This window comes from Escherichia sp. KTE52 (assembly GCF_000408325.1).
In the GTDB taxonomy this organism is placed as follows: Bacteria; Pseudomonadota; Gammaproteobacteria; order Enterobacterales; family Enterobacteriaceae; genus Escherichia; species Escherichia marmotae.
This window is the reverse complement of the sequence record NZ_KE138677.1, coordinates 1-57671: the sequence shown is the minus strand read 5'-3', so window position 1 is coordinate 57671 and position 57671 is coordinate 1. Positions and strand designations below refer to the sequence as shown.

53 protein-coding genes (1 of these 53 running past the window's edge) are annotated in these 57671 nt (G+C 50.0%); 37 read left to right on the top strand and 16 right to left on the bottom strand.

The annotated features are described in order from the left end of the window. Nucleotides 1–2740, bottom strand: partial view of a pyruvate:ferredoxin (flavodoxin) oxidoreductase gene (nifJ, locus tag A1SC_RS16780; RefSeq protein WP_000628247.1) — the 5' portion only. Its footprint begins 785 nt before the window's first position; the window shows 2740 of its 3525 coding nt (coding positions 1–2740); the start codon lies at nucleotides 2738–2740; the stop codon falls past the left edge of the window. 272 nt (nucleotides 2741–3012) lie between these two features. Between nifJ and A1SC_RS16785 the strand changes: the two genes are divergently transcribed. Further along, nucleotides 3013–3279 (top strand): putative hemolysin, encoded by a 267-nt coding sequence (locus A1SC_RS16785; protein ID WP_001200698.1) that lies wholly within the window; start codon nucleotides 3013–3015, stop codon nucleotides 3277–3279. Here the strand turns inward: A1SC_RS16785 and hslJ are convergent. Further along, nucleotides 3276–3698 carry a heat shock protein HslJ gene (hslJ, locus tag A1SC_RS16790; RefSeq protein WP_001516437.1) on the bottom strand — a complete coding sequence of 141 codons (423 nt, stop codon included), beginning with the start codon at nucleotides 3696–3698 and terminating at the stop codon, nucleotides 3276–3278. The genes A1SC_RS16785 and hslJ overlap by 4 nt on opposite strands. A gap of 157 nt (nucleotides 3699–3855) precedes the next feature. Next, entirely contained in the window at nucleotides 3856–4845 is a 990-nt protein-coding gene (ldhA, locus tag A1SC_RS16795; RefSeq protein ID WP_000762228.1) for a D-lactate dehydrogenase, read from the bottom strand. A gap of 207 nt (nucleotides 4846–5052) precedes the next feature. On the opposite strand from ldhA, the gene A1SC_RS16800 reads away from it, so the two are divergent. From A1SC_RS16800 to A1SC_RS16815, 4 genes are all read left to right on the top strand, one after another. Next, the gene (locus tag A1SC_RS16800) at nucleotides 5053–7689 is read left to right on the top strand and encodes a YdbH family protein (RefSeq protein ID WP_016262031.1); all 2637 of its coding nucleotides are present in this window, start codon (nucleotides 5053–5055) and stop codon (nucleotides 7687–7689) included. Beyond that, nucleotides 7689–7874 carry a YnbE family lipoprotein gene (locus tag A1SC_RS16805; RefSeq protein WP_000699961.1) on the top strand — a complete coding sequence of 62 codons (186 nt, stop codon included), beginning with the start codon at nucleotides 7689–7691 and terminating at the stop codon, nucleotides 7872–7874. Before A1SC_RS16800 ends, A1SC_RS16805 begins: the two co-directional genes overlap by 1 nt. Nucleotides 7875–7881: 7 nt before the next feature. Next, nucleotides 7882–8205 carry a YdbL family probable chaperone protein gene (locus tag A1SC_RS16810; RefSeq protein ID WP_000831645.1) on the top strand — a complete coding sequence of 108 codons (324 nt, stop codon included), beginning with the start codon at nucleotides 7882–7884 and terminating at the stop codon, nucleotides 8203–8205. Nucleotides 8206–8425: 220 nt separating this feature from the next. Beyond that, on the top strand, nucleotides 8426–9292 hold the full coding sequence (locus A1SC_RS16815; protein ID WP_001516434.1) for an aldo/keto reductase family oxidoreductase: 867 nt from the start codon (nucleotides 8426–8428) through the stop codon (nucleotides 9290–9292). Between the two features lie 40 nt (nucleotides 9293–9332). On the opposite strand, the gene azoR is transcribed toward A1SC_RS16815, so the two are convergent. Continuing rightward, nucleotides 9333–9938 carry an FMN-dependent NADH-azoreductase gene (gene azoR / locus A1SC_RS16820; protein WP_000048921.1) on the bottom strand — a complete coding sequence of 202 codons (606 nt, stop codon included), beginning with the start codon at nucleotides 9936–9938 and terminating at the stop codon, nucleotides 9333–9335. Nucleotides 9939–10138: 200 nt separating this feature from the next. Between azoR and hrpA the strand changes: the two genes are divergently transcribed. The 3 genes from hrpA to aldA all read left to right on the top strand — a co-directional run bounded on the left by hrpA (nucleotide 10139) and on the right by aldA (nucleotide 16744). Beyond that, entirely contained in the window at nucleotides 10139–14041 is a 3903-nt protein-coding gene (hrpA, locus tag A1SC_RS16825) for an ATP-dependent RNA helicase HrpA (RefSeq protein ID WP_024214572.1), read from the top strand. A 267-nt stretch (nucleotides 14042–14308) separates the two neighbouring features. Beyond that, nucleotides 14309–15109, top strand: coding sequence for a DUF218 domain-containing protein YdcF (gene ydcF / locus A1SC_RS16830; RefSeq protein ID WP_016262029.1), 801 nt, complete (start codon nucleotides 14309–14311; stop codon nucleotides 15107–15109). A gap of 195 nt (nucleotides 15110–15304) precedes the next feature. Beyond that, complete coding sequence (gene aldA, locus A1SC_RS16835) at nucleotides 15305–16744, top strand: aldehyde dehydrogenase (RefSeq protein ID WP_000115909.1); 1440 nt, start codon at nucleotides 15305–15307, stop codon at nucleotides 16742–16744. A 41-nt stretch (nucleotides 16745–16785) separates the two neighbouring features. Here aldA and gap read toward each other — a convergent pair whose 3' ends face one another. Beyond that, on the bottom strand, nucleotides 16786–17787 hold the full coding sequence (gap, locus tag A1SC_RS16840) for a type I glyceraldehyde-3-phosphate dehydrogenase (RefSeq protein ID WP_000048676.1): 1002 nt from the start codon (nucleotides 17785–17787) through the stop codon (nucleotides 16786–16788). 188 nt (nucleotides 17788–17975) lie between these two features. Between gap and cybB the strand changes: the two genes are divergently transcribed. Both cybB and A1SC_RS16850 read left to right on the top strand, forming a co-directional pair. After that, nucleotides 17976–18506 (top strand): cytochrome b561, encoded by a 531-nt coding sequence (gene cybB / locus A1SC_RS16845; protein WP_000428995.1) that lies wholly within the window; start codon nucleotides 17976–17978, stop codon nucleotides 18504–18506. Between the two features lie 279 nt (nucleotides 18507–18785). Continuing rightward, the gene (locus A1SC_RS16850) at nucleotides 18786–18959 is read left to right on the top strand and encodes a YdcA family protein (RefSeq protein WP_000736410.1); all 174 of its coding nucleotides are present in this window, start codon (nucleotides 18786–18788) and stop codon (nucleotides 18957–18959) included. A 72-nt stretch (nucleotides 18960–19031) separates the two neighbouring features. Here A1SC_RS16850 and A1SC_RS0121350 read toward each other — a convergent pair whose 3' ends face one another. Both A1SC_RS0121350 and A1SC_RS25760 read right to left on the bottom strand, forming a co-directional pair. Continuing rightward, entirely contained in the window at nucleotides 19032–19145 is a 114-nt protein-coding gene (locus A1SC_RS0121350; RefSeq protein WP_232019557.1) for a Hok/Gef family protein, read from the bottom strand. Beyond that, a complete protein-coding gene (locus tag A1SC_RS25760) occupies nucleotides 19093–19236 on the bottom strand; it encodes a hypothetical protein (protein WP_228929205.1) in 144 nt (47 codons plus the stop codon). The genes A1SC_RS0121350 and A1SC_RS25760 overlap by 53 nt, the downstream gene beginning before the upstream one ends. Nucleotides 19237–19435: 199 nt before the next feature. Between A1SC_RS25760 and A1SC_RS16855 the strand changes: the two genes are divergently transcribed. Then, nucleotides 19436–21076: a methyl-accepting chemotaxis protein gene (locus A1SC_RS16855; protein WP_001098610.1), complete on the top strand. Its 1641-nt coding sequence runs from the start codon at nucleotides 19436–19438 to the stop codon at nucleotides 21074–21076. A 37-nt stretch (nucleotides 21077–21113) separates the two neighbouring features. On the opposite strand, the gene A1SC_RS16860 is transcribed toward A1SC_RS16855, so the two are convergent. After that, nucleotides 21114–22037, bottom strand: coding sequence for a LysR substrate-binding domain-containing protein (locus tag A1SC_RS16860; RefSeq protein ID WP_000414559.1), 924 nt, complete (start codon nucleotides 22035–22037; stop codon nucleotides 21114–21116). 216 nt (nucleotides 22038–22253) lie between these two features. On the opposite strand from A1SC_RS16860, the gene A1SC_RS16865 reads away from it, so the two are divergent. From A1SC_RS16865 to rimL, 4 genes are all read left to right on the top strand, one after another. Continuing rightward, nucleotides 22254–23597, top strand: coding sequence for a 2-oxoadipate dioxygenase/decarboxylase HglS (locus tag A1SC_RS16865; protein WP_000013743.1), 1344 nt, complete (start codon nucleotides 22254–22256; stop codon nucleotides 23595–23597). A 225-nt stretch (nucleotides 23598–23822) separates the two neighbouring features. Next, nucleotides 23823–25478, top strand: coding sequence for a glucan biosynthesis protein OpgD (gene opgD / locus A1SC_RS16870; RefSeq protein WP_061090526.1), 1656 nt, complete (start codon nucleotides 23823–23825; stop codon nucleotides 25476–25478). A gap of 140 nt (nucleotides 25479–25618) precedes the next feature. Further along, nucleotides 25619–25843: an HP1242/YdcH family protein gene (locus A1SC_RS16875; protein ID WP_001516426.1), complete on the top strand. Its 225-nt coding sequence runs from the start codon at nucleotides 25619–25621 to the stop codon at nucleotides 25841–25843. Between the two features lie 48 nt (nucleotides 25844–25891). Next, on the top strand, nucleotides 25892–26431 hold the full coding sequence (rimL, locus tag A1SC_RS16880) for a 50S ribosomal protein L7/L12-serine acetyltransferase (RefSeq protein ID WP_001516425.1): 540 nt from the start codon (nucleotides 25892–25894) through the stop codon (nucleotides 26429–26431). Here rimL and ydcK read toward each other — a convergent pair. Continuing rightward, a complete protein-coding gene (gene ydcK / locus A1SC_RS16885) occupies nucleotides 26423–27403 on the bottom strand; it encodes a YdcK family protein (RefSeq protein ID WP_016262028.1) in 981 nt (326 codons plus the stop codon). The two genes, rimL and ydcK, sit on opposite strands and share 9 nt — an antisense overlap. Nucleotides 27404–27526: 123 nt before the next feature. Between ydcK and tehA the strand changes: the two genes are divergently transcribed. The 3 genes from tehA (at nucleotide 27527) to A1SC_RS16900 (ending at nucleotide 30080) form a co-directional block, all read left to right on the top strand. Beyond that, complete coding sequence (gene tehA, locus A1SC_RS16890; protein WP_024191883.1) at nucleotides 27527–28519, top strand: dicarboxylate transporter/tellurite-resistance protein TehA; 993 nt, start codon at nucleotides 27527–27529, stop codon at nucleotides 28517–28519. Continuing rightward, complete coding sequence (tehB, locus tag A1SC_RS16895) at nucleotides 28516–29109, top strand: tellurite resistance methyltransferase TehB (RefSeq protein ID WP_000586710.1); 594 nt, start codon at nucleotides 28516–28518, stop codon at nucleotides 29107–29109. The genes tehA and tehB overlap by 4 nt, the downstream gene beginning before the upstream one ends. 302 nt (nucleotides 29110–29411) lie before the next feature. Next, nucleotides 29412–30080 carry a DUF3313 domain-containing protein gene (locus A1SC_RS16900; RefSeq protein WP_001261035.1) on the top strand — a complete coding sequence of 223 codons (669 nt, stop codon included), beginning with the start codon at nucleotides 29412–29414 and terminating at the stop codon, nucleotides 30078–30080. Nucleotides 30081–30114: 34 nt separating this feature from the next. Here the strand turns inward: A1SC_RS16900 and A1SC_RS16905 are convergent, their stop codons facing one another. Then, on the bottom strand, nucleotides 30115–31326 hold the full coding sequence (locus tag A1SC_RS16905; protein ID WP_072024149.1) for a benzoate/H(+) symporter BenE family transporter: 1212 nt from the start codon (nucleotides 31324–31326) through the stop codon (nucleotides 30115–30117). A gap of 52 nt (nucleotides 31327–31378) precedes the next feature. On the opposite strand from A1SC_RS16905, the gene A1SC_RS16910 reads away from it, so the two are divergent. Next, nucleotides 31379–31915, top strand: a complete 537-nt coding sequence (locus tag A1SC_RS16910; RefSeq protein WP_000429073.1) for a helix-turn-helix domain-containing protein — start codon at nucleotides 31379–31381, stop codon at nucleotides 31913–31915. Between the two features lie 72 nt (nucleotides 31916–31987). Further along, on the top strand, nucleotides 31988–33949 hold the full coding sequence (gene rlhA / locus A1SC_RS16915) for a 23S rRNA 5-hydroxycytidine C2501 synthase (RefSeq protein ID WP_024193578.1): 1962 nt from the start codon (nucleotides 31988–31990) through the stop codon (nucleotides 33947–33949). 93 nt (nucleotides 33950–34042) lie between these two features. Here the strand turns inward: rlhA and A1SC_RS0121340 are convergent, their stop codons facing one another. Beyond that, nucleotides 34043–34273, bottom strand: a complete 231-nt coding sequence (locus A1SC_RS0121340) for a DUF2554 family protein (RefSeq protein ID WP_000494240.1) — start codon at nucleotides 34271–34273, stop codon at nucleotides 34043–34045. A 221-nt stretch (nucleotides 34274–34494) separates the two neighbouring features. Between A1SC_RS0121340 and hicA the strand changes: the two genes are divergently transcribed. The 8 genes from hicA (at nucleotide 34495) to patD (ending at nucleotide 42208) form a co-directional block, all read left to right on the top strand. Further along, nucleotides 34495–34671, top strand: a complete 177-nt coding sequence (hicA, locus tag A1SC_RS16920; protein ID WP_016262026.1) for a type II toxin-antitoxin system mRNA interferase toxin HicA — start codon at nucleotides 34495–34497, stop codon at nucleotides 34669–34671. Nucleotides 34672–34716: 45 nt separating this feature from the next. Then, a complete protein-coding gene (hicB, locus tag A1SC_RS16925) occupies nucleotides 34717–35133 on the top strand; it encodes a type II toxin-antitoxin system antitoxin HicB (RefSeq protein WP_077627724.1) in 417 nt (138 codons plus the stop codon). Between the two features lie 78 nt (nucleotides 35134–35211). After that, the gene (locus tag A1SC_RS16930; RefSeq protein ID WP_016248716.1) at nucleotides 35212–36621 is read left to right on the top strand and encodes an aminotransferase-like domain-containing protein; all 1410 of its coding nucleotides are present in this window, start codon (nucleotides 35212–35214) and stop codon (nucleotides 36619–36621) included. Nucleotides 36622–36859: 238 nt separating this feature from the next. Then, nucleotides 36860–38005 carry a putative ABC transporter substrate-binding protein YdcS gene (gene ydcS, locus A1SC_RS16935; protein ID WP_000047463.1) on the top strand — a complete coding sequence of 382 codons (1146 nt, stop codon included), beginning with the start codon at nucleotides 36860–36862 and terminating at the stop codon, nucleotides 38003–38005. A 17-nt stretch (nucleotides 38006–38022) separates the two neighbouring features. Then, nucleotides 38023–39036: an ABC transporter ATP-binding protein gene (locus tag A1SC_RS16940; RefSeq protein WP_016248715.1), complete on the top strand. Its 1014-nt coding sequence runs from the start codon at nucleotides 38023–38025 to the stop codon at nucleotides 39034–39036. Then, complete coding sequence (locus tag A1SC_RS16945; RefSeq protein ID WP_001516417.1) at nucleotides 39037–39978, top strand: ABC transporter permease; 942 nt, start codon at nucleotides 39037–39039, stop codon at nucleotides 39976–39978. It begins immediately after the preceding gene. Next, on the top strand, nucleotides 39968–40762 hold the full coding sequence (locus A1SC_RS16950) for an ABC transporter permease (protein ID WP_000555487.1): 795 nt from the start codon (nucleotides 39968–39970) through the stop codon (nucleotides 40760–40762). Before A1SC_RS16945 ends, A1SC_RS16950 begins: the two co-directional genes overlap by 11 nt. Nucleotides 40763–40783: 21 nt before the next feature. Beyond that, nucleotides 40784–42208: an aminobutyraldehyde dehydrogenase gene (gene patD, locus A1SC_RS16955; protein ID WP_001163919.1), complete on the top strand. Its 1425-nt coding sequence runs from the start codon at nucleotides 40784–40786 to the stop codon at nucleotides 42206–42208. 98 nt (nucleotides 42209–42306) lie between these two features. On the opposite strand, the gene yncL is transcribed toward patD, so the two are convergent. After that, complete coding sequence (gene yncL / locus A1SC_RS23200) at nucleotides 42307–42402, bottom strand: stress response membrane protein YncL (RefSeq protein WP_071985532.1); 96 nt, start codon at nucleotides 42400–42402, stop codon at nucleotides 42307–42309. 193 nt (nucleotides 42403–42595) lie between these two features. On the opposite strand from yncL, the gene A1SC_RS16960 reads away from it, so the two are divergent. Together A1SC_RS16960 and ydcY are read left to right on the top strand one after the other, a co-directional pair. Next, on the top strand, nucleotides 42596–42769 hold the full coding sequence (locus tag A1SC_RS16960; RefSeq protein WP_001516416.1) for a GhoT/OrtT family toxin: 174 nt from the start codon (nucleotides 42596–42598) through the stop codon (nucleotides 42767–42769). An 85-nt stretch (nucleotides 42770–42854) separates the two neighbouring features. Further along, entirely contained in the window at nucleotides 42855–43088 is a 234-nt protein-coding gene (ydcY, locus tag A1SC_RS16965; protein ID WP_000018633.1) for a DUF2526 family protein YdcY, read from the top strand. Here the strand turns inward: ydcY and A1SC_RS16970 are convergent, their stop codons facing one another. Both A1SC_RS16970 and A1SC_RS16975 read right to left on the bottom strand, forming a co-directional pair. After that, nucleotides 43089–43538 carry a DMT family transporter gene (locus A1SC_RS16970; RefSeq protein ID WP_001076542.1) on the bottom strand — a complete coding sequence of 150 codons (450 nt, stop codon included), beginning with the start codon at nucleotides 43536–43538 and terminating at the stop codon, nucleotides 43089–43091. Further along, nucleotides 43535–44053, bottom strand: coding sequence for a GNAT family N-acetyltransferase (locus A1SC_RS16975; RefSeq protein ID WP_001516415.1), 519 nt, complete (start codon nucleotides 44051–44053; stop codon nucleotides 43535–43537). Before A1SC_RS16975 ends, A1SC_RS16970 begins: the two co-directional genes overlap by 4 nt. Nucleotides 44054–44237: 184 nt before the next feature. On the opposite strand from A1SC_RS16975, the gene curA reads away from it, so the two are divergent. Beyond that, nucleotides 44238–45275, top strand: a complete 1038-nt coding sequence (gene curA / locus A1SC_RS16980; RefSeq protein WP_016248713.1) for an NADPH-dependent curcumin/dihydrocurcumin reductase — start codon at nucleotides 44238–44240, stop codon at nucleotides 45273–45275. A 38-nt stretch (nucleotides 45276–45313) separates the two neighbouring features. Here curA and pqqU read toward each other — a convergent pair whose 3' ends face one another. After that, entirely contained in the window at nucleotides 45314–47416 is a 2103-nt protein-coding gene (gene pqqU, locus A1SC_RS16985) for a TonB-dependent receptor PqqU (protein ID WP_016262025.1), read from the bottom strand. Nucleotides 47417–47657: 241 nt separating this feature from the next. Here pqqU and A1SC_RS16990 point away from each other — a divergent pair, with 241 nt between their 5' ends. Next, on the top strand, nucleotides 47658–48719 hold the full coding sequence (locus A1SC_RS16990; protein WP_016262024.1) for a 7-bladed beta-propeller protein YncE: 1062 nt from the start codon (nucleotides 47658–47660) through the stop codon (nucleotides 48717–48719). Nucleotides 48720–48916: 197 nt separating this feature from the next. Here the strand turns inward: A1SC_RS16990 and ansP are convergent, their stop codons facing one another. After that, the gene (gene ansP, locus A1SC_RS16995; RefSeq protein ID WP_016262023.1) at nucleotides 48917–50416 is read right to left on the bottom strand and encodes an L-asparagine permease; all 1500 of its coding nucleotides are present in this window, start codon (nucleotides 50414–50416) and stop codon (nucleotides 48917–48919) included. Between the two features lie 844 nt (nucleotides 50417–51260). Here ansP and A1SC_RS17000 point away from each other — a divergent pair. The 5 genes from A1SC_RS17000 to A1SC_RS17015 form a co-directional block, all read left to right on the top strand. Then, nucleotides 51261–51791, top strand: coding sequence for a hypothetical protein (locus tag A1SC_RS17000; protein WP_016262022.1), 531 nt, complete (start codon nucleotides 51261–51263; stop codon nucleotides 51789–51791). Next, nucleotides 51788–52144: a hypothetical protein gene (locus tag A1SC_RS23180; protein ID WP_072024143.1), complete on the top strand. Its 357-nt coding sequence runs from the start codon at nucleotides 51788–51790 to the stop codon at nucleotides 52142–52144. The genes A1SC_RS17000 and A1SC_RS23180 overlap by 4 nt, the downstream gene beginning before the upstream one ends. 221 nt (nucleotides 52145–52365) lie before the next feature. Further along, entirely contained in the window at nucleotides 52366–54360 is a 1995-nt protein-coding gene (locus tag A1SC_RS17005) for a type VI secretion system Vgr family protein (RefSeq protein WP_016262021.1), read from the top strand. A gap of 51 nt (nucleotides 54361–54411) precedes the next feature. Continuing rightward, a complete protein-coding gene (locus tag A1SC_RS17010; protein WP_000141610.1) occupies nucleotides 54412–54864 on the top strand; it encodes a DcrB-related protein in 453 nt (150 codons plus the stop codon). A gap of 18 nt (nucleotides 54865–54882) precedes the next feature. Next, on the top strand, nucleotides 54883–57671 hold a 2789-nt coding region (locus tag A1SC_RS17015; RefSeq protein ID WP_016262020.1), incomplete at its 3' end, for a DUF6531 domain-containing protein.

Genomic DNA, 57671 nt, shown 5'->3' with positions numbered 1-57671 from the left:
CCAGTAACTCCGCCGGGATTTTATCGGCAAACTGATCCAGCAGACGCAAAACACGGACACGATGCTGATCGACCGTCAGGCGGAAGCCCAGGCCAAATTCGGCATTATCTTCAAACAGTGAGTTCGCCCAGGCCGGACCACGACCGTTTGCATCAGTGGTATACGGTGTGGATGGCAGGTTACCGCCATAAATCGACGAACATCCGGTGGCGTTAGCGATCAACATTCGATCGCCATAGAGCTGAGTAAGCAATTTGATATACGGCGTCTCGCCACAACCGGAACAAGCACCAGAATATTCAAACAGCGGTGTGATCAATTGCGATGTACGAATATCAATACGTTCCAGTTTACTGCGGTCGATTTCTGGTAAGTTGAGGAAGAAGTCATAATTGATTTTCTCTTCTTCCACATGCTCCAGACGCGACATCATATTGATGGCTTTGATATCAGGATCCTGACGGTCTTTCGCCGGGCAAACTTCAACGCACAGATTACAGCCGGTGCAATCTTCCGGTGCGACCTGCAACACATACTTCTGCCCGCGCATATCGCGCGATTTCACATCCAGCGAATGCAGGCTGGCAGGGGCGTTTTCCATTGCTTCCGGCGGAACCACTTTTGCGCGAATAGCGGAGTGTGGGCAGGCGGCGACACAGTGGTTACATTGGGTACAGAGTTCCTCTTTCCAGATGGGGATCTCTTCGGCAATATTGCGTTTTTCCCAACGCGTTGTGCCCATTGGCCATGTGCCGTCTGGTGGTAGCGCCGAAACGGGGAGGGCATCGCCAAGTCCGGCGAGCATTGCAGCGGTGACGGTTTTAACGAAATCAGGCGCTGCATCGGAAACCACCGGTGGCCGATTCGCACTGTGCGGATTTACCGGTTGCAACGGGACTTCTTCCACGGATTCACGCGCCAGCGCCAGTGCCTGCCAGTTGCGTTCCACCAGATCCTGACCTTTGCTGCTGTAGCTTTTGGCAATTGCGCCCTGCAATTCAGCCAGGGCACTGTCGCCAGGCAGAATTTGCGTCAGGTGGAAAAAGGCCATCTGCATTACGGTGTTAATGCGCGCTGCCAGTCCACATTCACGGGCAATTTTCGCTGCATTAATCACATAAAAGCGAGCTTTCTTCTGATTCAACACCGCCTGAACTTCTTGCGGCAGCCGCGACCAGACTTCTTCGGCACTGTACGGAGTATTAAGCAGGAAAATACCGCCAGGTTTCAGGCGTTCTGCCATCTGATATTTGTCGATAAACTGCAACTGGTGGCAGCCAACAAAGTCAGCTTGTGAAATCAGATACGCGGATCGAATTGGATGCTCGCTCACACGCAGGTGAGAAACTGTCAGACCACCGGCCTTTTTGGAATCGTATACAAAATACCCCTGTGCATACCACGGGGTGGAATTACCGATAATCTTGATATTGTTTTTGGTCGCGGAAACGCTGCCGTCACTGCCCAGACCGTAAAACAGGGCTTCCAGCTTCGCGGAGTTTGGCAGGGTATTTTCTGGCAATGGCAGTGACAGATTGGTCACATCATCATAAATACCCACGGTAAATCGTGGTTTTGGTTTGGCTGTGTTAAGTTCGGCAAATACTGCCAGCACACAGTCCGGGCCAAACTCTTTGGAAGACAGACCATAGCGCCCACCAATGACGCGAGGCAATGCCTCACGCTCGCCATTATTAAAGGCTTCTGCCAGCGCGGTCATCACATCCAAATAGAGTGGTTCTGCCTGGGCACCCGGCTCTTTGGTGCGATCCAACACCGCTACGCTGCGTACGGACTCCGGTAGTGCTTGTAGTAAGTGTTTGGCGGAAAACGGACGATATAGTCGAACTTTCAGCACCCCAACTTTTTCGCCACGGGTCAGCAATTCGTCTACCACTTCTTCACAGGTGCCAATAGCAGAACCCATCAGGATTATCACCCGTTCTGCCTGTGGATGACCGTAATACTCAAAAGGCTGATACTGACGACCCGTAGCGGCGGCGAAATCATTCATTGCCTGTTCAACATGGTCGTAAACTGCGTTGTACCATGGGTTAGTTGCTTCACGAGACTGGAAGTAAGTGTCAGGATTGGCGGATGTACCGCGGATCACCGGATGTTCCGGATTCAGCGCACGGGCGCGATGAGCATCAATTTCTGCCTGCGGTATCAGTTCAAGAATAGTATCGTCGGCCAGTGGAACGATTTTGTTGATCTCGTGGGAAGTACGGAAACCATCAAAGAAATGAATAAATGGCACACGGCTTTTTAGTGTCGCGATTTGCGAAATGAGGGCGAAATCTTGCGCTTCCTGAACGTTTGCCGCACACAACATGGCGCAACCGGTCTGGCGCACCGCCATCACATCTGAATGATCGCCAAAAATAGAGAGCGCATGAGTAGCGACGGTTCGCGCCGCCACATGCAGTACAAACGGTGTCAGTTCGCCCGCCAGTTTGTACAATGTCGGAATCATCAGCAACAAACCCTGCGATGATGTAAACGATGTAGAGAGTGCGCCCGTTTGCAAAGCGCCATGCACAGTCGCGATAGCGCCAGCTTCGGACTGCATTTCAACTACGCGAGGTGTATCTCCCCACACGTTTTTCAAGCCGTTTCCGGCCCAGGCATCAGCCTGTTCTGCCATCGTGGAACTCGGGGTAATAGGGTAGATGGCGATAACTTCACTGGTGCGAAATGCCACCGAAGCTACCGCGCCATTACCGTCAATTGTGATCATACGACACCCTTACATTGCGCAAATGAGGGGCACACGAAAAAGCTGCGCGCCCAGTAGTTATCTCTCAATTTTAGCAAATGGCTTTCTGTTGCATTTTCGCTTTTGTGTCCCCCATATCCGCATAATGAATGTTTCGATCAAGCACCGGGCAAAAAATAGCGATAAAAAAGTAACAATGCGTTGCAACACACATAGTAGTTCTCGACGTAACCGCCTGGGCTGCCTATTATTTAGGGCGGTGTCGTTTGGCTTAAAGATTAGAGGAAGTAAAGATGCGAGCAGCGTTGTGGGTAGGGTGTGCCGCTTTATTGTTGTCTGCGTGTAGTAGTGAACCTGTTCAGCAGGCAACCGCGGCGCATGTGGCGCCTGGTTTAAAAGCGTCCATGTCCAGTAGCGGTGAAGCAAATTGCGCAATGATTGGTGGTTCGCTATCCGTTGCCCGTCAACTTGACGGAACGGCTATTGGGATGTGTGCATTACCTAACGGCAAACGCTGCAGCGAACAGTCGCTTGCCGCCGGAAGCTGTGGCAGCTACTAATTGACCAAATCTGCCAGTTTATAAGTTAATGTCTGTTTCGCGGTTGCCAGCGTCAACTGGTTGGCGGTCAGATCTACCTGCGCACCTTCTTTCAGCATTTCGCTGATGGTGTGATCGAGTTCGTTAAGCTGTGGGTTGGCACACATCATGCGGGTCATTGCCAGTCCTTTAACTTTCAGTTCTCCGCCCGAAAGTTTACCCTCTCCGCTAAAGCGGTTACACATGTTGCCGGAAATCATCATCTTTTCCCCAAAGCTGATTTCTGGCGGGTTTTTATCGCTGGCAACAGGTTGACCGTTAACACTTTCCAGTACAAACCGGTGATGCTGTAACTGTTCTGGCGTTACAGCAATTTTGTCATTACTTACACATCCCGCCATCAGCAGGCTTAGTGCGACTAGCGCGGCAACTTTCTTCATTTTAGTTCTCAACTTAAGGTATAAATCAGGTGCTGATTGCCGGATGCAACGCTGGGGCGTCTTATCCGTTCAACAGAACTTATTGTAAGAATAGCGGATGAAAGATCTTTGGGGATTATCTGAATAAGCTCCCCTGATTTGCAGGGGAGCTGCATGTTTAAACCAGTTCGTTCGGGCAGGATTCGCCTTTTTCCAGATTGCTCAAGTTTTGCAGCGTAGTCTGGGAAATACTGGTCAGAGCTTCTGCCGTCAGGAAAGCCTGGTGCCCGGTAAACAGTACGTTATGGCAGGCAGACAGACGACGGAACACGTCATCCTGAATCACATCGTTGGATTTATCTTCAAAGAACAGATCGCGTTCGTTCTCATACACGTCCATCCCCAGCGAGCCAATTTTCTGGTTTTTCAGCGCTTCAATTGCCGCCTGGGAATCAATCAATGCGCCACGACTGGTGTTGACGATCATTACGCCGTTTTTCATCTGATCAAACGCCGCCTCATTCAGCAGGTGGTAGTTCTCCGGCGTCAGCGGGCAGTGCAGGGAGATAACGTCTGATTCAGAGAACAGGGTCGGCAGATCGACATATTCCACGCCGAGCTCCAGCGCCGCCGCACTTGGGTATGGATCGAACGCCAGCAGACGCATACCGAAACCTTTCAGAATACGCAGCATCGCTACGCCGATTTTACCGGTGCCGATAACACCTGCCGTTTTGCCATACATGGTAAAGCCAGTCAGGCCTTCCAGAGAGAAGTTGGCGTCACGGGTACGCTGATACGCGCGGTGAATACGGCGGTTCAACGTCATCATCATACCAATAGCGTGTTCAGCGACGGCTTCCGGATCGTAGGCTGGAACACGGACTACTTTCAGCCCCAGCTCTTTTGCCGCGTCGAGGTCAACGTTGTTGAAACCGGCACAGCGCAGGGCGATATATTTAACGCCGTGCTTTTTCAGTTCTTCCAGCACCGGGCGGCTGCCGTCATCATTTACGAAAATACATACCGCTTCGCAGCCATTGGCGGTTTTGGCGGTTTTTTCTGTCAGCAGAAAGTCAAAAAATTCCAGCTCAAAGCCAAAGGACTCGTTCACCTGTTGCAGGTACTTCTTGTCGTACTGTTTTGTGCTATATACGGCGAGTTTCATAAGACTTTCTCCAGTGATGTTGAATCACGTTTAAGCTACTAAAAATATTTTACAAAAATTAAAATATAATTGAAAGCTGTGGTGATATTGAAAAATCCATCAACAACTATGCTTAGTGTAGGCGCAACCTTCAACTGAACGGTTAAACATGCCACAATACCGGTATTGAATGCTTAATTTTTCGCTAAATCAGGATATTAACTACCCATGTTGGGTAAATATAAAGCCGTTCTCGCGCTGTTATTACTGATTATTCTTGTGCCGTTAACGCTGCTGATGACGCTCGGGCTGTGGGTTCCTACGCTGGCGGGTATCTGGCTGCCGCTCGGTACACGCATTGCATTAGATGAAAGCCTGCGCATCACGCGTAAAGGTTTAATTATTCCCGATCTCCGTTATCTGGTGGCGGATTGCCAGTTGGCGCATATCACCAATGCCAGCCTTTCACATCCCAGCCGCTGGTTATTGAACGTTGGCACAGTGGAGCTTGACTCTGCTTGCCTGGCAAAATTGCCACAGGAAGAGCCCTCTCCGGCAGCGCCGAAAACCCTTGCGCAGTGGCAATCCATGCTGCCTAACACCTGGATCAATATTGATAAACTGATCCTTTCGCCCTGGCAGGAATGGCAGGGAAAACTCTCTCTCTCGTTGACCTCTGATATCCAGCAACTGCGTTATCAGGGCGAAAAAGTTAAATTTCAAGGCCAGCTTAAAGGGCAACAACTTACAGTCAGCGAACTGGATGTCGCCGCGTTTGAAAATCAGCCGCCGGTAAAACTGGTAGGGGAATTTACCATGCCGCTGGTGCCGGATGGGCTTCCTGTCAGTGGCCATGCTACCGCGACCTTGAACTTGCCACAGGAACCGTCACTGGTGGATGCTGAACTGGAGTGGCAGGAAAATAGCGGGCAATTGCTTGTGATGACACGGGATAACGGCGATCCATTGCTCGATTTGCCGTGGCAAATTACCCGTCAGCAATTGACGGTCAGCGATGGTCGCTGGAGCTGGCCGTATGAAGGTTTTCCCCTGAGTGGGCGATTGGGTGTTAAAGTCGAGAACTGGCAGGCCGGGCTTGAGAACGCGTTGGTCAGTGGACGCCTGAGTGTGCTGACTCAGGGGCAAGCAGGGAAAGGCAATGCGGTGCTTAATTTTGGCCCAGGAAAATTGAGCATGGATAACAGTCAGATGCCACTGCAACTGACCGGTGAAGCAAAACAGGCTGATCTCATTCTGTATGCCCGCTTACCGGCACAGCTAAGCGGAAGTCTGACTGACCCAACGCTGGCCTTTGAACCAGGCGCGTTATTACGTTCAAAGGGAAGAATCATCGATTCACTGGACATCGATGAAATTCGCTGGCCTTTAGCGGGGGTAAAAGTCACTCAACGTGGTGTTGACGGTCGCTTGCAGGCCATTTTGCAGGCCCATGAAAATGAACTGGGCGACTTTGTGCTGCATATGGATGGTCAGGCGAATGATTTTCTCCCGGATGCAGGGCGTTGGCAGTGGCGTTACTGGGGCAAAGGCAGTTTTACCCCGATGAATGCCACCTGGGATGTCGCAGGAAAAGGTGAGTGGCATGACAGCACGATTACGCTTACCGACCTCTCGACCGGGTTCGATCAGTTGCAATATGGCACGATGACAGTAGAAACGCCGCGCTTAATTCTTGATAAACCCGTTATCTGGGTGCGTGACGCCCAGAATCCGTCTTTTAGTGGTGCGCTTTCGCTGGATGCAGGACAAACGCTTTTCACAGGCGGTAGTGTGTTACCGCCATCAACCTTAAAATTTAGTGTCGATGGACGTGATCCGACGTATTTCCTCTTCAAAGGGGATTTACATGCTGGTGAGATTGGCCCGGTACGGGTGAATGGCCGCTGGGACGGTATTCGCCTGCGCGGCAATGCCTGGTGGCCTAAACAATCGCTGACCGTATTCCAGCCGCTGATCCCGCCAGACTGGAAGATGAATCTACGCGATGGTGAACTGTATGCCCAGGTGGCGTTTTCTGCCGCGCCTGAGCAGGGCTTCCGTGCAGGGGGGCATGGCGTGTTGAAAGGTGGCAGCGCGTGGATGCCAGATAACCAGGTCAACGGTGTCGACTTTGTACTACCGTTCCGTTTTGCCGACGGTGCGTGGCACCTGGGAACGCGGCGACCTGTGTCATTACGTATTGCTGAAGTGGTTAACCTGGTGACGGCAAAAAATATTACTGCCGATCTTCAGGGGCGTTATCCGTGGACCGAAGACGAACCCTTGCTACTGACTGATGTGAGTGTTGATGTTTTAGGTGGCAACGTGCTGATGAAACAATTACGTATGCCGCAGCACGATCCGGCGCTGTTACGGCTGAATAATCTCTCTTCCAGTGAACTGGTTAGCGCCATCAATCCAAAGCAATTCGCTATGTCAGGGGCATTCAGTGGGGCATTGCCGCTATGGCTTAATAATGAAAAATGGATTGTGAAAGATGGCTGGCTGGCAAACGCAGGCCCCATGACCTTGCGCCTGGATAAAGACACGGCGGATGCAGTAGCAAAAGACAATATGACCGCAGGGACTGCAATCAACTGGTTGCGCTATATGGAAATTAGCCGTTCATCGACAAAAATTAATCTGGATAATCTCGGTGTGTTAACCATGCAGGCAACGATCAGCGGTAATAGCCGGGTTGATGGTAAAACGGGCACGGTGAATCTTAATTACAGCCACGAAGAGAATATTTTTACGTTATGGCGCAGCTTACGCTTTGGCGATAATCTCCAGGCGTGGCTGGAACAGAATGCCCGACTCCCGAAAACGGGTTGCCCATCAGGAAATGAGTGTGAGGAAAAATAATGAAAATAATGATAACCGCGTTCGCGTCCTCTTTTATGTTGCTTGGTTGCACGCCGCGCATTGAAGTGGCTGCGCCGAAAGAGCCAATCACCATTAATATGAACGTTAAAATTGAGCATGAGATCATCATAAAAGCAGATAAGGACGTTGAAGACTTGCTCAAAACCCGTAGCGATCTTTTTTGAGGTAATGATGAAAAGAACATTACTGATAATGGTGTGGACTGTTTGCCTGATGAGCAGCAGTGCGATGGCGTTAACCCTGAATGAAGCCAGAAGTCAGGGGCGGGTAGGCGAAACATTTAATGGTTATCTGATGGCACTGAAAACGGATGACGAAACGCAGGCATTGGTAAACGATATTAATAAAGCTCGTGCGCTGAGTTATCAGCAACTGGCCAGACAAAATAATGTCTCAACTGAGGAGATTGCAAAACTGGCAGGGCAGAAACTGGTCGCTCGCGCTAAACCGGGAGAATATGTGCAGGGGATTAATGGGAAATGGCTGCAAAAATAAAAAACGTAAAGCAGCGGTAATTAATTTCGTATTCAGAAAGATCAGTTACCGTTCAAAACGGTACAAATTATACCTACAGACCTCCGCCAGACTGATTGCGGCGCTGTTTTTGCTTGTTGGCGCTCGTTTTTACGCATCCGCATTCAATAGTCATTTATTCACTTTCCGTTCATTTCTATACTGATTTTTCTTAATCCGCTTTATTACAGGGCAGGGTGTTATGAGCAGCAACACATTTACTCTCGGTACAAAATCCGTTAACCGTCTCGGTTACGGCGCGATGCAACTGGCAGGACCTGGTGTATTCGGCCCACCGAAAGATCGCCATGTCGCGATTACCGTGCTGCGTGAGGCACTGGCATTGGGCGTCAATCACATTGATACCAGCGACTTTTATGGTCCACACGTTACCAATCAGATTATCCGCGAAGCGTTACATCCTTATTCCGATGACCTGACTATCGTCACCAAAATTGGCGCTCGCCGCGGTGAGGACGCCTCCTGGTTGCCGGCATTCTCTCCAGCAGAACTGAAAAAAGCGGTGCACGATAACCTGCGAAATCTGGGGGTGGACGTGCTGGATGTGGTGAACCTGCGGGTGATGCCTGACGATGGACATGGCCCGGCGGAAGGGTCGATTGAAGCCAGCCTGACCGTGCTGGCTGAGATGCAACAACAAGGGCTGGTAAAACATATTGGCCTGAGCAACGTAACACCAACGCAGGTTGCAGAGGCGCGCAAGATTACAGAAATTGTTTGCGTGCAAAACGAATACAACATTGCCCATCGTGCGGATGACGAATTAATTGATTCTTTGGCTCGCGATGGCATTGCATATGTGCCTTTCTTCCCGCTCGGGGGCTTTACGCCACTGCAATCCTCCACGCTCTCTGATGTCGCAGCAAGTCTTAATGCGACACCGATGCAGGTGGCGCTGGCGTGGCTGTTGCAACGTTCACCGAATATTTTGCTGATCCCGGGGACGTCTTCCGTTGCGCATTTACGGGAGAATATGGCAGTAGGGGAATTAGCGCTACCTGATGATGTGTTGGCAACGCTGGACAGTATTGCGAAAAAGGCGAGTTAAGTAAAAAAGCCTCCCGCACTCGCGGTAGGCTTCTTAAAACTTATGCTGCAACAATTGCGTCAATTGCCGCTTTAGCGTCTGCCTGTGCTTTTGCTGCCATTTCCGGCCCGTAAGCGATACCTTCAGCAAAGACAAAGTTCACGTCAGTAATGCCGATAAAGCCAAGGAACGTAGAAAGATACGGGGTCACCAGGTCTGTAGGCCCATCCTTATGGATACCGCCACGGCTGGTAATAACAATGGCTTTTTTACCGGTTACCAGACCTTCAGGACCGTTCTCGGTGTAGCGGAAAGTAACGCCTGCACGCGCAACCAGGTCAAAATAGTTTTTCAACTGAGTAGAGATGTTGAAGTTGTACATCGGTGCTGCAATCACGATAACGTCATGCGCTTTCAACTCGGCAATCAGTTCATCAGACAGTGCCAGGGCTTCCTGCTGGCGCGGAGTCAGAGGCGCGTCACTCGGACGCAGAGCGCCAACCAGTTCGCCATCCAGCACCGGAACCGGATTTGCAGCCAGGTCGCGGACGGTGATTTCATCAGCAGTGTGCTTTTCACGCCACTGTTCAACAAAATAATCAGACAACTGACCAGACTGAGAGTACCCTGCCAGGATGCTGGATTTAAGAACTAATACCTTGCTCATGGTGTTTCCTTATAGATGTTTGAATGGGCGATGCCCTGTTGCTTGTTGACACTTTATTCACAATCCTGCCACAGAGATAGCGCAATATATCGAAGTCTATGTTCGAATTTATTGAACAACACATAAAAAGCCGCGATGTGGTACTCTATATCTATCATTTAAAAGAAAATTAATCAGGCACAACGCTGCCCTTTAACGTTATGACAGAACAACAAAAATTGACCTTTAACGCCTTACAGCAGCGGTTGGATTCGTTAATGCTGCGTGACAGACTGCGTTTTTCCCGCCGTCTGCATGGGGTGAAGAAGGTTAAAAATCCTGATGCACAACAGGCCATTTTCCAGGAGATGGCAAAAGAAATTGACCAGGCGGCAGGGAAAGTCCTGCTACGTGAAGCGGCGCGTCCGGAGATTACTTATCCGGACAATTTGCCGGTTAGCCAGAAAAAACAGGACATTCTCGAAGCGATCCGTGACCACCAGGTGGTGATTGTCGCCGGAGAAACAGGTTCCGGTAAAACGACGCAGTTGCCGAAAATCTGTATGGAACTGGGGCGCGGGATTAAAGGGCTGATTGGCCATACCCAGCCTCGTCGACTGGCAGCCCGTACCGTGGCGAACCGTATTGCGGAAGAGTTGCAGACCGAACCGGGTGGCTGCATCGGTTATAAAGTCCGTTTCAGCGATCACGTCAGTGATAACACGATGGTCAAGCTGATGACCGACGGTATTCTGCTGGCGGAAATCCAGCAGGATCGCCTGCTGATGCAGTACGACACCATCATCATTGACGAAGCGCACGAACGCAGCCTGAACATTGATTTCCTGCTCGGTTATTTGAAAGAGCTGTTGCCACGTCGCCCGGATCTGAAAGTCATCATCACTTCCGCGACCATCGATCCGGAACGCTTCTCTCGCCACTTTAACAATGCGCCGATTATCGAAGTCTCGGGTCGAACTTATCCGGTAGAAGTGCGTTATCGACCAATAGTTGAAGAAGCGGATGATACCGAGCGCGACCAGTTACAGGCGATTTTCGATGCTGTAGACGAATTGAGCCAGGAAAGCCCCGGCGACATTTTGATCTTTATGAGCGGCGAGCGGGAAATTCGCGATACCGCCGATGCGCTGAATAAGCTGAACTTACGCCATACGGAAATATTGCCGCTTTATGCGCGGCTTTCAAACAGCGAACAAAATCGCGTCTTCCAGTCACACAGCGGGCGGCGCATTGTGCTGGCGACTAACGTCGCGGAAACCTCGCTGACTGTGCCGGGTATTAAATACGTGATCGACCCAGGTACGGCGCGCATCAGCCGCTACAGCTATCGCACCAAAGTGCAGCGTCTACCGATCGAGCCAATTTCGCAGGCTTCAGCCAATCAGCGTAAAGGCCGTTGCGGACGCGTATCAGAAGGGATCTGTATTCGTCTTTATTCGGAAGACGATTTCCTTTCTCGTCCGGAGTTTACCGATCCGGAAATTCTGCGTACCAACCTGGCGTCGGTTATCTTACAGATGACCGCACTGGGGCTGGGCGATATCGCTGCGTTTCCGTTTGTTGAAGCGCCGGATAAACGCAATATTCAGGATGGTGTGCGCCTGCTGGAGGAGTTAGGTGCAATCACCACCGACGAACAGCAAACCGCATATAAACTGACACCACTTGGTCGTCAGTTATCACAGTTACCGGTTGACCCGCGTCTGGCACGCATGGTGCTGGAAGCGCAGAAACATGGCTGTGTAAGGGAAGCGATGATTATCACTTCCGCGCTCTCCATTCAGGACCCTCGTGAACGCCCGATGGACAAACAACAGGCATCGGATGAAAAACATCGTCGTTTCCACGATAAAGAGTCCGACTTCCTGGCGTTTGTGAATTTGTGGAATTATCTCGGTGAGCAGCAAAAGGCGCTCTCTTCAAACGCCTTCCGTCGCTTGTGCCGCACTGAATATCTCAACTATCTGCGCGTGCGCGAATGGCAGGACATCTACACTCAGTTGCGCCAGGTGGTGAAAGAACTCGGCATTCCGGTAAACAGTGAACCGGCGGAGTATCGCGAAATTCATATCGCATTACTGACCGGTTTGCTTTCACATATCGGCATGAAAGATGCGGATAAACAGGAATATACCGGCGCACGTAACGCGCGTTTCTCTATCTTCCCTGGTTCTGGTTTATTCAAAAAGCCGCCAAAGTGGGTGATGGTGGCGGAACTGGTAGAAACCAGCCGCCTGTGGGGGCGCATTGCGGCACGCATCGATCCGGAATGGGTAGAGCCGGTTGCCCAACATTTGATCAAACGCACCTACAGTGAACCGCACTGGGAACGGGCGCAGGGCGCAGTGATGGCGACGGAAAAAGTCACCGTTTATGGGTTGCCGATTGTCGCCGCGCGTAAGGTTAACTACAGCCAGATTGATCCTGCGTTGTGCCGTGAACTCTTTATCCGCCATGCACTTGTAGAAGGTGACTGGCAGACACGTCACGCTTTCTTCCGTGAAAACCTGAAACTGCGGGCAGAAGTGGAAGAGCTGGAACACAAATCACGTCGTCGCGATATTCTGGTAGATGACGAGACGCTGTTTGAATTTTACGACCAGCGCATTAGCCATGATGTGATCTCTTCGCGCCACTTCGACAACTGGTGGAAAAAGGTTAGCCGCGAAACGCCTGATTTGCTCAACTTTGAAAAGAGCATGTTGATCAAAGAAGGTGCGGAAAAAATCAGCAAGCTGGATTACCCGAACTTCTGGCATCAGGGCAATCTCAAGCTGCGTTTAAGTTATCAGTTTGAGCCAGGTGCGGACGCTGATGGCGTGACCGTGCATATTCCGCTGCCGTTGCTCAACCAGGTGGAAGAGCGCGGCTTTGAATGGCAAATTCCTGGATTACGTCGTGAACTGGTGATTGCGCTGATTAAATCGCTGCCAAAACCGGTACGTCGTAATTTTGTGCCTGCGCCAAACTACGCCGAAGCGTTTTTAGGCCGCGTGACGCCACTGGAACTACCGTTGCTCGACAGTCTTGAACGTGAATTGCGCCGCATGACCGGCGTTACCGTTGACCGCGAAGACTGGCACTGGGATCAGGTGCCCGATCACCTGAAAATTACTTTCCGCGTGGTGGACGACAAAAACAAGAAGTTGAAAGAAGGGCGCTCATTACAGGAACTGAAAGAGGCGCTGAAAGGCAAAGTGCAGGAAACACTGTCTGCGGTCGCTGATGACGGTATCGAGCAGAGCGGCCTGCATATCTGGAGCTTTGGTCAATTGCCGGAAAGCTACGAGCAGAAGCGCGGCAATTACAAAGTGAAAGCGTGGCCTGCGCTGGTGGATGAACGTGACAGCGTGGCGATCAAATTGTTTGATAATCCACTGGAGCAGAAGCAAGCAATGTGGAACGGTCTGCGCCGTCTACTGTTGCTGAATATTCCTTCACCGATCAAATATCTGCATGAGAAGTTGCCGAATAAAGCCAAGCTGGGGCTGTACTTTAACCCGTATGGCAAAGTGCTGGAGCTGATCGATGACTGTATCTCCTGCGGTGTGGATAAATTAATCGACGCCAACGGTGGCCCGGTCTGGACGGAAGAGGGTTTTACTGCGCTACATGAAAAAGTGCGTGCCGAACTGAACGATACCGTGGTGGATATTGCGAAGCAGGTCGAGCAAATCCTCACGGCAGTGTTCAACATCAACAAACGTCTGAAAGGGCGTGTTGATATGACGATGGCGCTGGGGCTTTCTGACATCAAAGCACAAATGGGCGGTCTGGTGTATCGCGGTTTTGTCACCGGTAACGGCTTCAAACGGCTGGGCGATACGCTGCGCTATTTGCAGGCGATTGAAAAACGCCTGGAAAAACTGGCGGTTGATCCGCATCGTGACCGTGCCCAAATGCTGAAAGTCGAAAACGTCCAGCAGGCATGGCAACAATGGTTCAACAAACTGCCGCCAGCGCGTCGTGAGGATGAAGACGTGAAAGAGATCCGTTGGATGATTGAAGAACTGCGCGTCAGTTACTTCGCCCAACAACTTGGTACGCCGTATCCGATATCGGATAAACGTATTTTGCAGGCGATGGAGCAGATTAGCGGTTAACGGCTGTTATTTGGCTGATGAATCTAAAACCCGGTAAGCGTGTGCTGCCGGGTTTTTTCTTTATAAGATCTGAAGGATTCACTCTATCGCAACATTGAACGATTTTGCTGAATTTTTATCAACAGTCTTTCCTCAAATACAGTATGAGTAAAACAAATATCAGGCTTACGAAGGAGGATAGAGAAAATACAACGTCTTCCTTTCAGAGTGCTCCACTTCTCATTATTATCTCACGCAGTATTCTTAAGGGAACGAGAAGGAGGGACCATGAACATTAACCCATTTCCGACGCTTTCAGCGACAACTATAGATGCCATAAACGTTATTGGTCGATGGCTGGCGCAGGATGATTTCTCTGGTGAGGTGCCGTATCAGGCTGATTGCGTGATCCTCGCAGGTAACGCTGTTATTCCCACTATCGACGCTGCATGCAAGATTGCCCGCGATCAGCAAATTCCATTACTGATCAGCGGTGGTATCGGTCACTCGACAACCTTTTTATATAGTGCTGTCGCACAGCATCCACATTACAACACCATTCGTACCACGGGCAGGGCAGAAGCCACCATCCTTGCAGATATTGCCCATCAGTTCTGGCATATTCCCCATGAAAAAATCTGGATTGAAGACCAGTCAACGAACTGCGGTGAAAACGCCCGCTTCAGCGTCGCGTTATTGAATCAGGCCACAGAGCGCATTCACACGGCTATCGTTGTGCAGGATCCCACCATGCAGCGGCGCACGATGGCGACGTTCCGCCGTATTACTGCTGATAATCCCGATGCACCTCGCTGGTTAAGTTATCCAGGATTCGTACCACAAGTGGGGAATAACGCAGACAGTGTCGCATTTGTTAATCAACTGGAAGGATTATGGCCAGTTGAACGTTATTTATCGCTACTTACTGGTGAGCTACCACGTTTGCGTGATGATTGCGACGGTTATGGCCCCCGCGGACGTGATTTTATCGTTCACGTTGATTTTCCTGTAGAAGTCGCCCAGGCATGGCAGACGCTGAAACACGACGCTGTACTTATTGAAGCGATGGAAAGTCGTTCGCTACGTTAAAAATTGCCCGTTTGTGAAAAACCGTTGGCAAACGGGCATGATTCTTTACTTTTACTTCTGCCTTTTATTCCTTTCACACCTGTTTTTATGAAGCCCTTCACAGATTCGTCCTTCCACGATGCCGTTTCCGCAATGATTGATGTTTATTAACAATATATTTACTAAATAAAAACACAATAATCACAGGAGTCGCCCATGTCAGTACCCGTTCAACATCCTATGTATATCGATGGACAGTTTGTTACCTGGCATGGAGATGCATGGATTGATGTTGTAAACCCTGCAACAGAGACGGTTATTTCCCGTATTCCTGATGGCCAGGCTGAGGATGCCCGTAAGGCAATCGATGCTGCAGAACGCGCCCAACCAGAATGGGAAGCATTGCCTGCCATTGAGCGCGCCAGTTGGTTACGCAAAATCGCTGCCGGGATCCGCGAACGCGCCAGTGAAATCAGTGCACTGATTGTCGAGGAAGGGGGCAAAGTCCAGCAACTGGCTGAAGTCGAAGTGGCTTTCACGGCGGACTATATTGATTATATGGCGGAGTGGGCGCGGCGCTACGAGGGTGAGATTATTCAAAGCGATCGCCCGGGAGAGAATATTCTTCTTTTTAAACGTGCGCTTGGCGTGACCACCGGTATTCTGCCGTGGAATTTCCCGTTCTTCCTGATTGCCCGCAAAATGGCACCCGCTCTGCTCACCGGCAATACCATCGTCATTAAACCGAGCGAATTTACACCAAATAACGCAATTGCTTTCGCCAAAATCGTCGATGAAATTGGCCTTCCACGCGGCGTGTTTAACCTTGTGCTGGGGCGCGGTGAAACAGTGGGTCAGGAACTGGCGGGTAACCCGAAGGTCGCAATGGTCAGTATGACGGGCAGCGTCGCCGCCGGGGAGAAAATCATGGCAACTGCGGCGAAAAATATCACCAAAGTGTGTCTGGAACTGGGCGGCAAAGCGCCCGCTATTGTGATGGATGACGCTGATATTGAACTGGCAGTCAAAGCCATCGTTGATTCACGAGTCATTAATAGTGGGCAAGTGTGCAACTGTGCTGAACGTGTTTATGTACAGAAAGGCATTTATGATCAGTTTGTTAACCGACTTGGTGAAGCGATGCAGGCGGTGCGGTTTGGCAATCCTTCTGAACGCAACGACATTGCAATGGGGCCATTGATTAACGCCGCGGCGTTGGAAAAGGTTGAGCAGAAAGTGGCTCGTGCTGTAGAAGAGGGCGCGAGAGTGGCGCTTGGTGGCAAAGCGGTAGCGGGGAAAGGGTACTATTATCCGCCGACAATATTGCTGGATGTTCGCCAGGAAATGTCAATTATGCACGAAGAAACCTTTGGCCCGGTGCTGCCTGTTGTCGCTTTCGATACGCTGGAACACGCTATCGCCATGGCTAACGACAGCGATTACGGCCTGACCTCGTCGATTTATACTCAAAATCTGAACGTCGCGATGAAAGCCATCAAAGGGTTGAAGTTCGGTGAAACCTACATCAATCGTGAAAACTTTGAAGCGATGCAAGGTTTCCACGCCGGATGGCGTAAGTCGGGTATTGGCGGTGCGGATGGTAAACATGGTTTGCATGAATACCTGCAAACCCAGGTCGTTTATTTACAGTCGTAATGTGTAAAACAGGCGGAGGCATTTCCCTCCGCCTGTATCTGTCAGAGTTTGGCGAATTTTTCCAGGGTGCGAATAAGCTGGGTGACAAAGCCATATTCGTTGTCGTACCAGGCGACTGTTTTTACCAGTTGCAAATCGCCCACGGCGGTAATTTCCGTTTGGGTGGCATCAAACACCGAACCAAAATGGCTACCAATGATATCGGAAGAGACTATTTCTTCATCGGTATAACCAAATGATTCGTTATTGTTTGTCGCCTTTTTAAGTGCATTGTTCACTTCTTCGGCAGTCACTTTTTTACCGAGAATAGACACCAACTCGGTGACAGAACCCGTTTTTACCGGTACACGCTGTGCATGGCCTTTCAGTTTACCGCTCAGTTCCGGGATCACCAGACCAATAGCTTTTGCTGCGCCCGTTGTATGGGGAATAATATTTTCTGCCGCCGCACGTGAAGCGCGTAGATCTTTACCACGCGGACCATCCACCAGTGACTGGGTGCCGGTATAGGCATGAATCGTCGTCATCGTGCCGACTTCTATTCCAAAATTGTCATGGAGTGCTTTGGCCATCGGCGCAAGACAGTTGGTGGTGCAGGACGCCACGGAAACAATGGTGTCGTTGCCATCCAGCGTGTTGTCATTGACGTTATAAACGATGGTTTTCATTTCACCGGCAGGGGCGGAAATTAACACCTTCTTCGCGCCAGCATCCAGATGTGCCTGCGATTTCTCTGCGGATGTATAAAAGCCGGTACATTCAACAATGATTTCTGCACCTTTCGCTTTCCACGGAATATTTTTCGCCTCTTTTTCGGCGTAAACCGCAATACTTTTGCCATCGACAATAAGTGAATCTTCAGTAAAATCAACGCTCCAGGGGAACGGGCCGTAGTTTGAATCGTGTTTTAGCAAGTAGGCGAGAATTTTCGGGGATGTGAGATCATTAATGGCGACAACATCTATATTGCTTTTGACCTCCAGTAATCGACGCAATACCAGTCGACCGATACGACCAAAACCGTTAATACCAACTTTACTCATGGTTTTCTCCTGTCAGGAACTCGTGGGTGAAAATTAATCCTTTCCAGGCTTAGACCAGGATGGTGGTATGAGCAATCTACATTCTCGCAGTGAAACGTAACCTACTGAAAATGGGTGAACAATATTTAATGAAATTTTGAGAAAAGCTGGTTATGTTAACAATAAATTGTTTTAAATCAGGAAATGTTATGGAAAATAAATACTCAAAGTTACAAATCGGTATTCACTGGCTGGTCTTTTTACTGGTTATCGCAGCTTACTGTGCGATGGAGTTTCGTGGATTTTTCCCGCGAGCCGATCGACCGGTTATCAACATGATCCATGTTTCCTGTGGCATTTCGATTTTCGTACTGATGGTGCTTCGTCTCGTGCTAAGACTGAAATATCCAACGCCACCAATTGTGCCTAAACCAAAGCCAATGATGACGGGGCTTGCGCATCTCGGGCATCTGGTCATTTACTTGCTGTTTATCGCACTGCCGATAATTGGCATGGTGATGATGTATAACCGTGGCAATCCGTGGTTTGCGTTTGGTGTGATGATGCCTCATGCATCAGAGGCCAATTTCGATCTGGTAGATACCTTAAAATCGTGGCATGAAACGCTGGCAAATCTGGGGTATTTCGTTATTGGGTTGCATGCCGCTGCTGCATTGGCGCACCACTATTTCTGGAAGGACAATACGCTTCTGCGCATGATGCCGCGTAAGCGTTCCTGACAACAGTAAAAGAAAACGCCTGTACTAAACCAGACCCGTGGTACAGGCGAAGAATACGGGTCTACATCGGAAGCACCTATTATATTTATTTGTATGACAAATAAAACCAGAATTCGTGTTTATATGTTTGCCTGGCCAATATTTAATCAAATTGTCTTTCTATTAAGAGCGTTACTCAATTTCCCCCAATCCAATCTTTGATCTCCCTAAGTGAAATAAAAACTGTCCGGCGTATAACTTTTGTACCGAACATAAGATTCGGCAAACCATGGAGGTTATATGAAGAAGTTGTCATTTATTTTACTGATAGGATTACTGATGTCTTTTTATGCTGATGCAGGGCGAAAACCTTGTTCCGGTTCGAAAGGGGGGATCTCTCACTGCACTGCTGGCGGCAAATTTGTCTGTAACGATGGTTCTATCAGCGCATCGAAAAAAACGTGCACTAACTGAAAAGTAAAAAGGGGTGCCATGAGAAAATGAACCTGCCAGCCAGATACGCGGGGAAAACTCCCTGCGCTGCCCTTACCTGGACGTGCAGGCCATGAGGTCTGCCACCTCCTTTTCACCGTCCCGGAACCGCAGTTCATAGAGCGTTTGTCGGGTCAGGAGTGTGAATGCCAGTATTGTGAAACAAATAATGAGCAGACACGCCACCAGGGGGCGCTTCATAGCCTTTCTCTTTGCCGGATGGCGGGTAAGAGGCTAACATCCGAATTGTGTGGTTCATTCGTTGGCTTCGGTTGATAGCATTATCGATCGGGGCCTTCGTCCTTCTGATTCCCGGTTTCTTCATTCCGGCGGTAATAATCTCTCACCGCAATAATTGTTGTAAAAATGTGATATGAACAGGTTTTTGGCAGTAAGCAATTACCGTCAATTGCCGATGACCCTCTATCGGGAGTAAACCTGGAAGAGAGACCACGGTCATGAATACAACATCCTCACACCGCTCAGGCTTTTTACATCACATCAGATTGGTTCCGTTATTTGCCTGCATTCTTGGCGGCATATTATTTCTTTTTGCTTTGAGTTCAGCCCTGGCTGGATATTTTCTCTGGCAGGCTGACCGCGATCAGCGAGATGTCACCGCCGAGATCCAGATTCGCACGGGGTTAGCAAATAGCTCTGATTTTTTGCGTTCAGCCCGAATCAATATGATTCAGGCCGGGGCGGCGAGTCGGATCGCAGAAATGGAAGAGATGAAAAAAAATATTGCACAAGCAGAATTGCAGATTAAACAGTCGCAGCAAGGTTATCGCGCTTACCAGAATCGCCGTGTGAAAACACGTGATGATGAAGCTCTGGATGCTGAATTAAATCAACGTTTTCAGGCTTATATAACAGGTCTGCAACCCATGTTGAAATATGCCAAAAATGGCATGTTCGAAGCGATTATTAATCATGAAAGTGAGCAGATCCGATCGCTGGATAATGTTTATAGCCAGATTTTAAACAACGCTGTTGAAATACGTAGCGCCAGAGCAAATCATCTGACGGAGCAGGCGCATCAGCGCACTCGACTGGGGGTGATGTTTATGATTGGTGCGTTTGTGCTTGCCCTGGTCATGACGCTGATGACCTTTATGGTTTTGCGTCGGATAGTGATTCGACCTCTGCAGCATGCTGCGCAACGCATTGAACAAATTGCCAGCGGCAATCTGACAATGGCTGACGAACCTTCTGGGCGCAGTGAAATTGGCCGTTTAAGCCGTCATTTGCAGCAAATGCAGCATTCGCTGGTGATGACTGTCGGGACGGTACGTCAGGGGGCGGAGGAGATTTATCGCGGCACCAGCGAAATTTCCGCTGGCAATGCCGACCTTTCTTCGCGCACTGAAGAACAGGCCGCGGCGATTGAACAAACCGCTGCCAGCATGGAGCAACTCACTGTGACAGTGAAACAGAATGCGGATAATGCCCACTACGCAAGCCGTCTGGCGCAAGAGGCTTCCATTAAAGCCAGCGATGGTGGGCAGACGGTCTCCGGCGTGGTGAAAACGATGGGGGATATCTCCAGCAGTTCCAAGAAAATTTCTGAAATTACCGCCGTGATCAACAGTATTGCCTTCCAGACAAATATTCTGGCGCTCAATGCAGCCGTTGAAGCCGCGCGGGCCGGTGAGCAAGGGCGCGGATTTGCTGTCGTTGCCAGTGAAGTGCGTACACTCGCCAGCCGTAGCGCTCAGGCAGCGAAAGAAATTGAAGGCCTGATCAGTGAATCAGTCAGATTAATTGGGCAAGGAGCTAATGAGGTGACGACAGCAGGGAAAACCATGAGTGCCATAATGGACGCTGTGGCGAGCGTCACGCATATCATGCAGGAAATAGCTGCTGCGTCGGATGAGCAAAGCAGGGGCATAACGCAAGTCAGTCAGGCGATTTCTGAAATGGATAAAGTGACGCAACAGAATGCCTCACTGGTGGAAGAGGCTTCTGCGGCGGCGGTATCCCTTGAAGAGCAGGCGGCGCGATTAACTGAAGCGGTAGATGTATTCCGTCTAACGAAACAATCTGCGCCGGCAGCTCAACGAGTGGCGGGGGATTCAGTTAGTCTGGTAACGGCGTGAAAAGATTAAAGAAGGGATCTCAAGATCCCTTTACCTTTCAGAACGGCATTGATTTCCGAATGGCGTTAATCATTAGCTGACAGCCGGAAGAGAGCGTCGCATCTACGCGTGTTAGTATTCCAATAGGTTCGCCAGCACCCTGTCCCGAAACAGGCAGCGCCACCAGCGTGGCATGACGCAGATCGTCTTTTACTGCGCCAGAAGGGACAAACCATACATAGTCATATTCAACCGTAAGCTGACGTGAAAGAGAGGCTGAAAGCGTTTCGATACAACCCGAAGGAATTTTACAACCCTGGCTCTGTACTAGCGCATCTGAATGTTGGCGTGGTGCAGTGCCTTCCGGTGATACGACAACAGGCCATTCCAGTACCCGACTTAGCGTCACGTTTTCCTGCAGGAGTGGGTGATTAGGCCGGACAACCAGTTTCAGTGATTCGAGAAACAGCAATTCATAATTAAGCCCGGTCATCAGTTCAGGATCTGACATCCGGCCAACACCGATATCGATTTCTCCTGTTTTTAATCCGGCCAGAATCATGGTGTTACTCATGGTGGCGACTTGCAGAGTGGTCTCTTTTTGTTGTTGATGAAACTGACCGATAACGGAAGGCAAGATCCCCAGCGCAGCAGTAGGTAATGCACCAACTCTTACAACATCATTGTTAAGTCCTTCTTTACGATTAAGCGCCTGACCAGCGGTGTTGATGGCGTCAAGCACTCTGACTGCATGGGTTAAAAATTGCTCGCCGGGTAAGGTAAGTTGTGCGCCCTGACGTCCACGGTCAAATAAGCGAGCGCCCGTCAATTGCTCCAGTTCATTCAGTGTCTTAGAGAGCGCAGGTTGGCTCAGATTAAGGGTTTCAGCCGCGCGCCCCAAAGTTCCTTGTTGTGCGACAGCTACGAATGTATGAAGGTGGCGCAAACGGATGCGCTGACTAAACAGACTATTTTTTTCCATAAGCGATGTTAAAAACGAAGCGGTGCCGCTGACAAGTGAAGTTGTTTAATTATGATAACCTGATTGCAAAATATTATTAACATTTAAAGCAGTTTTGTTACCTTGGAATGTCCAGCTTTGCTGATTTCGCGGGGAGATCACAGTTTGTAAATTCTTCACACCAGAGTGAATGCGGTTACCTACACTCCAGATTATCGACCACTGGAGGCAGATATTATGGCGAACAGCATCACGGCGGATGAGATTCGGGAACAGTTTTCGCAGGCAATGTCTGCCATGTATCAGCAAGAAGTTCCACAGTACGGTACGTTGCTGGAACTGGTAGCTGATGTAAATCTGGCTGTGCTGGAAAACAATCCCCAACTGCATGAAAAAATGGTTAATGCGGATGAGCTGGCGCGACTTAACGTTGAACGTCATGGCGCGATACGTGTGGGAACTGCGCAGGAGCTTGCTACATTACGGCGGATATTCGCCATTATGGGGATGTATCCGGTGAGCTATTACGATCTCTCGCAGGCGGGCGTGCCGGTACATTCCACGGCATTTCGTCCTATCGATGATGCCTCGCTGGCGCGTAATCCTTTCCGGGTTTTTACCTCATTACTTCGCCTTGAGCTTATCGAAAACGAAACCTTACGCCAGAAAGCGGCGGAGATTTTGCATCAGCGCGATATCTTTACCCCGCGTTGTCGACAACTGTTAGATGAATATGATCAGGAAGGTGGCTTTAGCGAAGCACAGGCGCGGGAGTTTGTGCAGGAAGCTCTGGAGACGTTTCGCTGGCATCAGTCGGCAACGGTGGATGAAGAAACCTATCGCGCATTGCATAACGAACATCGACTAATTGCTGATGTGGTCTGTTTTCACGGCTGCCATATTAACCACCTGACGCCACGTACCCTGGATATCGACAGAGTTCAGTCGATGATGCCCGAATGCGGTATCGAACCCAAAATTCTGATCGAAGGACCGCCGCGCCGCGAGGTGCCGATTTTACTGCGCCAGACCAGCTTTAAGGCGCTGGAAGAGTCGGTCATGTTTGCAGGGCAAAAGCAGGGGACGCATACCGCGCGCTTTGGCGAGATAGAGCAACGCGGTGTGGCGTTAACGCCGAAAGGACGGCAACTGTATGATGTACTTCTGCGTAATGCCGGAACAGGACAGGATAATCTCACTCACCAACTTCATCTGCAGGAAACCTTTAGTGCCTTTCCGGACAGTGAATTTCTGATGCGACAGCATGGATTGGCATGGTTTCGTTATCGCCTGACGCCGTCGGGTGAGGCACATCGTCGGGCGATTCATCCCGGTGATGATCCTCAACCTTTGATCGAACGTGGTTGGGTCGTAGCGCAACCTATTACTTATGAGGATTTTCTGCCGGTTAGTGCTGCGGGGATCTTCCAGTCGAATCTGGGCAATGAAACGCAAATGCGCAGTCGCGGCAATGCCAGCCGGGAAGCTTTTGAACAGGCGCTGGGGTGTCCGGTGTTTGATGAGTTTCAGCTCTATCAGGAAGCGGAAGAACGCAGTAAACGCCGCTGTGGTTTGCTTTAAAATTCGGTGCATCCGACTTTGCAAAAATTTGCCTGATTTTACAAACGAATCAGGCTCTTCCCATCGACAGAAAAAAAATGCCAATTTGTGCAGATTCTCTGTGTCTAACAATTGGATTATTAATAAATATTGTCTAGAGTGAGCGGTTATAAACAAGCATTTTCTTGCCGCTGAATACGACCAGCGCGGGACCATTCACTACACCAGAAGGACTCACTTTCAGGTATGGATCGTAGACGATTTATTAAAGGTTCAATGGCTATGGCCGCCGTGTGCGGGACTAGCGGCATTGCTTCTCTTTTTTCTCAGGCTGCGTTCGCAGCAGAATCGGACATTGCCGACGGGCAAACCCAGCGTTTTGACTTCTCTATTTTACAGTCAATGGCGCATGATTTAGCGCAAAAAACGTGGCGAGGCGCGCCGCGTCCGTTACCCGATACGCTGGCGACAATGACGCCTCAGGCCTATAACAGCATTCAATACGACGCCGAAAAATCGTTATGGCATAACGTTGAAAATCGCCAGCTTGACGCTCAGTTCTTCCATATGGGAATGGGATTCCGTCGCCGCGTGCGCATGTTCTCTGTCGATCCGGCAACTCATCTGGCGCGCGAAATTCACTTCCGCCCGGAGTTATTCAAATACAACGATGCGGGTGTCGATACCAAACAACTGGAAGGGCAAAGCGATCTCGGCTTTGCGGGGTTCCGAGTGTTTAAAGCGCCAGAACTGGCGCGCCGCGACGTAGTTTCTTTCCTCGGTGCCAGTTATTTCCGTGCTGTTGATGACACTTATCAATATGGTTTGTCGGCGCGTGGTCTTGCGATCGACACTTATACCGACAGCAAAGAAGAGTTCCCCGACTTTACCGCTTTCTGGTTCGATACGGTAAAACCGGGTGCAACCACCTTTACCGTTTATGCGTTGCTCGATAGTGCCAGCATTACCGGTGCCTATAAGTTCACCATCCATTGTGAGAAGAGCCAGGTGATTATGGATGTTGAGAATCACCTGTATGCGCGCAAAGACATTAAACAACTGGGCATTGCGCCGATGACCAGCATGTTCAGTTGTGGTACTAACGAACGTCGGATGTGTGACACCATCCATCCGCAAATCCATGACTCCGACCGTCTTTCCATGTGGCGGGGTAATGGTGAGTGGATCTGCCGTCCGCTGAATAACCCGCAAAAATTGCAGTTCAATGCCTATACCGACAACAACCCCAAAGGGTTTGGTTTATTGCAACTGGATCGCGACTTCTCCCATTATCAGGACATCATGGGCTGGTACAACAAACGCCCAAGTCTGTGGGTGGAGCCACGTAACCAGTGGGGGAAAGGCACTATCGGTTTGATGGAGATCCCGACAACTGGGGAAACGCTGGATAACATTGTCTGTTTCTGGCAACCGGAGAAAGCAATTAAAGCGGGCGACGAACTGGCGTTCCAGTATCGTCTGTACTGGAGTGCGCAACCTCCTGTTCATTGTCCATTAGCGCGAGTTATGGCGACGCGTACCGGCATGGGTGGTTTTCCGGAAGGCTGGGCACCAGGTGAACACTATCCGGAAAAATGGGCGCGTCGTTTCGCCGTCGATTTTGTCGGTGGTGATCTGAAAGCAGCAGCGCCGAAAGGGATTGAACCGGTCATCACGCTTTCCAGTGGTGAAGCGAAGCAAATCGAAATTCTCTACATTGAACCAATAGATGGTTACCGTATTCAGTTTGACTGGTATCCGACCTCGGACTCTACCGAACCGGTTGATATGCGGATGTATCTACGTTGTCAGGGCGATGCCATCAGTGAAACATGGCTGTATCAATATTTCCCACCAGCACCGGATAAACGTCAGTATGTTGACGATCGCGTGATGAATTAATCGTCTTTTCTTCGGCACCTTCTTCCGGAGGGTGCCGTCTGGTTAAACACGATCCTGCTCGCATTTTTCCTTACGTTAAATGAGTAATCTGATGGTGTGTATTTCAGATACACCTTGTCAGCCACTAACAGGGAGTGCGTATGTTTCCAGAATACCGAGATTTAATATCCCGTCTGAAAAACGAAAATCCTCGCTTTATGTCCTTGTTCGATAAACACAATAAACTTGATCATGAAATTGCCAGAAAGGAAGGTTCTGACGGTCGAGGGTACAATGCGGAAGTGGTTCGCATGAAAAAACAAAAGTTACAGTTAAAGGATGAGATGCTTAAAATCCTGCAGCAGGAAAGCGTCAAAGAGATGTAAACTTTCTAAGCCGCCAGCAGGGCGGCTTTTTAAACTGATGTAAGGATTATGACCGAGACGATTAAAGTGAGTGAATCACTTGAATTACGTGCCGTTGAAGAAAGACACGTCACACCGCTGTATCAATTAACCTGTAAAAACAAAACCTGGTTACAACAATCGTTAAACTGGCCGCAGTTTGTGCACAGCGAAGAGGACACGCGAAAAACGGTGCAGGGCAATATGATGTTGCATCAACGCGGCTATGCCAAAATGTTCATGATTTTCAAAGAAGATGAACTCGTCGGCGTTATCTCATTTAATCGTATAGAACCGCTGAATAAAACGGCGGAAATCGGCTACTGGCTGGACGAGTCCCATCAGGGACAGGGGATTATTTCTCAGGCGCTGCAGGCGTTTATTCATCATTATGCCCGGATCGGTGAGCTACGACGCTTCGTGATCAAATGTCGGGTGGACAATCCGCAAAGCAACAAGGTAGCCGTGCGTAATGGTTTTACACTGGAAGGTTGTCTGAAACAGGCTGAATTCCTTAACGATGCTTACGATGATGTGAATATATACGCGCGCATTATCGATTCACAATAATCCCGCCAGAGGCGTTCGTGTAATACGTTCCTCGCCGTTAATAACTTTTGGACCACGTACATGAATAGTGTCGCCATCAAAGGCTTCGACGACGGCGTGGTCGGTTATCTCCACATGGTTTTCAATCATTACCGCGCCTGTAATGCAACTGTCACCTTGTATGATAACGTGCTCGTCGAGCAGAATCGGACCACCACGCACAATGGCGTTACCACCAACCAGAACATGATGCTTTAACACACAATTACCTTCTACCGTGGCATGTTCCGCTACCTGGGAACTGTAGTGAAGGGTGGGAATGGCATCTTCTCCTGTCCCGGCAATCACACGTGCATGACCGTAGACTTTCGCACAGTCGCACAGCCAGACGTTGTTTTCTTCATTGCCTTCAATACGGGCAAAATCAAAAACTTCGGCGCGATGCTCAATAAATGCATACCGGACGACGGCATCGCCATAAATTTGCGCCTGATGGACAACTCGCGAGGTGCTAACCCTGGCGCGATCATAAATTTGCAGCAGAAGATGGTGGTCGGGCGTTAGCCCTTGCGCGGCGACAATCATTGAATGTTGATCGATACAGGCATGACCAAAAATTCTACACTGACCACATATTAATGAGTCTTTAATCGTGACGTTGTCACTTATATGTGCACCCTGGCTGATTTCACTATTATCGATCCAGGTGTTATCCGTTGCGTAGACCTCCCCCCGCAGCACGCAACTACCGGTGATACGCGTATTACCGGAAACAACCGTTCCGCCGAAAGCAATGGTATTCTGGTCGTAAATCCAGCAATTTCCCTCCTGTGCCAGCGCCGTTTCGCTATCGATCCAGCCGCCAGCGGTTCCCGTTATCACATCGTTAAAATCGGCTACGGCAATAATCTGCCGTAATAACACACTCTTTTTATCGCCATCTTCCTGATAACTAAAGGCTCGCTGTTCTTCACTGAGACGATATTTGCGCATAGCGTTTTCCCGCAGGTGACTTACTATAACCGTAGCAAATTCTGCGACTCTGGCTATGTTTGAGAAATTTCCATAAAATGCATTTCAAATATACTTTATAAATTAAACAAAATGAGTAAGAAGATACAGAGCGATAAAGTGCTCAATTTACCGGCTGGCTACTTTGGCATTGTGTTGGGAACGATAGGGATGGGGTTTGCCTGGCGCTATGCCAGCCAGGTTTGGCAGGTCAGTCACTGGTTAGGTGATGGTCTGGTGATCCTGGCGATGATCATTTGGGGATTACTGACCACGGCATTTATCACCCGGCTGGTGCGCTTTCCGCACAGTGTGCTGGCAGAAGTGCGCCATCCGGTGATGAGCAGTTTTGTTAGTTTGTTTCCGGCAACGACGATGCTGGTAGCAATTGGTTTCGTGCCGTGGTATCGCCCGTTGGCAGTGTGTCTGTTCAGCGTTGGCGTAGTGATTCAACTGGTTTACGCCGCCTGGCAAACTGCCGGATTATGGCGCGGTTCTCACCCTGAAGAAGCGACGACACCGGGGCTTTATTTGCCGACTGTTGCCAATAACTTTATCAGCGCAATGGCCTGTGGTGCGTTAGGTTACACTGATGCCGGTCTGGTTTTTTTAGGCGCTGGCGTCTTCTCCTGGTTGAGTCTTGAACCGGTGATCCTTCAACGGCTGCGTAGTTCGGGTGAGTTACCCACGGCGCTGCGGACATCGCTCGGTATTCAGCTTGCCCCTGCGCTGGTCGCTTGTAGCGCCTGGTTAAGCGTTAACGGTGGCGAGGGTGACACACTGGCGAAAATGCTTTTCGGTTATGGGCTGCTGCAACTACTGTTCATGTTGCGCCTGATGCCGTGGTATCTCTCGCAACCGTTTAATGCCTCATTCTGGAGTTTCTCGTTCGGCGTATCCGCGCTGGCAACCACCGGTTTGCATCTGGGTAGCGGCAGCGATAATGGTTTTTTCCATACGCTGGCGGTGCCGCTATTTATCTTTACCAATTTTATTATCGCATTACTGCTCATCCGTACTTTCGCGCTTCTGATGCAGGGGAAATTATTAATCAGAACTGAGCGCGCCGTTTTAATGAAATCCGAGGACAAAGAATGATCATTCGTGATGAAAACTACTTTACTGATAAATATGAATTAACCCGCACACATTCCGAAGTTCTGGAAGCCGTGAAAGTGGTTAAACCGGGTAAAACGCTGGATCTGGGCTGTGGCAATGGTCGTAATAGCCTTTACCTTGCAGCTAATGGTTTTGATGTTGACGCATGGGATAAAAATGCTATGAGCATTGCCAACGTTGAGCGCATTAAAACCATTGAAAATCTGGAAAATTTACGTACTCAGGTTGTCGATCTGAATAGCCTCACGTTTGATGGACAATACGATTTTATTCTTTCTACTGTGGTGCTGATGTTCCTGGAGGCGAAAACCATCCCAGGGCTGATTGCGAATATGCAGCGCTGCACAAAACCCGGCGGTTACAACCTGATTGTGGCGGCAATGGATACCGCTGATTTCCCATGTACTGTCGGCTTCCCATTTGCCTTCAAAGAGGGGGAGTTGCGTCGATATTACGAAGGCTGGGAGATGCTGAAATACAATGAAGACGTTGGTGAACTACACCGAACCGACGCCAACGGTAATCGTATTAAACTACGTTTTGCTACTATGTTGGCGCGCAAAAAATAATCAGAAAAGGACAATGCGCATGGAAATGCTTCGCGTAGAGATGATTAACGGCTGTTCTTTTCGGTAGGCATGTTTTTTATCAATATGGTGTGAAATAAATCACAAGAAGCGAAGTTTTTTATTAGCTTAACATCCTGAAGATTAACAACTGATGATTGACTCAGCCCCCTTTTCGTCATTGACTATATTGTCAGAAAAGGGGCTGGAAAATTTATTTTCAACAACACTTTTTTTGCCACAACACGAAGCGGCGCTTTTTGCTATAACTTAAAAAGTAATATAATTATCTCAGGAAATTATTCATGCGTACCACATCGATTGCGAAAGTTGCGGCTTTATGCGGTTTGTTGGCTCTGTCTGGTTGTGCCTCTAAAATCACCCAGCCGGATAAATATTCTGGTTTTTTAAACAATTACTCCAACCTTCAAGAAACAACGTCAGCAACGGGCAAACCGGTATTGCGCTGGGTTGATCCAAATTTTGATCAAAGCAAATATGACAGCATTGTCTGGAATCCGATCACCTATTACCCAGTGCCAAAAGCCTCTACCCAGGTAGGGCAGAAAGTTCTGGATAAAATTTTGAGCTATACCAACACCGAAATGAAAGAAGCGATTGCGCAGCGTAAACCACTGGTGACTACCGCTGGCCCACGTAGTCTGATTTTCCGTGGTGCTATTACCGGTGTTGATACCAGCAAAGAAGGGTTACAGTTCTATGAAGTTGTTCCTGTCGCATTAGTTGTTGCGGGGACGCAAATGGCGACGGGTCACCGTACCATGGATACCCGCTTGTACTTTGAAGGTGAGCTGATTGACGCGGCTACCAACAAACCGGTGATTAAAGTGGTTCGTCAGGGTGAAGGTAAAGACCTGAATAACGAAAGTACACCAATGGCTTTCGAAAACATTAAGCAAGTTATTGATGACATGGCGACTGATGCCACCATGTTTGACGTTAACAAAAAGTAATACCAGTCGCGCCATCGTAAGATGGCGCTTCTTATTATCGGTTTCTACCAGCCATTAAATTCAACATCACGTAACAGACGCCACCGGCAATTAATCCCCAAAACGCTGAACCAATCCCAACCAATGTCAGTCCGCTCGCTGTTACCAGAAATGCTACCACAGCAGCGTCGCGCTCACGTTCATTATGCAACGCCTGATACAAACTGCCGCCAATGGTACTTAACAGCGCCAGACCCGCCAGCATCTGGATCCAACTTACGGGCAGGGTAGCCATCATGCCCGTAATGGCACTGCCAAATAAACCCGCCAGTAAATAAAAGACGCCAGCCGCGGCGGCGGCCAGCCAACGGTGATCTTTGTCCGGGTGCGCTTCCGGGCTTTGGCAAATAGCAGCAGTAATTGCCGCAATCCCTACGGAATAAACGCCAAACGGAGAAAATAGAAGTGCCAGTAGTCCAGTAAAGACAATCAGCGGCGAAACGGGAACCGAATATCCAGCCGCTTTCATCGCTGCAATCCCCGGCGCGTTTTGCGACGCCATCGTCACCAGAAAAAGTGGTAGCGCAACACTTAAACTGTGAGAAAACGAAAATTCTGGATCGATATAAGCAGGAAGAACGGGTTTAAAAACAACATTTTTTGTGACAACGTCACCTTGCAGTATTACCACCAAAATTCCGACAACCATAGCCGCGATTACGGCATAACGTGGCGCAAAAGCCTTCGTCGCCAGCCAGACCAGCAACATACTTCCGCACAACGTAAACTGACCATCCAGGCTGGCAAACGCCTGTAAACCAAAGCGTAATAAAATCCCGGCCAGCATCGCTGCTGCAAGAGAATGCGGAATAATGCGCATCAGGCGGGCAAATAATCCCGTCACACCACAGAGGACAATCAACGCGTTCGTGATCATAAAAACGCCGATGGCTTCGTTAAGCGTGAGTCCCTGCAATCCTGTTACTAACAAAGCCGCGCCAGGCGTTGACCATGCGGTCAGAACCGGCACGCGATACCACAATGTCAGGGCAAGAGTACTGAACCCCATTGCCAGTCCCAGTGCCGTCATCCAACCGGAGATTTGCGCAGTGGTGGCACCCGCGACAATCGCTGCCTGCCATATTATTGCCGCCGAACTGGCGTAGCCGATCAATACCGCCAGAAATCCCGCCAGTAATGTAGGTGGAGGAACAGAAAACAGACGCATAATCACCTCGTGCGTTATAGCGGACAGGCACCGTAGCATTTGTCCGTTATAACGCACAAGTGATAAACTCCTGTTTTGCAGGAGGAGTCGCATGGAAAATCTCGCTCACTATTTATCCGCCACGCTTAAATATCTTCGTCAGCAACGAGGCTGGAGTCTTTCTCGACTGGCAGAAGTTACGGGCGTTTCTAAAGCGATGTTAGGGCAGATTGAACGTAATGAATCCAGCCCGACGGTCGCGACATTATGGAAAATCGCCACCGGAATGAACGTGCCGTTTTCGACGTTTATTTCGCCGCCGCAGAACGCTATACCATCAGTTTATGATCCACAACAGCAGGCGATGGTGATCACCTCGTTGTTTCCTTATGATCCACAACTCTGCTTTGAACACTTTTCGATCCTGATGGCTCCTGGCGCAATAAGTGAATCGACGCCACACGAAAAGGGGGTGATTGAACATGTCGTCGTCATCGAAGGGCAGCTTGAACTGTGCGTTGATGGCGCGTGGCATAGTCTTAATCGTGGAGAAGGCATCCGTTTTGCCGCCGATGTCGCTCATGCCTATTGCAACCGTGACGAGCAAAGCGTGCATTTTCATTCCCTCATTCATTACCCACGTAGTTAAACAGGAAAACTATTTCGCAACGTCACGCTTGTGGCTAAAATAGCCGCCATTTTTCAGCTACTGGATAAGAAAGTGACCGTATCTTCTCATCGCCTTGAACTGTTAAGCCCGGCACGCGATGCCGCCATTGCCCGCGAAGCTATTTTGCACGGTGCCGATGCTGTTTACATCGGTGGCCCTGGTTTTGGTGCCCGTCATAACGCCAGTAATAGCCTGAAAGATATTGCCGAACTGGTGCCATTTGCTCATCGTTATGGCGCAAAAATTTTCGTCACCCTTAATACCATTTTGCATGACGAAGAACTGGAACCGGCGCAGCGGTTGATTACCGATCTTTATCAGACCGGCGTTGATGCACTGATTGTGCAGGATATGGGGATTCTGGAACTTGATATTCCACCGATTGAACTGCACGCCAGCACGCAGTGTGATATTCGCACGGTGGAAAAAGCGAAGTTCCTCTCTGACGTTGGCTTTACGCAGATCGTATTGGCGCGTGAGCTTAACCTGGAACAGATCCGCGCGATTCATCAGGCCACAGACGCGACCATTGAGTTCTTTATTCATGGTGCACTGTGCGTGGCATATTCCGGTCAGTGCTACATTTCTCATGCACAAACGGGGCGTAGCGCCAACCGTGGCGATTGCTCACAGGCGTGCCGTTTACCATACACGTTGAAAGACGATCAGGGGCGGGTGGTTTCCTATGAAAAACATCTGCTGTCGATGAAAGATAATGATCAGACTGCCAATCTTGGCGCTCTGATTGATGCTGGTGTGCGCTCCTTCAAGATTGAAGGGCGTTACAAAGATATGAGCTACGTGAAGAATATCACCGCGCATTATCGCCAGAGGCTGGATGCCATTATTGAAGAACGTGGCGATCTGGCACGTGCTTCATCTGGTCGTACCGAGCACTTTTTTGTACCTTCGACGGAAAAAACCTTCCATCGTGGCAGTACAGACTACTTTGTTAACGCGCGTAAAGGCGACATTGGCGCGTTCGATTCCCCGAAATTTATTGGCCTGCCAGTGGGTGAAGTATTGAACGTTGCTAAAGATCATCTCGATGTTGAGGTCACCGAACCGCTGGCTAACGGTGATGGTCTGAACGTAATGATTAAACGTGAAGTCGTCGGCTTTCGTGCCAACACGGTAGAGAAAACGGGGAAAAACCAGTACCGCGTCTGGCCAAATGAGATGCCAGCAGAGCTGCATAAAATTCGTCCACATCATCCGCTTAACCGTAACCTTGACCATAACTGGCAACAGGCGCTGACCAAAACCTCCAGTGAGCGCCGGGTCGCTGTAGATATTGAACTTGGCGGCTGGCAGGAACAACTCATTCTGACGTTAACCAGCGAAGAGGGCGTCAGCATCACTCATACCCTGGATGGGCAATTCGACGAAGCGAATAACGCCGAAAAAGCACTCACCAATCTGAAAGAGGGATTGTCGAAGCTGGGGCAGACTATCTATTACGCTCGTGATGTACAAATTAACTTGCCGGGGGCGCTGTTTGTGCCAAACAGCCTGTTAAATCAGTTCCGTCGTGAAGCCGCCGAAATGCTGGATGCCGCGCGTCTTGCCAGTTACCAGCGCGGCAGTCGTAAACCGGTTGCTGATCCTGCGCCGGTTTATCCGCAAACGCATCTGAGTTTCCTCGCGAATGTTTACAACCAGAAAGCGCGTGAATTTTATCATCGCTATGGTGTGCAACTGATTGATGCGGCGTATGAGGCACATGAAGAGAAGGGCGAGGTTCCGGTGATGATCACCAAGCATTGTCTGCGCTTTGCTTTCAATCTGTGTCCGAAGCAGGCGAAAGGCAATATCAAAAGCTGGAAGGCAACACCAATGCAACTGGTTAACGGCGATGAAGTGTTAACGCTGAAGTTTGATTGCCGTCCATGTGAGATGCACGTCATCGGCAAAATCAAAAATCACATTCTGAAAATGCCGTTACCGGGAAGCGTTGTTGCATCCGTAAGCCCGGATGATCTGCTGAAAACATTGCCGAAGCGGAAAGGATAAACCGCAAGTTTTCAGGGTTATTCACAGCTCATTGAATCTGCATGATATTGTTGGCCGGATAAGGCGTTCACGCCGCATCCGGCAACAAACGACTCAACTCTGACCCGCTTCTGGTTTACGTGATTTTTGCCAGTAAAAATGCTCGCGTAAGCCTTCTGCCGATTCTTCCGCAACGGCGCGCAATTCATCGCTGTCCGCTTCATGGCGCAGTTGATGATCCACATTTTTCACCCATAAAAACTCATGTCCTTTGTGTCCTGCCATTAGTTGCCCGGAGAACAGCGCGCAGGTTAATAAGACTACCGATAACGCCTTCGTAAACATCCCGCCACCTTTTTCTTACCTTTTGCCGCTATGATGCCGACAGTTTCTTGAGGTTATTATTCTGTTTTGCAAATTAGCGCAAAGAAATTCTGGAATCTGCCTTCCTGATTTTGCATTGCATTCTGCCGTTGCGGCGATTAAGTGCTATTTTCGAGCAAATTACACACGGAGGTAAACACTAATGTTTACTTTGTTGATATACTCAGCGGCAGGGAGGCGATGTGAAACAAAGCGAGTTCAGACGTTGGCTCGAATCTCAGGGCGTCGATGTAGCGAATGGCAGCAACCATTTAAAACTCAGGTTTCACGGGAGGCGCAGTGTCATGCCGCGTCACCCCAGCGAAGAGATTAAAGAACCATTGCGTAAAGCAATTCTGAAACAACTCGATTTGAGTTAATCGCCAATTAAAAAGGTTAATGACATGCGAGAGACAGTCGAAATTATGCGTTATCCCGTCACTCTTACACCCGCGCCGGAAGGCGGTTATATGGTTTCTTTTGTGGATATCCCCGAAGCGTTGACGCAGGGAGAAACGGTCGCTGAAGCGATGGAAGCAGCAAAAGATGCCTTACTGACCGCATTTGATTTTTATTTTGAAGATAACGAACTCATCCCGTTACCTTCGCCATTGAATAACAACGATCACTTTATTGAAGTACCTTTAAGTGTTGCTTCTAAGGTATTGCTGCTAAATGCTTTTTTACAGTCAGAAATCACTCAGCAAGAGTTAGCCAGACGAATTGGCAAACCTAAACAGGAGATTACTCGCCTATTTAATTTGCACCATGCGACAAAAATCGACGCCGTCCAGCTCGCGGCTAAGGCGCTTGGCAAAGAGTTATCGCTGGTGATGGTTTAATTACAGTTAACACAAAGTTGTCATTTTTAACAACTGATATAGACTGCCGGATCACCTGCACACTATAACGATTCAAAAATGAAAAAATACCAGCAACTGGCGGAACAATTACGCGAGCAAATTGCGTCAGGCATCTGGCAGCCCGGCGATCGTCTGCCTTCGTTACGTGAACAGGTGGCGCTTTCTGGCGTGAGCTTTATGACCGTCAGCCATGCCTACCAGTTGCTCGAAAGTCAGGGACATATTATTGCGCGGCCGCAGTCGGGTTATTACGTTGCGCCACAGACAATAAAAATGCAGAAAGCGCCAGTCATTCCGGTCACACGTGATGAAGCTGTCGATATTAATACCTATATTTTTGACATGTTGCAGGCCAGTCGCGATCCGTCGGTAGTGCCGTTTGCCTCAGCCTTTCCCGATCCGCGGCTTTTCCCACTGCAACAATTGAACCGCTCGCTGGCGCAAGTAAGCAAAACCGCCACGGCAATGAGCGTGATCGAAAACCTACCGCCAGGGAATGCCGAGCTTCGCCAGGCTATTGCTCGCCGCTATGCCTTACAGGGTATCACCATTTCGCCTGATGAAATCGTCATTACCGCCGGTGCATTAGAGGCATTAAATCTCGGTTTGCAAGCAGTCACAGAACCGGGCGATTGGGTGATAGTAGAGAATCCTTGTTTCTACGGCGCGTTGCAGGCGCTGGAACGATTACGGCTGAAAGCGTTATCGGTGGCGACGGATGTTAACGAAGGGATTGACCTTCAGGCGCTGGAACTGGCGTTACAGGAGTATCCGGTGAAAGCGTGTTGGTTAATGACTAACAGCCAGAATCCGCTCGGTTTTACCTTAACGCCGCAGAAAAAAGCGCGGTTGGTAGAGTTGCTCAACCAGTACAACGTGATGCTGATTGAAGATGATGTCTACAGCGAGTTGTACTTTGGGCGGGAAAAACCGCTGCCTGCAAAAGCCTGGGATCAACATGATCGTGTGCTGCATTGCTCATCATTCTCTAAATGCCTGGTGCCAGGTTTTCGTATCGGCTGGGTCGCCGCAGGAAAACATGCGCGTAAAATCCAACGATTGCAATTGATGAGTACGCTTTCCACCAGCTCACCGATGCAACTTGCGCTGGTGGATTACCTTTCGACACGCCGCTACGATGCCCATCTGCGTCGTCTACGTCGACAGCTTGCGGAACGCAAACAACGCGCCTGGCAGGCGCTGCTGCGTTATCTGCCTGTGGAAGTCAAAATACACCATAACGACAGTGGTTATTTTCTCTGGCTGGAACTTCCCGAACCGTTAGATGCGGGAGAATTAAGTGTTCAGGCACTGGCACATCACATCAGTATTGCGCCTGGTAAAATGTTTTCTACTGGCGAAAACTGGTCACGTTTTTTTCGTTTTAATACTGCATGGCAGTGGGGAGAACGCGAAGAACAAGCGGTAAAACAATTAGGCAAACTTATTCAAGAGCAGTTGAAATAGATTCCAATTTAATTTCCCTCCGGTTGAGCAATAGGAAATTCGAATAGCTCCAGTATTCCTTAACCCCTTGTCTATACTCCAGAAGATAGCCTCTAAAATTGCGTAATGCGCGTTAGCTCACAACCTGACTAAATATTTTCAGGGGCGAAGGTACGCCTGCAATGCGCCGTCTATGGTTAAACAGGGAGATATTTTTACGGCACGGCTGCTGACAATAATGACAACAGGAGTAAGACCTATGAGCAAGACATTTGCCCGCAGCAGCCTGTGTGCGCTAACCATGACTTTAATGACCGCCCACGCCGCCGAACCCCTCACTAATTTAGATAAACCGGAAGGACGACTGGATATTATCGCCTGGCCGGGATACATCGAACGTGGACAAACCGATAAACAATACGACTGGGTTACGCAATTCGAAAAAGAAACAGGTTGCGCGGTAAATGTGAAAACCGCCGCCACTTCCGATGAAATGGTCAGCCTGATGACCAAAGGCGGTTACGATCTGGTCACGGCGTCCGGTGATGCTTCACTGCGTTTGATTATGGGTAAACGTGTGCAGCCGATTAATACCGCACTGATCCCCAACTGGAAAACACTCGACCCACGCGTAGTAAAGGGCGACTGGTTTAACGTTGGCGGCAAAGTTTATGGCACGCCGTATCAGTGGGGGCCGAACCTGCTGATGTACAACACCAAAACCTTTCCGACGCCACCGGATAGCTGGCAGGTTGTCTTTGTGGAACAGGAACTGCCGGACGGTAAGAGCAATAAAGGCCGCGTACAGGCTTATGACGGCCCTATCTATATTGCCGATGCCGCGCTGTTCGTCAAAGCGACTCAGCCGCAGTTGGGCATCAGCGATCCGTACCAACTGACCGAAGATCAATATCAGGCGGTGCTGAAAGTACTTCGCGATCAACATGGTTTGATCCATCGCTACTGGCATGACACCTCTGTACAAATGAGCGATTTCAAAAATGAAGGCGTGGTAGCTTCCAGCGCATGGCCATATCAGGCCAACGCATTGAAAGGCGAAGGACAACCGATCGCCACCGTCTTCCCTAAAGAGGGCGTCACCGGCTGGGCTGATACCACTATGCTGCATAGCGAAGCAAAACATCCGGTTTGTGCCTACAAATGGATGAACTGGTCATTAACACCAAAAGTGCAGGGTGATGTGGCAGCCTGGTTTGGCTCACTGCCTGTGGTGCCGGAAGGCTGTAAAGCCAGTCCGTTGCTGGGCGATAAAGGCTGTGAAACTAATGGATTTAACTATTTCGACAAAATCGCCTTCTGGAAAACGCCCATCGCAGAAGGGGGAAAATTTGTCCCATATAGCCGCTGGACGCAGGATTACATTGCCATTATGGGCGGCCGCTAACTTCGCTGGGGTGTTTTATGACGTACGCAGTGGAGTTTGACAACGTTTCTCGGTTGTACGGTGACGTGCGCGCGGTAGATGGCGTCAGTATTGCGATAAAAGATGGTGAGTTCTTTTCAATGCTGGGGCCGTCCGGCTCCGGCAAAACCACCTGTCTGCGGCTAATCGCTGGATTCGAACAGCTTTCTGGCGGGGCAATTACTATTTTTGGTAAACCCGCCAGCAATCTGCCACCGTGGGAGCGGGATGTTAATACCGTTTTCCAGGACTACGCGCTGTTTCCCCATATGTCGATTCTCGATAACGTGGCCTACGGGCTGATGGTCAAAGGCGTTGAGAAAAAACAGCGTTACATCATGGCGCAAGAGGCGCTGGAAAAAGTGGCGCTTGGTTTCGTGCTGCAACGTAAGCCGTCACAGCTTTCCGGTGGTCAACGCCAGAGGGTCGCCATCGCCAGAGCGTTAGTGAACGAACCGCGCGTGTTGCTACTGGATGAGCCGCTTGGCGCACTGGATCTTAAGCTGCGCGAGCAGATGCAACTGGAGCTGAAAAAGCTGCAACAATCCCTCGGAATCACTTTTATCTTTGTCACCCACGATCAGGGCGAAGCATTATCGATGTCCGATCGCGTGGCGGTTTTCAATAATGGACGTATTGAGCAGGTTGATTCACCGCGCGATCTCTATATGCGTCCGCGTACGCCATTTGTCGCGGGATTTGTCGGGACATCCAACGTTTTTGCGCCGCTGATTGCGGAGAAACTTTGCGGCATGATGGGGAGCTTCGCATTGCGCCCGGAACATATCCGCCTCAATACACCTGGCGAAGTGCAGGCCAATGGCACGATCCAGGCGGTGCAATATCAGGGGGCGACGACTCGTTTTGAACTGAAACTTAGTGGCGGTGAAAAACTGCTGGTCAGTCTGGGCAACATGACGGGCGAAGAACTACCCGCCACGCTCACGCCTGGTCAACAGGTGATGGTTTCCTGGTCCCGTGATGTGATGGTGCCTCTGGTTGAGGAGAGGTGAATGGCGATGAACGTATTGCAGTCACCTGCGCGCCCCGGCATGGGGAAGATGTCGGGTTTTTTCTGGCGTAAACCGGGGCTTGGATTGTTTTTACTGCTGCTTGGCCCGTTGATGTGGTTTGGCATCGTCTATTTCGGCTCGCTGCTGACACTGTTATGGCAGGGGTTTTATACCTTTGATGATTTCACTATGTCGGTAACGCCGGAACTGACGCTGGCGAATATACGCGCACTGTTTAACCCGGCTAATTACGACATCATCATCCGCACACTGACGATGGCAGTGGCGGTGACCATCGCCAGCGCTATTCTGGCCTTTCCGATGGCGTGGTACATGGCGCGCTACACCAGCGGCAAAATGAAAGCGTTTTTTTATATTGCGGTGATGTTACCGATGTGGGCGAGCTACATTGTTAAAGCCTATGCCTGGACGTTATTGCTGGCGAAAGATGGCGTAGCGCAGTGGTTTTTGCAACATCTGGGGCTGGAGCCACTGCTGACAGCGTTCCTGACACTTCCGGCTGTGGGCGGCAATACACTGTCTACTTCCGGGCTGGGGCGTTTTCTGGTGTTTCTTTATATCTGGCTGCCGTTCATGATCCTGCCTGTGCAGGCAGCGCTGGAGCGTTTACCCCCGTCACTGCTGCAGGCATCGGCAGATCTCGGCGCGCGCCCACGGCAAACTTTCCGCTATGTGGTGTTACCGCTGGCGATCCCGGGTATTGCCGCAGGTTCTATCTTTACCTTCTCGCTAACGCTGGGCGACTTTATCGTTCCGCAATTGGTGGGGCCGCCGGGGTATTTTATCGGCAACATGGTCTACTCCCAGCAAGGGGCGATTGGCAATATGCCGATGGCTGCAGCTTTCACTCTGGTGCCGATTGTTCTTATCGCACTGTATCTGGCGTTCGTGAAACGCATGGGGGCGTTCGATGCACTCTGAACGCGCACCGTTGTTCCTCAAACTGGCGGCCTGGGGCGGCGTGCTTTTTCTCCATTTTCCCATCTTGATTATCGCCGCCTATGCGTTTAACACCGAGGAAGCCGCATTTAGTTTTCCACCACAAGGCTTGACGCTGCGCTGGTTCAGCATAGCAGCACAGCGTAGCGATATTCTTGATGCCGTGACACTGTCACTTAAAGTGGCGACGCTGGCGACATTCATCGCGCTGGTGTTAGGAACACTGGCGGCCGCGGCGCTCTGGCGGCGTGACTTTTTCGGCAAAAGCGCCATTTCACTGTTACTGCTGTTACCCATTGCATTGCCTGGCATTGTCACTGGTCTCGCACTATTAACGGCCTTTAAAACGATCAATCTGGAGCCAGGCTTTTTCACTATCGTGGTTGGTCATGCGACTTTTTGCGTGGTGGTCGTCTTCAACAATGTCATCGCCCGTTTTCGCCGTACCTCGTGGAGTCTGGTGGAAGCGTCAATGGATCTTGGAGCCAATGGCTGGCAAACCTTCCGCTACGTGGTGTTGCCGAATCTCAGTTCGGCGTTACTGGCGGGGGGAATGCTGGCGTTTGCCTTGTCGTTCGATGAAATCATCGTGACGACTTTTACCGCGGGTCACGAACGGACGTTACCACTGTGGTTGCTCAATCAGCTTGGGCGACCGCGTGATGTACCGGTAACCAACGTTGTGGCACTGCTGGTTATGTTGGTAACAACCTTGCCGATCCTGGGGGCCTGGTGGCTAACCCGTGAAGGCGACAAGGGTCAATAACCACTGAAATGGGAATATGCTATGCAACATAAGTTACTGATTAACGGAGAACTGGTCAGCGGCGAAGGGGAAAAACAGCCTGTCTATAATCCGGCAACGGGAGAAGTATTACTGGAGATTGCCGAGGCAACCGCAGAGCAGGTTGATGCCGCTGTTCGCGCGGCAGATGCCGCATTTGTCGGGTGGGGGCAAACCACGCCGAAAATGCGTGCGGAATGCCTGCTGAAACTGGCGGATGTTATCGAAGAGAACGGTCAGGTTTTTGCCGAACTGGAGTCCCGTAACTGTGGCAAACCGCTGCATAGTGCTTTTAATGATGAGATTCCGGCGATTGTCGATGTCTTTCGCTTTTTCGCCGGTGCTGCGCGCTGCCTGAATGGTCTGGCGGCGGGTGAATATCTTGAAGGTCATACATCAATGATTCGCCGCGATCCATTAGGTGTTGTGGCCTCTATCGCCCCCTGGAACTACCCGTTGATGATGGCAGCGTGGAAACTGGCTCCGGCGCTGGCGGCGGGGAACTGCGTAGTGCTTAAACCATCAGAAATTACACCGCTGACTGCGTTGAAACTGGCAGAACTGGCGAAAGATATCTTCCCGCCAGGCGTGATCAACGTACTGTTTGGCAGAGGTAAAACGGTGGGTGATCCGCTGACCGGACATCCAAAAGTGCGCATGGTGTCGCTGACGGGGTCTATCGCTACCGGTGAGCACATCATCAGCCATACAGCACCATCCATAAAGCGCACCCACATGGAACTGGGTGGTAAAGCACCAGTGATTGTCTTTGATGATGCAGATATTGAAGCAGTGGTCGAAGGTGTGCGCACCTTTGGCTATTACAATGCCGGACAAGATTGCACTGCTGCCTGTCGTATCTACGCGCAAAAAGGTATTTACGACGCGCTGGTGGAAAAACTCGGTGCCGCAGTGGCAACGTTAAAATCTGGTGCTCCGGATGATGGTGCCACAGAGCTGGGGCCGTTAAGCTCACTGGCACATCTCGAACGCGTCAGCAGGGCGGTGGAAGAGGCGAAGGCGACGGGACACATTAAGGTGATCACCGGCGGTGAAAAACGGCAGGGTAACGGTTATTATTATGCGCCTACACTGCTGGCCGGTGCGTTACAAGAAGATGCCATCGTTCAAAGAGAGGTATTTGGCCCGGTAGTGAGCGTGACGGCCTTCGACAACGAAGAGCAAGTGGTTAACTGGGCGAATGACAGTCAGTACGGGTTGGCCTCTTCGGTGTGGACGAAAGATGTCGGTCGGGCGCATCGTGTGAGCGCTCGTCTGCAATATGGCTGCACCTGGGTCAATACCCACTTCATGCTGGTCAGTGAAATGCCGCACGGCGGGCAGAAACTTTCAGGTTATGGCAAAGATATGTCACTTTATGGGCTGGAAGATTACACCGTAGTACGCCACGTAATGGTTAAGCATTAAGGATAGTGTTGTAAATCTGGAGAGTGTGAGAGGATCTAACCTACTGTCAGAGAGTTGATTTCTCTCTGACAGTACGTGCTGCGTGCAATATCGCTACATCAAATAAACCAACCAAATCTCATAGAGATAAGAGTAAACAACCCAACAGCAGCAAAGAGATTTATCAGCACTACAGTTTTACTGGAAACGTTCATTTTTGCCACCTTTTGTCATAGCCCCTATGTGTATAGTACGGGTTGGGAAAATCCGCAATCATACTCATTCTGAAGATGGACAAGAGCATGCCGTAGGTTATTGAATTTATCTTAAATGGATTGAAAACTTGATGCGCATCAAGAAATGACGCATATTTGCGCGCGTTTTATTCACCTGGCTGGATGCCTGTACATGTCTCTTTTTCAATGTTTGCTTGTTTTTTATGCTGTTATGGCAGTAATCGCCTTTCTTATTACCTGGTTTCTTTCCCACGATAAGAAGAGCATTCGCTTTCTGAGCGCCTTTCTGGTGGGGATCACATGGCCGATGAGTTTTCCAGTGGCGCTACTGTTTTCACTGTTTTAAATCTTACTCGCTGGCTTGACGGCACAACGCAGACTTATATCATTTGAGTGAATCGATAAATTTCACAAGTGGCTAAGGAGAAAGTATGTCGCATCTGGATGAGGTCATCGCGCGCGTGGATGCCGCGATTGAGGAGAGCGTCATTGCCCATATGAACGAATTGTTAATCGCCCTGAGCGATGACGCAGAGTTAAGCCGGGAAGATCGCTACACCCAGCAACAGCGTTTGCGCACAGCAATCGCCCATCACGGACGCAAGCATAAAGAAGATATGGAAGCGCGCCACGAACAGTTAACGAAAGGCGGCACCATCCTCTGATTAAAACGTGCGTCTGGCCACCAACCAGGCGCCAACTACCAATAAAACCGCTCCGCAAATTGGACCAATCAACGCCCGAAGTGGCACGCCATGACTGCGGAAAATATCCAGTACCAGACCTCCAATAAGTTGGCTGGCGACCAGTACTGCAATGGTCGTTGCCGCCCCCACATTTTGATACCCGCTGATACTGGCGAAGACAAAAAATGATCCCAGCAAACCAGGGATTAGAGTCCACCAACGCACGCTGGACACCAGTTCGCCAAACCCTGCCATCCCTTGTTTAAACCACAAAATAGACACGAATAGCACAATTCCCACCAGTGAGTTCAGTAGCATGGCGATGAGAATGGTGGAGGAGGTCTGAGTGATGCGCACCATCAATGTGTTTTGCACCACCAGGCCAATCCCGGCGGCGATCAAAAAGGCAAGGGTAAGCGACTGATTCATCCGATAGCGTCCGGTTCACTGCGTTCGTCGAGTTGCAACTGCATAAAGGTGAGATCCAGCCAGCGACCAAATTTAGTGCCTACCTGCGGCATTTGTGCGGTGACGACAAATCCCAGCGACTGGTGTAGATGCAGCGAGGCCTGATTTTGCGACTCGATCCCGGCAACCATGACATGCTTCCCGCAATCCCGCGCTTCATCAATCAACCGGCTTAACAATTTGCGCCCAAGACCTTTGCCCTGATGATCCGGATGAACATATACCGAATGTTCCACTGTATGGCGAAAACCGTCGAAACTACGCCAGTCACCAAATGAGGCATACCCCGTGACAACGCCATTTTCTTCGCTCACCAGCACCGGATAACCGGATAATGTTCGCGCTTCAAACCAGGCGATTCGGTTATCTGCATCCACCGTTTGGTCGTTCCAGATAGCCGCCGTATACAACACGGCGTGGTTATAAATTTCTGCAATTGCAGCACAATCGGCTTTGCGGGCAAAACGGATGGACATGTCGAGCCTCTATAAAACATCGAATAGTAATGATGCTATCAATACTATCGAAAACAGCCGGAAGCAACGCAATCTACAATGAAATTATTGTGTATTGCTGGACGAATGTGATGCATACAAACACATCTAACCACGTGAGCCTGCTACCATTGATGGATTCATGCCAAAAGCACAGGAGATCATTATGGGGCAACAAAAGCAGCGTAACCGCCGTTGGGTTCTGGCCTCGCGTCCGCATGGAGCGCCGGTTCCGGAGAATTTCCGTCTGGAAGAAGATGACGTTGCCACGCCAGGTGAAGGTCAGGTGTTACTGCGCACAGTTTATCTGTCGCTGGACCCGTATATGCGCGGGCGCATGAGCGATGAGCCATCCTATTCACCACCGGTTGATATTGGTGGCGTGATGGTTGGCGGCACGGTGAGCCGGGTGGTGGAATCAAATCATCCGGACTACCAGCCTGGCGACTGGGTGCTGGGCTACAGCGGCTGGCAGGACTACGACATATCCAGCGGTGATGAACTGGTGAAACTTGGCGATCAGCCACAAAACCCTTCGTGGTCGCTGGGTGTGCTGGGGATGCCTGGTTTTACCGCTTATATGGGCTTGCTGGATATCGGTCAACCTAAAAAGGGGGAAACGCTGGTGGTTGCTGCTGCAACCGGCCCTGTTGGCGCAACGGTGGGGCAAATCGGCAAACTGAAAGGCTGTCGGGTGGTGGGTGTTGCCGGTGGCGCTGAAAAATGCCGCCATGCTACTGATGTACTGGGTTTCGATGTTTGCCTTGATCACCATGCGGATGATTTTGCTGAACAACTGACGAAGGCGTGTCCGAAAGGTGTTGATATCTATTATGAAAATGTGGGCGGTAAAGTGTTTGATGCCGTGTTGCCGTTGCTCAATACATCCGCGCGTATTCCTGTCTGCGGCTTAGTGAGCGGCTATAATGCGACGGAATTGCCATCTGGTCCGGATCGTTTACCGTTGCTGATGGCCACGGTGCTGAAAAAACGTATTCGTCTGCAAGGCTTTATTATCAGCCAGGATTATGGGCACCGGATCCATGAGTTCCAGCAGGAGATGGGGCAATGGGTGAAAGAGGGGAAAATCCATTATCGCGAGCAAATGACCGACGGTTTAGAAAATGCCCCACAGACTTTTATTGGCCTGTTAGAAGGTAAAAACTTCGGCAAAGTCGTTATTCGTGTGGCGGATGACAATTAACAAAACAGGTGGCGGTGTTATACCGCCACCACGTAATATTATTCAAACCGCCATGCGAGATTTACGCCAATACCATAATTCCGTCCAGGTGCTGGCTCGTAATATCGGCCATTGGATTCATTAACAATCACCGATCCGACATATTCTTTGTCGAATAAATTATCGACCCGACCAAATAAATCCACCGTCATATTGCGGTAATTATATTTATAGCCGGTAAACAAACCAACGAGAGTATAAGAGGGCGCTTTTGCCGTGTTTTCGTCATCAGCCATAATATCGCCCATATATCGCGCTTCTGTACCGGCATACCAGCCTTCTTCTGGTACGTAACCTAAAGACGCAAAGCCCATATTGCGGGCGATCCCTGGCATCCGGTTACCATTACAGTTCTGATCGTTACAAACGTTGCTGCGATATGTTGCATCAAGCCAGGTCCACGACGCTTTTACGCGGAAATCTCCGGCGAAACGTTGATCCCACGCCAGCTCGGCTCCCTGACGACGCGTCTTCCCGGCATTTTTATAAGTGGTACGCCCACCGCTACTGCTATCGACAACGATTTCATCATGAGTATCGGTCTGGAACACTGCGAGGCTAAACAGACCATCGCCAATACGCGTTTTACTGCCGATTTCGATTGTATCGTTGGTGGACGGTTTTAAACCAAAGTTCATCCCGCTTTGCCCATCGGCACGGTATGAAAGTTCATTAATGGTCGGCGTTTCAAAGCCGCGTCCCGCTGCCAGATAGATATTCCAGGCATCGGTGATGGCGTATTTTAACGATCCGGCTGGCAGCCATTTGTGATAACTGGCATCTCCGCTGTCATCGCCGTTACCGGGAGTAATGTAATAATCGTTGGAATCAAACCATACTGAGCTATAGCGCACGCCAGCATCCAGTGACAGTTTGTCAGTCAGTTGCCACTGGGTCTGTAAATAGGGATCGACGTTCCACATCAGATTACGCTCGTCGCGGCGCAAATCACCTTTTTGCCCGTATTCTGGTATGCCGTAACTCAAGCGGAAGTTATTGTAGCCCTTGCGGTTTTCACTCATGTTTTCATAGTTTAAACCGGTGGTTAAAGTGAACGGAACACCCAGTTCGCCGCGGTGTGTCCAGCGACTGTCTATTCCCTGATAATGGCGTTGCAGCGTAATCACGCCGCCTGCGTGTGACGGGGTAAGTTGTGGTGCCATCGGGATTGACTGGTACTGGGTCGTTTCACGCTCACCCGCGTACATCATCACGCTCATCTCATCGCTGGCGCTAAGACTACGCTCATAACGCACTCCAGCCTGAGTTTGCTTGATGGTTTTCCGTGTATCGTACTGTTCAGCGCGAGGAGCTTGTTGCGGATCCGCTTTCCATTCTGCTTCGGTCAACCCACCGGGGTCGTTTGCTTTGATATCCACACTATTAAAAATCAGGCTTAATTTGCTGGCATCATCAATACGTACGCCCAATTTGGCATTGGCTAAATTTTTCTGTGCACCACTATGGTCACGGTAGCCGTGGGTCGTAAAACGTGTGGTCGAAACGGTGTAATCGACATCGCCAGCCTGTGTGCCGTCACCCATTGCTCCCGTTGCCTTCAACCCGTAACGCCAGCTACCAAAACTGCCATAGTAACTGCTGGCTTCAATGCCTGACGGTTGTTGCCCCGTTTGTGTGGTGACATTCATCACCCCACCGGAAGCGTTGCCATAGAGGGCGGAAAAGGGGCCACGCAGTACTTCCACGTTTTGCACGCTACTTAAATCGATATTAGACGTTTGTCCTTGCCCGTCGGGCATGGTGGCGGGAATGCCGTCCACATACAGGCGAATCCCGCGGATCCCGTAAGTAGAGCGGGAACCAAATCCACGAATCGACAACTGTAAATCCTGCGCATAGTTCTGCCGGTTTTGTACCTGTAAACCAGGCACGCTGGTCAGTGATTCAGACAAGTTAATGCGCGGTGTTGCCAGGCGCATCTCTTCGCCATCAACCACACTGACCGCCGCTGGGGTATCCAGCTCTGAAACCACCTGTGGTGTGGCACTCACAATCATGGTTTGTTCATTAGCGGCAAAAACGGATGGGGAAAGGGCAATCAGCGCAGGTAAAACAGTCTGTCGGACGGAAAAAATCTTCATGAAAAAAGCCAGGTTAAGAATGGAAAAACATCGACATGGTAATAAATTTGTAAATTTATAGAAAACAAAGCGGCACGATACGTTAACCAATTGAGAAAATTGTAGTCGTAACAGCAAGAAATACTCCACATTTGAGAAAATAATGATTACCATTCCCATTTATAACAAGGGTGTAACGAAGATTACGCTCAGCGAAGCACTGTGAAGCAGCAAAAATATCGGTTCATCAAAGGGAGTCGTCATGCATTTACGTCATCTGTTTTCATCGCGTCTGCGTGGTTCATTACTGTTAGGTTCATTGCTCGTTGCTTCATCGTTCAGCACGCAGGCAGCGGAAGAAATGCTGCGTAAAGCGGTAGGTAAAGGCGCTTACGAAATGGCTTATAGCCAGCAGGAAAATGCGCTGTGGCTCGCTACATCGCAAAGCCGCAAACTGGATAAAGGCGGGGTGGTTTATCGTCTCGATCCGGTCACTCTGGAAGTGACTCAGGTGATTCATAATGATCTCAAACCGTTTGGCGCCACCATTAACAATGCCACCCAGACGTTGTGGTTTGGTAACACCGTAAACAGCGCGGTTACGGCGATCGATGCCAAAACGGGCGAAGTGAAAGGGCGTCTGGTGCTGGATGATCGTAAGCGCACGGAAGAGGTGCGCCCGCTGCAGCCGCGTGAACTGGTAGCAGATGATGCCACGAATACCGTTTACATCAGCGGTATTGGGAAGGAGAGCGTGATCTGGGTGATTGACGGTGAGAATATCAAACTGAAAACTGCCATCCAGAACACCGGTAAAATGAGCACTGGCCTGGCGTTGGATAGCAAAGGCAAACGTCTCTATACCACCAACGCTGACGGTGAATTGATTACTATCGACACCACCGACAACAAAATTTTGAGCCGTAAAAAGTTGCTGGATGATGGCAAAGAGCACTTCTTTATCAACATTAGTCTCGATACCGCCAACCAGCGTGCGTTTATCACCGACTCCAAAGCTGCGGAAGTGCTGGTGGTTGATACTCGTGAAGGCAATATTCTGGCGAAGGTAGCGGCACCGGAATCACTGGCTGTGCTGTTTAACCCGGCGCGTAATGAAGCCTATGTGACACATCGTCAGGCAGGTAAAGTCAGTGTGACTGATGCGAAAACCTACAAGGTAGTGAAAACGTTCGATACGCCGACCCATCCGAACAGCCTGGCGCTGTCTGCCGATGGCAAAACGCTGTATGTCAGTGTTAAACAAAAATCCACTAAACAGCAGGAAGCTACCCAGCCGGACGATGTGATTCGTATTGCGCTGTAATCGACACAGGGGAGTTTGTCTTTCGTAGGCCTGATAAGGCGCTAGCGCCGCATCCGGCAAGCGGAGCACAATGCCTGATGCAACGCTGTCGCGTCTTATCAGGCCTACAACACGCATAATTATTTGATTTATTTGGAGTTTGTTGGCCGGATAAGGCATTTACGCCGCATCCGGCTTTAAACCGGGCAATTTTGCAATTAACTCGCCGTTTCAGGCTTAAACACAATTTCCTGTTTTTCTTCATCTTCCTCGATGACTGGCGCAGTGCTGTGAACTTCGGCAACGCGTTTACGCACACCAAACCAACCCACAACCAGCAGAATACCGATAACCGGCAGTGCCGCGATGGTATAAGTCCCGTTCGGATAATCGAACGCCATCAGCACCAGGACGCACAGCAAAAACAGTAAAGTCAGCCAGGAAGTGAAGGGCGCGCCGGGGAGTTTAAAACTGACTTCCTGCGCTTTACCTTCTTTAATCGCTTTACGCAGGCGCATCTGGCAAACAATGATAAACGCCCACGAAGCGATAATTCCCAGCGACGCAAAGTTCAACACAATCTCAAAAACGCGCGACGGCACCAGATAATTGAGGAATACGCCGACAACATACACAACCAGCGTCGCCAGAATCCCGGCATACGGAACATGCTGGCGACTCATTTTCGCCATAAAACTTGGTGCAGAACCGCCCATTGCCATTGAGCGTAAAATACGTCCGGTGCAGTACAGGCCAGAGTTCAGGCTGGAGAGTGCGGCGGTCAGCACCACGATATTCATAATGCTGCCGATGTACGGCACGCCAAGTTTAGAGAAGAACGTCACAAACGGACTTTGCCCCGCCTGATACGCGCTCCACGGCAATAACATCACCAGCAACAACACGGAACCGACATAAAACAGACCAATACGCCAAATCACGCTGTTAATGGCTTTAGGCACCATGGTCTGCGGATCTTTACATTCTCCGGCGGCAGTTCCCACCATCTCAATGGAAGCGAAAGCAAATACTACGCCCTGAATCAACACCAGTGCAGGCAATAAACCGTGGGGGAAGATACCGCCATTATCGGTAATTAAATGAAATCCTGTGGTGTTGCCATCCAGTGGCTGACCGCTACCGAGGAACACTGTACCCACGACCAGAAAGGTAACAATGGCGAGAACTTTAATCAGCGCAAACCAGAACTCCATCTCTGCAAACCATTTTACACCTATCATATTCATGGTGCCGACGATGGTTAATGCCCCGAGCGCAAATACCCATTGTGGAATATCGCCAAACGCGCCCCAGTAATGCATATACAGTGCAACTGCAGTAATATCGACAATCCCGGTCATTGCCCAGTTGATGAAGTACATCCAGCCAGCAACATAAGCGGCTTTCTCACCCAAAAACTCACGGGCATATGAGACAAAACTGCCACTGGAAGGGCGATGTAATACCAACTCACCCAACGCACGCAAAATAAAAAACGAAAACAAGCCGCAGATTAAATAAACCAGTGACAGTGCTGGTCCCGCCATTTGCAGTCGGGCACCTGCGCCTAAAAACAAACCAGTACCAATCGCGCCACCAATGGCGATCATCTGCACCTGGCGATTACCCATCGCTTTGTGATAGCCCTCTTCGTGGGCATTAAGCCAGCGGCGTTTCGCGGCGTGTTGATCTGAAGTATCTGTGTCGTGTTTACTCATTGCGCTCCCTGAGTTTCTCGCTAAAAGGTTATATATGACACCACATGGTTTGTTTATTCACCGTGGCAATGACAGCCTTCACCATTATTCTTTATGGGTATAACTGTCGGCGCAGAATCCTACCTGTTATCGTGTAACGATGCAAAATGATCCCGCTCTAAATGTATGGGTATAAAAGCGACTGACGACAAAATAGCAATCTGGTGAAATTATGACTGATACAACTATTGTTGCGTTGAGGGTACTCGATTGCAGACCAGATCTTTTGTTCCTCGTTCGTCGCTCTGAACGCCCGTGGTTTCAGTGGTCACTAGTGTGGTTGGTCGCCAACATATCCCTTCGCTGATTATCACTGAGCAGTGAGGGACTGGCGTATGACTGGTTTCAGGGGAATACAACTCTTAAAACATTACTTCAATATAATTTTAATATGTATATCATTCTCGATATTAATTTATGAAGTGAATTTGATATATTCCGAATTCATGATTTACATTACTAATGTATGGAGCATCACGTTAAGATAGCCACGTGCAGATCATGATATCAGGGTGGGGCGGTAGCGTTTACAGATATTAATTAATTGATGAGGATTATGTTATCCGTGCAATCATTTGCATCAACTATTGATATTGAAGATAGATAAACAAAGATACTGAGAGTTAATGTTAAGTAATCGTAATGGGAAACTTTGATAACTTGCTTTGATTTCATTGTCTATGAAGATGATGTCATCAACACTGCATAAAGTGGAAATGTTGAACATCAAAGAGAACCCTATTTAATAAATAATAAAAGAACGTTTGTTTTTTATCTGAAAAATATTCTTTCCAGAAGGAATGAGATGTCATTAAGGAGAATGACATCTGATGAATTAACATTAGCCAGATCGATTTTTGAGAATACAATTGATTATAACAAGGTATGGATCCACAATGAAAAACCCTTGCCAGATCAAGGGGAAAGAACAGCGATGACCCCAAACGGGGAAATGTATTATCCTGATGCTGTTTATAGTTCAGATTTTTCATCGCAAGCAATGCCTGGCGATCGTGAAACAGTAGCTGGTGCTTCTCACTTGTTTATTCATGAAATGATGCATGTTTGGCAATATCAGAAAGGGTATTCAGTTAAGTTGCGTGGTTTGTTTTCCTGGGCGGCAAATTATCATTACGATCTTAATTTACAGTCAATTGCTTCTTATTCAATGGAACAACAAGCATCTATAGTTGCTGATTATTGGCTATTGATTAACTATGGATTGGTAGCTGATTTGGCAAATGTTAACTATGTAGGAGATACAACTGAATCAGCGAATACTCTATCGGAAAAATACAAAAAGGTGCTTAATTTATTTCCTGCGGGCGTCATGTGAAGAGATTCTTTTTGTTGCTCTTTTTATCGGGATGCACTGTTGGTGATTATGTTCGGCCATTGTTGCCCGGTAATATATATTTACAAGACGCACGGGTTTGTTCAAAACCAGACGATGGGAATATGATTTCAAATTATATTTTATATGAAGGTAAATATGGTAATGCAATAAAACTGAAAAGAGTGACTGGTCAGTTCGATCCCGTATGTATTGACATAAGTGAGCTATCTTCAGATGTTATTTATATCGGAAAATATATGCTCTCTTCCGGAAGTAAAAAAGAATACTATGGTTTTAGCATAATTAGATCAGGGGGGCGTATTTTAAGACTTGATGATAATCATATCAAATGACAAGTTAAATAATTTCATTGGTTTTATTAATGTGCTTCAGGTGAATATTTTCACCAGGGTAACATGACTGTGCATTCTTCATGGTATATATGGTTGATAGTACCTTCAGTAGCACTCATAAGTATTGAGGTGTTTTATGCCAGCGACGAATATTTTATATATTTTCTTCTCTGTAAGATTTCTTATTAGCACTTAGCCATTCCTAGTTAAAAGGATTAATTATGAGTTTTACAGCTACAGATTACCCATCCGGCACACTAATTGGATCGGGTAAGCATAACGTGACTTTGAGCGGCAGCGCTGTTCCTGATGGAATGTTACTGTTCGCAAGCTTAGGTGGTACAGAAACAGTAGGGGAACTATTTACTTATTCTATTAAATTAAAAACTCCTGACACCCTGAACATAGGCTATGTTTCCCCCGCAGCCAACCTGCAGCTCAAATCGATGGTAGGCAAAGATCTGTGCGTCCATATCGAATTGGATGGCGGCGGAAAACGGTATATCAGCGGGCTGGTGACGGCGGCGCGCGTGGCTGGTCATCAAGGACGCTCGGTGGTGTATGAACTGCGGATCGAACCGTGGTTAAAAATACTGACCCACACGAGTGACTACAAAGCGTTTCAGAATAAAAACGTGGTGGACATCCTGGATGAGGTACTGGATGAGTACCCCTGGCCAGTGGAAAAACGACTGGTGGAAAATTATCCGACTCGCACCTGGCAGGTGCAGTACGGTGAAACAGATTTTGATTTTATTCAGCGCCTGATGCAGGAGTGGGGTATCTACTGGTGGTTTGAGCACAGCGAGAACAGTCACACGTTAGTGCTGGCTGATGCCATTAATGTCCACAAGACATGCGCAGATTCGCCGCTGGTGTGTTATTACCAGAAAGGGCTGAAACTGGACAAGGAGTTTATCCATACCATCACAGCAAATGAAAGCCTGCGCAGCGGACAGTGGGTGCTGAATGATTTCGACTTTATGAAGCCGCGTTCACTGCTGAAGAGCACCGTGGCTAATCCACGTGAAACCGGCCTTGCTGAATATGAGCACTACGAATGGCCGGGAGACTACTTCACAAAGAGTGAAGGTGAAATGCTGACACGCATCCGCATGGAAGAACAGCGTAGCCCCGGTAGTCGGGTACAGGGCAGTGGCAATATTCGTACCCTGATGACAGGTTTTACCTTCATCCTGGAAAACTATCCAACAGCCGAAGTGAACCGGGAATATCTGCTGGCACAGACCACACTATTTATACAGGACAATGCGCAACACAGCGGCCAGGAGCAGCACTTCTCTTACTCAACCAGCTTTGAGTTGCATCCCACCAATGAAGTTTACCGTCCGCAGCGAACTCTGAGCAAACCCCATACCAAAGGTCCGCAGAGCGCCATCGTGACTGGCCCGGCGGGGCAGGAAATCTGGACGGATAAATATGGCCGGGTGAAAGTTCAGTTTGGCTGGGATCGTTACGGTAAGAATGACGAAAACAGCTCCTGCTGGATCCGTGTCAGTTATCCGTGGGCGGGTAAAGGATTCGGTGGCATTCAGATCCCGCGCATTGGTCAGGAAGTTCTAGTGGATTTCAAAAACGGTGACCCGGATTTACCCATTATCGTGGGGCGGACATACAGCCAGGACACCATGCCTCCGTGGGGACTACCGGGCGCAGCGACGCAAAGCGGGTTTTACAGCCACACCATCGGTGGCGGCCCAACCAATGCTAACGCTCTGCGTTTTGAGGATAAAACTGGCGGAGAAGAAGTCTGGTTGCATGCCGAGAAAGATCAACGCATTGAAGTAAATAATAATGAAAGCCATTGGGTGGGCAATAATCGCCTTAAAGTTATTGATAAAACAGAAACTGCGATTATTGGTGAGAAACGTTCTCTAACAGTTCAGACAGATGATATCTCTCTCGCCGGAGGGGATAAAACAATTCAGACAGTGCAGAATTTACGCCTTGCTGCGGGAGATTCCATTATTCTTAGCTGCGGAGAAACTATCCTGCAAATGACCAGTGACGGAATATTTAATATAACCTGTAAGAATTTTAATATTACAGCAACAGAGAACGGAAAAATAAATACACAATCAGGGCAGCTTGATTTAAACATGAATGACAGAGCGGCAAATATACCTCCGCCTGGAGCATTAGAGAAAACAGCCCTTCAGACGGCAATAGACGTCACCTTCATGACTAAAAAATAAATAAAAACCCATCAAAAAATAATTCGTTTATTAAAAAGGACTCATGCCATTATGACGGAATATTACCTCAATGAGACAGTTATAACTTTCACCGGGAATATTATTCAGGACAGTACCATTAATATGTTGCGGCTCAGCAATCCCGACGCCGCACTCATTATCAGCCGGGGTCAGATGCAGGAAGGAGACGAATTAGCCTCTCAGGTTGAACAGCAAATGAAAAAGCTGGAAAAGCAGGTCAGGGAACTGCACCACACGCCCGTGCAGGTGACCCGCGTGGGGATTAATGACGCTGAGGAAGGGCTGGAGATACAGAGCCAGTTTCTCCGGGGGAACGAGCAGGTGTATCAGTGTCAGGTGGCATTTGTATTGCCGGGTGAGCGGGTCATGATGGCCTTCACTTACGCCAGAACCACACCGCTGACCCCGGCAGACATGACGCGCTGGGCTGAAATTAAAAAGAATCTGCGCTTCAGGATACGGCAGGAAACCAGGACGCATTAATCACACAGGGAACGGGACATGGAAGATGCATTCTGGGCGGCAAGGCAGGGTGATGCCCTGCTGCATACGTCGTTTATGGCAGATGTGCTGGGGGCGGTGCTGGAAGTGGCCGCAAATGTCGTTATTGATGCCCTCATTGTCGGCGCAACCTCGTTACTGGCGGCGTCAGTAGGGATCACGATGGGGTGCACGGCTGTCTTGCTGACCGGTTTTGTGGCGGGTGTGGCGATGGTGTACACCGGCGTGACAGAAACGGTCAGCGAAGCCTGTTCAGACCTCGCAGATATGCTTTTCCCGCCTCAGATTGAAGGTTACATCCTCACCGGCTCTGGTGACACATTGATCAACAGCAAACCTGCCGCGCGGGCAGCGGCCACAGCGGCATCGCGGCAGGAGATTGAGGCACAGGAAGCGCAGGCGAAGGCGGAACAGGAAGAAGCGCAGCGTCAGGAGGACGCCAGAACGTTCCGGGATGTGGCCGGGGAATATCTGGAAATGGCGGGGGCAATAGCCCTGGCGGTTCATCCGGTGACTGGACCTGTTCTGATGTCCCGGGCGCTGCACGACCAGCTCAGTACGGAAGAAGGGCGTTCTGAGATGGTGGATGGCGTGACACATTTTGTGTCGGAACTATGGCAGCCCACCGTGGCCAGTGCGGCACCTGGCTCCACCCCGACCCCTGACGATAAAATCGACTGCCATAAACATCCTTCCTCACTGACTCAGTTACTCGCACAAAAAAAAGCCGCCTTTCTGGATGACCCTCTGGGAACGGCCCTTAACCTGTTGAGTCCGGACGGTCTGCTGGAAACCGCCTTTCAGGGAGTGAATGCGGTTATTGGTAGTATCAGTAATCTGTTCAAAGGTGATGACGAACCGCCCGCGGCGGAATATATCGCGGAAGGTGCGCGGGATGTGCGTGTCAACAGTCAGCCAGCGGCACGCAGCGGGGCACGCTGTACCTGCGAGGCCAGGGTGGTGAATGCGCCGGGGGACGGGGCGTTTGTGTCACCGGATGTCCGCATTGGCGGTCCGTTACTGGTGGTCAGGGATATCAGAAGCGGCAGGTCGCAGATAACCCTGGTGGCAACCGTGGCGCTGATGTTTCTTCGCCCGGGCAAAATGCTTTCTAAAATCGCCTGTTTTGCTGCCGGTATCGGGATGAGCATGATGACGCAGAAGGCCATCAGCGCCCTCCCGCATCCGGTCAACGCCGCCACCGGGGCCAAATACCTGGCTGATGATGATGACTTCGATTTCAGCCTGCCGGGCCACTTTCCGCTGGACTGGCAGCGTGTGTACAGCAGTCGTGACGAACGCACGGATGGGATGTTCGGTCAGGGCTGGAGCGTGATGTATGAAGTCAGCCTCGTGCGCACACCGGGTAACGCTGACGAAAACTGCATGACCTTTGTGGCGGGTATGGGGCGACGGCTGGATATGGAAGCCGTGCTGCCGGGGAGCGGGTTTTACAGCCCCGGTGAAGGACTGGCAGTACGGCGTGGTGAGCAGGGGCACTGGCTTATCAGCAGCGATGATGGACATTTTTTTCTGTTTGAAGCCGACCCGCATCACCCGCAGCGCCAGCGGCTGAAAATGCTGGGCGACCGTAACAGCAACTGTCTGAATCTGTACTACGACGACCGGGGGCGCATCACTGAAATCCGCGGCGAACAGCAGCGTCCGTGCATCCGTCTGTATTACGAACTGGCGGCGCATCCCCGGCGGGTGACACAGATTTATCAGCATTTCCCTGATACTGCACCTTTACTGCTGCGTCGTTACAACTATGACGAGGCTGGCCACCTGAACGGCGTGTACGACAGCACGGGGCACCTGTTGCGTGAGTTTGCTTACGACGAAAACAACTGCATGACGCTGCACCGGCAGCCCGGCGGCGAAGGGTATTATTACCAGTGGGGCTGGTATGAAGGGCCGGATGATGCAGGCTGGCGCGTGACGGGCCACCATACCGACAGTGGCGCACGATACCGTCTGGACTGGCGGATGGCTGAACGTGTGGTATGTGTGACAGACGGGGCGGGCCGGACACGCTTTCATCAGTGGGATGCGCAGAATCAGGTGACGGCGTACCAGGACGAAGCCGGGCAGGTGATGACGTTCCGCTGGAGCGACGAAGAACGACTGCTGCTGGGGATGACCGACGCTCAGGGCGGCAAATGGCGCTATGTGTATGACCGCCTGGGGCATATCACGGAGACGCACGACCCGCTGGGGCGGGTGGCACAGACACAGTGGCACCCGGTATGGCACGAACCGGAAACGGAAGTGGATGCAGCGGGGAACAGTTGGCGCTGTGAGTACGATGAACGCGGCAATCTTCTTGCCGTGACCGACCCGCTGCAACAGAACACCCGGTATCAGTATGACCGCCACGGCCAGGTGGTACAGATAACCGATGCCCGTGGGGGGAATAAATACCTTCAGTGGAACGAAGACGGGCAGCTCACGCGGCATACGGATTGTTCCGGCTCGCAGACGACCTGGTTCTACGACGAACGCACGCGGCTGATACGGGTGACAGACGCGCAGAGCCACAGTACGCGCTACGGGTATGACGACAGCGGTCACCTGGTGGAGGTGATACTGGCGGACGGCCGCACGGCGCATTACCAGCCGGATGCGGCGGGCAGGCTGGTGAAGTATACCAGCCCGATGGGGAGGATAACGCGCTGGCAACGCGACGGGCAGGGGCGGGTGCGCAGCCGGACGGACGCGATGGGGCGCAGGACGGCATTCGGGTACGACGCCTACGGACGGCTGACCACCCTCACAAACGAGAACGG

Excerpts from the sequence above, each read along its gene's own strand:
- A1SC_RS16785 (WP_001200698.1), top strand. The coding sequence starts at position 3,013 with ATGCGAGCAGCGTTGTGGGTAGGGTGTGCCGCTTTATTGTTGTCTGCG.
- hslJ (WP_001516437.1), bottom strand. The coding sequence starts at position 3,698 with ATGAAGAAAGTTGCCGCGCTAGTCGCACTAAGCCTGCTGATGGCGGGA.
- ldhA (WP_000762228.1), bottom strand. The coding sequence starts at position 4,845 with ATGAAACTCGCCGTATATAGCACAAAACAGTACGACAAGAAGTACCTG.
- A1SC_RS16800 (WP_016262031.1), top strand. The coding sequence starts at position 5,053 with ATGTTGGGTAAATATAAAGCCGTTCTCGCGCTGTTATTACTGATTATT.
- A1SC_RS16805 (WP_000699961.1), top strand. The coding sequence starts at position 7,689 with ATGAAAATAATGATAACCGCGTTCGCGTCCTCTTTTATGTTGCTTGGT.
- A1SC_RS16810 (WP_000831645.1), top strand. The coding sequence starts at position 7,882 with ATGAAAAGAACATTACTGATAATGGTGTGGACTGTTTGCCTGATGAGC.
- A1SC_RS16815 (WP_001516434.1), top strand. The coding sequence starts at position 8,426 with ATGAGCAGCAACACATTTACTCTCGGTACAAAATCCGTTAACCGTCTC.
- azoR (WP_000048921.1), bottom strand. The coding sequence starts at position 9,938 with ATGAGCAAGGTATTAGTTCTTAAATCCAGCATCCTGGCAGGGTACTCT.
- hrpA (WP_024214572.1), top strand. The coding sequence starts at position 10,139 with ATGACAGAACAACAAAAATTGACCTTTAACGCCTTACAGCAGCGGTTG.
- ydcF (WP_016262029.1), top strand. The coding sequence starts at position 14,309 with ATGAACATTAACCCATTTCCGACGCTTTCAGCGACAACTATAGATGCC.
- aldA (WP_000115909.1), top strand. The coding sequence starts at position 15,305 with ATGTCAGTACCCGTTCAACATCCTATGTATATCGATGGACAGTTTGTT.
- gap (WP_000048676.1), bottom strand. The coding sequence starts at position 17,787 with ATGAGTAAAGTTGGTATTAACGGTTTTGGTCGTATCGGTCGACTGGTA.
- cybB (WP_000428995.1), top strand. The coding sequence starts at position 17,976 with ATGGAAAATAAATACTCAAAGTTACAAATCGGTATTCACTGGCTGGTC.
- A1SC_RS16850 (WP_000736410.1), top strand. The coding sequence starts at position 18,786 with ATGAAGAAGTTGTCATTTATTTTACTGATAGGATTACTGATGTCTTTT.
- A1SC_RS25760 (WP_228929205.1), bottom strand. The coding sequence starts at position 19,236 with ATGAACCACACAATTCGGATGTTAGCCTCTTACCCGCCATCCGGCAAA.
- A1SC_RS16855 (WP_001098610.1), top strand. The coding sequence starts at position 19,436 with ATGAATACAACATCCTCACACCGCTCAGGCTTTTTACATCACATCAGA.
- A1SC_RS16860 (WP_000414559.1), bottom strand. The coding sequence starts at position 22,037 with ATGGAAAAAAATAGTCTGTTTAGTCAGCGCATCCGTTTGCGCCACCTT.
- A1SC_RS16865 (WP_000013743.1), top strand. The coding sequence starts at position 22,254 with ATGGCGAACAGCATCACGGCGGATGAGATTCGGGAACAGTTTTCGCAG.
- opgD (WP_061090526.1), top strand. The coding sequence starts at position 23,823 with ATGGATCGTAGACGATTTATTAAAGGTTCAATGGCTATGGCCGCCGTG.
- A1SC_RS16875 (WP_001516426.1), top strand. The coding sequence starts at position 25,619 with ATGTTTCCAGAATACCGAGATTTAATATCCCGTCTGAAAAACGAAAAT.
- rimL (WP_001516425.1), top strand. The coding sequence starts at position 25,892 with ATGACCGAGACGATTAAAGTGAGTGAATCACTTGAATTACGTGCCGTT.
- ydcK (WP_016262028.1), bottom strand. The coding sequence starts at position 27,403 with ATGCGCAAATATCGTCTCAGTGAAGAACAGCGAGCCTTTAGTTATCAG.
- tehB (WP_000586710.1), top strand. The coding sequence starts at position 28,516 with ATGATCATTCGTGATGAAAACTACTTTACTGATAAATATGAATTAACC.
- A1SC_RS16900 (WP_001261035.1), top strand. The coding sequence starts at position 29,412 with ATGCGTACCACATCGATTGCGAAAGTTGCGGCTTTATGCGGTTTGTTG.
- A1SC_RS16905 (WP_072024149.1), bottom strand. The coding sequence starts at position 31,326 with ATGCTACGGTGCCTGTCCGCTATAACGCACGAGGTGATTATGCGTCTG.
- A1SC_RS16910 (WP_000429073.1), top strand. The coding sequence starts at position 31,379 with ATGGAAAATCTCGCTCACTATTTATCCGCCACGCTTAAATATCTTCGT.
- A1SC_RS0121340 (WP_000494240.1), bottom strand. The coding sequence starts at position 34,273 with ATGTTTACGAAGGCGTTATCGGTAGTCTTATTAACCTGCGCGCTGTTC.
- hicB (WP_077627724.1), top strand. The coding sequence starts at position 34,717 with ATGCGTTATCCCGTCACTCTTACACCCGCGCCGGAAGGCGGTTATATG.
- A1SC_RS16930 (WP_016248716.1), top strand. The coding sequence starts at position 35,212 with ATGAAAAAATACCAGCAACTGGCGGAACAATTACGCGAGCAAATTGCG.
- ydcS (WP_000047463.1), top strand. The coding sequence starts at position 36,860 with ATGAGCAAGACATTTGCCCGCAGCAGCCTGTGTGCGCTAACCATGACT.
- A1SC_RS16940 (WP_016248715.1), top strand. The coding sequence starts at position 38,023 with ATGACGTACGCAGTGGAGTTTGACAACGTTTCTCGGTTGTACGGTGAC.
- A1SC_RS16945 (WP_001516417.1), top strand. The coding sequence starts at position 39,037 with ATGGCGATGAACGTATTGCAGTCACCTGCGCGCCCCGGCATGGGGAAG.
- A1SC_RS16950 (WP_000555487.1), top strand. The coding sequence starts at position 39,968 with ATGCACTCTGAACGCGCACCGTTGTTCCTCAAACTGGCGGCCTGGGGC.
- patD (WP_001163919.1), top strand. The coding sequence starts at position 40,784 with ATGCAACATAAGTTACTGATTAACGGAGAACTGGTCAGCGGCGAAGGG.
- yncL (WP_071985532.1), bottom strand. The coding sequence starts at position 42,402 with ATGAACGTTTCCAGTAAAACTGTAGTGCTGATAAATCTCTTTGCTGCT.
- A1SC_RS16960 (WP_001516416.1), top strand. The coding sequence starts at position 42,596 with ATGTCTCTTTTTCAATGTTTGCTTGTTTTTTATGCTGTTATGGCAGTA.
- ydcY (WP_000018633.1), top strand. The coding sequence starts at position 42,855 with ATGTCGCATCTGGATGAGGTCATCGCGCGCGTGGATGCCGCGATTGAG.
- A1SC_RS16970 (WP_001076542.1), bottom strand. The coding sequence starts at position 43,538 with ATGAATCAGTCGCTTACCCTTGCCTTTTTGATCGCCGCCGGGATTGGC.
- A1SC_RS16975 (WP_001516415.1), bottom strand. The coding sequence starts at position 44,053 with ATGTCCATCCGTTTTGCCCGCAAAGCCGATTGTGCTGCAATTGCAGAA.
- curA (WP_016248713.1), top strand. The coding sequence starts at position 44,238 with ATGGGGCAACAAAAGCAGCGTAACCGCCGTTGGGTTCTGGCCTCGCGT.
- pqqU (WP_016262025.1), bottom strand. The coding sequence starts at position 47,416 with ATGAAGATTTTTTCCGTCCGACAGACTGTTTTACCTGCGCTGATTGCC.
- A1SC_RS16990 (WP_016262024.1), top strand. The coding sequence starts at position 47,658 with ATGCATTTACGTCATCTGTTTTCATCGCGTCTGCGTGGTTCATTACTG.
- ansP (WP_016262023.1), bottom strand. The coding sequence starts at position 50,416 with ATGAGTAAACACGACACAGATACTTCAGATCAACACGCCGCGAAACGC.
- A1SC_RS17000 (WP_016262022.1), top strand. The coding sequence starts at position 51,261 with ATGTCATTAAGGAGAATGACATCTGATGAATTAACATTAGCCAGATCG.
- A1SC_RS17005 (WP_016262021.1), top strand. The coding sequence starts at position 52,366 with ATGAGTTTTACAGCTACAGATTACCCATCCGGCACACTAATTGGATCG.
- A1SC_RS17010 (WP_000141610.1), top strand. The coding sequence starts at position 54,412 with ATGACGGAATATTACCTCAATGAGACAGTTATAACTTTCACCGGGAAT.